Consider the following 55,626-nt stretch of genomic DNA (forward strand, 5'->3'; position numbering starts at 1 on the left):
CCTCATCAATGCCCTGACCGGCCAGCAGGGCCTCGCCCGTACCTCCAACACGCCGGGGCGCACGCAAGAGCTCAACCTGTTCAAGCCAGAGGTTGACGCCGGCCTGTTGCTCGTCGACATGCCTGGGTATGGTTACGCCGAGGCGCCGAAGGAGAAGGTTGATGTCTGGAACGCCTTGATCCGCGATTATCTGCGCGGCCGCCCCAACCTCCGTCGCGTCTACGTGCTGATCGACGCCCGCCACGGCCTCAAGAAGAACGACGAGGACGTGCTGACGCTGCTCGACAAGGCGGCCGTCTCCTACCAGATCGTGCTCACGAAGGCCGACAAGCTGAAGCCGGGCGGCATCGACAAGGTGCTTTCCGACACCGCCGAGCGGATCCGCAAACGTCCGGCGGCCTTCCCCGAGGTGTTGGCCACCTCCAGCGAGAGGGGCGCCGGCATCGACGATCTCAAGGCTGCGATTTCCAGGTTGCTGGCAGGCGCCTGAGCGTTAGCGGCAATGGCCATTGGGCATCGCGGCCTGCTGTTCGGCCGTTGAGCCTCGTCCCCCGATCGGCTATAGGCGTACCCGATCCAACCGACGCGAGGCCGTCATGACCCCATCCACGCCCGAGTCCACCGAAGAGATGCTGTCGCGCGCTCGCATCATCTCGGAAGCGCTGCCCTACATGCAGCGCTATGACGACAAGACCATCGTGGTCAAATACGGCGGTCATGCCATGGGCGACCCCGACTTGGCGCGCGCCTTCGCCCGCGACGTGGTGCTTCTGAAGCAGTCGGGCATGAAGCCTATCGTCGTCCATGGCGGTGGCCCGCAGATTGGTTCGATGCTCGACAAGCTCGGTATCAAGAGTGAGTTCAAGAACGGCCTTCGTGTCACCGATCGCGCCACGATGGAAATCGTCGAGATGGTGCTGGCCGGCTCCATCAACAAGCAGATCGTCTCGGCCCTCAATGCCGAGGGCGGCCGGGCCATCGGTCTTTGCGGCAAGGACGGCAATCTTCTGACGGTCGAGAAGGCGACGCGCACCATGCGCGATCCCGACAGCGAGATCGAAAAGGTGATCGATCTGGGCTTTGTGGGTGAGCCCAAGGTGGTCAACCCGGCCGTGCTCGATATGGTCGCCAAGGAAGACCTGATCCCCGTGGTGGCCCCTGTCGCCCCGGGTGTCGATGGCGAGACCTACAATGTCAACGCCGACACCTTCGCCGGCGCCATCGCCGGCGCGCTGCATGCCGCGCGCCTCCTGTTCCTCACCGACGTGCCGGGCGTACTCAACCGCGAGGGGCAGCTTCTCAAGCAGCTCACCCGCGCCGAGGCGCAGGCGCTGATCGCCGATGGCACCATTTCCGGCGGCATGATCCCCAAGGTAGAGACCTGTTTCGACGCGCTGAAGCGGGGTGTGGACGCAGCGGTGATCGTCAACGGCAAGACGGCACATGCCGTTCTTCTGGAGATCTTCACTGAGACCGGCGCCGGCACGATAATCCGCCGCTGATGCCCGCCGACAAACTGCCTGCCATCGAAGAGCTCTCGGTGTTTGCCGGCGTTCGGGACTGGATCTTCGATCTCGACGACACGCTTTATCCGCCGGAAAGCGGCGTGTTCAAAGCCGTGATGCACCGCATCCGCGCCTACACGGCGCGGGTGACAGGCGCTTCCGGAGAAGATGCAGCAGCTCTCCAGAGAAACTATGCGGCTCGCTACGGCACGACGCTGCGCGGACTGATGGAGGAACATGGCGTCGACCCCGTGGAGTTCCTCGCCGATGTTCATGCCGTCGACCGCTCGGCGCTCGCGCCGGATGCGGGGCTGGCCGAGGCCTTGTCCCGGCTGCCAGGGCGCAAGTTCATCCTGACGTCCGGCACCCATGCCCATGTCAGTGAAACGCTCGCCCGCCTCGCCATCGCCGACCGGTTCGATGGCGTGTTCGACATTGCCGATGCCGGCTATCTGCCAAAGCCGGCGGAAGCGACCTATGCCGCCTTTCTCGACCGTTTTGGCGTCGAACCGGCGGCTGCGGCCATGTTCGAGGATTCGCCGCGTAACCTCGCCGTGCCGCGAGCCCTCGGCATGCGTACGGTCCTCGTGGTTGGGCGTCAGGCACCGCAACCGATGCCACAGGTCTCCGACTTCGTTACGGCCAACTTACCCGCCTTCCTTGCCGGTGTCGCAGACGCGCTTTCCGGCTGATGAGCCATGCACCGCCGGGGGTGGCGGAAAGCGGCCATCGCCTGTATGAGAAGGCTTCGTTTTTCCGCGCTGTGCCGGCCTTCGCCGTTGCTCGCGCGCTCCTCCCAGGAAGCCTATGTCCTTTTCACAAGCTCATCCCGCGTTGGCGCGGGCACTCGCTGCCCGTGGTTATGCCGATCCCACCGCCGTCCAGTCGGCCGTCGCAGCGCCGGAACTCGCCGGCGCCGACATGCTGGTGTCTGCCCGCACAGGCTCCGGCAAGACTGTCGCCTTCGGCATGGCACTGGCTGAGCGTCTCCTCGGCCCGGCCGAGGTCTTCGCCCCAGCCGGAAAGCCGCTTGCGCTTGTCGTTGCCCCCACTCGCGAACTCGCGCTTCAGGTGGCGCGCGAACTCGCCTGGCTCTATGGCGAGACTGGAGCGCGCATCGTCTCCTGCGTCGGCGGCATGGACCCTCGTCGCGAACAGCGGCAGCTCGCCCAAGGCGCCCATATCGTCGTCGGTACGCCCGGCCGCCTTTGCGACCATCTCGACCGTCGCAATCTCGACCTGACCGATGTGGTGGCCGTCGTGCTCGACGAAGCCGACGAGATGCTCGATCTCGGTTTTCGCGAGGATCTGGAGAAACTTCTGGGCTCCGCGCCGGCCGACCGTCAGACGCTGTTGTTCTCTGCCACACTGCCGGCCGATATCGTCAGACTTGCTCGCGACTTCATGCGCAAGGACGCGACACGTGTCGATGTGGCCGAGGATGGCGAGGTTCACGCCGACATCGACTATCACGCCGTTCGCGTGTTTCCCCACGAGATCGAGAAGGCGGTGGTCAATCTCCTTCGCTTTCATGACGCGGCTACGTCCATCGTCTTCTGCGGGACGCGCGAAGGCGTGAAACGGCTCACCGGTGCGCTGCTCGAACGCGGCTTCTCGGTGGTGGCTCTCTCGGGTGAGATGGGGCAGGGCGAGCGCAACGAAGCGCTGTCGGCTTTGCGCGACGGACGCGCCCGTGTCTGCGTCGCCACCGATGTGGCGGCGCGCGGGCTCGACGTTCCCGATCTCGGCCTCGTCATCCATGCCGATCTGCCGCATGACAGCGAGGTGTTGCTGCATCGCTCCGGCCGCACCGGCCGTGCCGGTCGCAAGGGCGTTTCGGTGCTGCTCGTGCCGTCGAATCGTCGCCGCCGGGCCGAGAGCTTGCTCGCTGGAGCAGGAATCGAGCTGTTCTCGGAGGCGGCGCCGTCGGCTGACACCATTCACAAGCTCGACGAAGAGCGGTTGCTCGCCGATCCCGTTTTGACCGAGGAAATCAGTGAGGACGAGGTTGCCTTCGCAAGTCGGCTCGCCGAGGGGCGGACGGCCGAGGAACTGGCAGCCGCCTTCATCCGCCTCGCCCGTACGCGACTGCCGGCGCCAGAGGAGATCACCGATCCCGTCGACAGGAAGCCTCGCAGCGTCGGTACGCCGGAGCGCCCGATGGTGCGAGAAAAGGTGGATTTCTCTGGGTCTGCCTGGTTCCGCCTGTCGGTCGGTCGTCGCGATGGCGCCGAGGTCAAGCGCGTGCTGGCGTTCCTGTGTCGCCAGTCCGGTCTCAAGGGACGCGATTTCGGGGCGATCCGCCTCGCTGACGGCGAGACCTTCGCCGAGGTCGCGCCCGGCGGCGTCGCCGCCATGGAACGACTGGCAGCGGCCGGCAACGATGAGAACGTTCGCATCAGCCGCGCCGACGGCCCGCCGGCGGCATCGCCCGCCGGTCCCCGCAAGGACAAGCCACGGCGCGAGGACGATCGTCCCAAGGGAAAGGCGAAGCCGCCGCGTGACGGCAAGCCTTCCCACAGGGACGCGCCGCGCGATGCCAAGCCGCCGTACAAAGAGGTGCGTGACGGCAAGGCGCCCTTCAAGGGCAAGAAGAAAGTCCGAAAGGCCGGCTGACCTCGGGGTATCGCTGGGCACGGTATAATACTTATCTGCCCCCCCGGCATTTGGTTGGGGGATCGCCGCTTCGGAAGCCGACGCCATCGTCGGTTCTCTGGCGGTTCTCCGGTGGCATCAATAAGGCTTTGAAGTGGGGGAGATTTCCTTCACCTCAGCGAGCCGCCTGGGGGCCGTGTCATGTTTGTGCGGACTGGCGGCAGGTGTGAGAGGGCGCGTGTCGGCGCACGTCGCTTTTGTTGCGCGCGTCGGCCAAAACCCCTAAAGCACGAAGCCGATGCCAATCCCGCATGGCCCATTCGGAGATCACAATGACCGAGACTGCCGCCACGGCCGCCTATGCCGACCTCGTCGCTACCCTTGATGCCGCCTGGGAGGATCGCGCCTCCGTCACGCAGGAGACCAAAGGCAAGGTGCGTGACGCCGTCGAGGCGGCGCTGGACCTGCTTGATGGCGGCAAGGCGCGCGTCGCCGAGAAGATCGATGGCGAGTGGGTGGTCAACCAGTGGCTCAAGAAGGCGGTGCTGTTGTCGTTCCGCCTGACGCCGACGGCGCTGATCCCGGGCGCACCCGGCGGCGCTGCCTGGTGGGACAAGGTGCCCTCGAAGTTTGAAGGTATGGATGCCGCCGCCTACGAGGCCGCCGGCTTCCGCGCCGTGCCGGGCGCCATTGTCCGTCGCTCCGCTTACATCGCGCCGGGCGCCGTCCTGATGCCGTCCTTCGTCAACCTTGGTGCCTATGTCGATACGGCCACCATGGTCGATACCTGGGTTACCGTCGGTTCCTGCGCCCAGATCGGCAAGAACGTTCACCTGTCCGGCGGCGTCGGCATCGGCGGCGTGCTGGAGCCGATGCAGGCCGGCCCGACCATCATCGAGGACGACTGCTTCATCGGGGCCCGTTCCGAGGTGGTCGAAGGCGTCGTCGTCGGCGAGGGTTCGGTGATCTCCATGGGCGTGTTCATCGGCAAGTCGACCAAGATCATCGACCGCGCCACCGGCGAGGTCCACATGGGTAAGGTGCCGCCCTACTCAGTGGTGGTCTCCGGCTCGATCCCCGGCAAGCCGATGCCCGGCCAGAACTGGGGCCCGTCGACCTATTGCGCCGTCATCGTCAAGAAGGTCGACGCCAAGACCCGCTCCAAGACGTCGATCAACGAGCTTCTGCGCGACTGACCGCCAACAGGTTTCGTGCTATTCGGACGGCCGGCGGGAGACTGCCGGCCGTTTGCGTTTCGAGGAGAGGACATGCCCCACGATCCCGTTGCCATCGCTCGCGATCTCCTGATGTGCCCGTCGGTGACCCCTGCCGAGGGTGGGGCGCTCGCCTTCCTTGAGGGGCTGCTGGCGCCGGCTGGCTTCACGGTGGACCGTCCCGTCTTCACCGACGAGGGCACGCCGGATATCGAGAATCTGTTCGCCGGCATCGGCGCGGGCAATCGCCACCTGACCTTTGCCGGTCATACCGACGTCGTGCCGACCGGCAAGCTGGAGCTCTGGAGCCATGGCCCGTTTGCCGGCGACATTGACGGCGACAGGCTTTATGGCCGTGGCGCTGTGGACATGAAGGGCGGCATTGCCGCCTTCGCCGCCGCCGTTCTAGATTTCGTCGAGGAGAACGGTGGCGACTTCGGTGGCCGTATCTCCTTCCTGATCACCGGCGACGAGGAGGGACCGTCGATCAACGGCACCGTGAAGCTTCTCGACTGGGCATCAAGGCGCGGCGAGCGCTTCAGTCATGCCATCGTCGGCGAGCCGACCAATCCCGCCGCCCTTGGCGACATGGTGAAGGTCGGCCGTCGCGGTTCGCTGTCCGGTTTCGTCAAGCTCAGGGGCGTGCAGGGCCATGTCGCCTATCCGCACCTTGCCGACAATCCGCTCCGCGTCGCGCCGGCTGTCATCGCCGCGCTGATGGACCCACCATTCGACGCAGGCAACGAGCGCTTCCAGCCGTCCAACCTTGAGGTCACTTCGGTTGAGACCGGCAACCGCGCCACCAATGTCGTGCCGGCCGAGGTGGAGATCGCCTTCAACATCCGGTTCAACGACATCTGGACGGTGGAGGCGCTGCACGAGGAGATCGCAGCGCGGGTTCGGCGCGCCGTCGAGACGGCGCCTTTGCGGACGGGGCGGTCTACGCCGCTCGATTACGAACTGACGTTCGAGCCCACCAATGCCGTTTCCTTCCTGACCCACGACGCCACGTTGATCGGTGGCCTTTCTGACGCGGTCGAGGCAGTCACCGGCCGCCGACCGGAGCTTTCGACCACCGGCGGCACGTCGGATGCGCGCTTCATCAAGAATTATTGCCCGGTGGTCGAATTCGGCCTCGTCGGCCAGACCATGCACAAGATCGACGAGAACGTGGCCCTCGACGATCTTCATCGCCTGAAGGCGATCTACCGGACCTTCCTCGACCGGTACTTCGCGGCATAGGGAGGCCGTTCGGCCTCCCTTCGACGACAATTTCAGCTCTTCGCCTTGGCTTTCTTCGTCGGCTTTTCGTCGGCTACCGGCGCCTCGCCGTCCCAGCGCAGAATGACGACGGCCAGCGGCGGCAAGGTGAGGTCGAGGGAGTGGTCCATGCCATGGCTCGGGACCTCATTGGCCGTAAGCCGCCCCTTGTTGCCCATGTTGGAGCCGCCGTAGATCTCGGCATCGGAGTTGAACACCTCGCGCCAGAGGCCAGCGCGCGGCACTCCCAGCCGATAGCCCGATCGCGGCACCGGCGTGAAGTTGCCGACGATGAGGCAGGGGGCATCCTTCTCGAACCCCCAGCGCATGAAGGCCAGCGTCGACTGCTCGTTGTCGTCCACCACCACCCACTGGAAGCCTTCCGGATCGAAGTCGCGGGCATGCAGCGCCGGCTCGGCCCGATAGAGAGTGTTGAGGTCGCGCATCAGGCGCTGGACGCCGAGGTTGCTTGCCCGACTCTCCAGCCACAGGTCGATCGTGCCGTCGTGGTTCCACTCCCGCCCCTGGGCGATCTCGTTGCCCATGAAGGACAGCTTCTTGCCGGGGTGGGTCCACATGAAGGCGTAGTAGGAGCGTATGTTGGCGAAACGCTGCCATTCGTCGCCGGGCATGCGGCCGAAGATCGAGCGCTTGCCATGCACCACCTCGTCGTGGCTGAGCGGTAGAACGAAACGCTCCGAGTAGGCGTACATCAGCGCGAAGGTGAGCTGATTGTGGTGGTACTTGCGGTGAATGGGCTCGAGCGAGAAGTAGTCGAGCGAGTCATGCATCCAGCCCATGTTCCACTTGTAGGAAAAGCCAAGGCCGCCGTCGGCGAGCGCATTGGTAACGCCCGGCCAGGCGGTGGACTCTTCTGCGATCATCAACGCATCCGGCACTTCGTGGGCGATGACGCCATTAAGATGCTTGATGAAGGACACCGCTTCCAGGTTTTCCCGGCCGCCGTACTTGTTGGGGATCCACTCGCCCGGCTGGCGGGAGTAATCGCGGTAGAGCATGGACGCCACGGCGTCCACCCGGAGGCCGTCGATGTGGAAGCGCTTCAGCCATTCGAGCGCCGAAGCCACCAGAAAGCCGATCACTTCGGTACGGCCGAAGTTGTAGATCAGCGTGTTCCAGTCCTGATGGAAGCCTTCGCGCGGATCTTGATGTTCGTAGAGCGGCGTGCCGTCGAAGCGGGCGAGGCCGTGGGCGTCGGTCGGGAAATGCGCCGGCACCCAGTCGAGGATGACGCCGATGCCCGCCTCGTGGCAGGCGTCGACGAAGCGGGCGAAGTCGGCCGGGGACCCATAACGTGCGGTGGGCGCGAACAACCCCAGCGGCTGGTAGCCCCAGGAGCCGCCGAACGGGTGCTCCATGATCGGCAGCAGCTCGATATGGGTGAAGCCCATGTGCTTGACGTAGGCGACGAGATGCTCGGCGAGGAAGCGCCAGGTAACGGGCTTGCCGTCCGGTCGTTGCCAGGAGCCGGGATGCACCTCGTAGACCGAGAATGGCGCGGTCTTCGACTGGAAGGCCGCACGATTGCGCATGAAGGTGGCGTCGTGCCACTCGAACGGCTTGGGATCGGCGACGATGGATGCCGTGGCCGGCGCCAGCTCGTACTGGCGGGCGACGGGGTCGGCCTTGTCGGTCAGAAGCTCGCCATTGGCGCCGATGATTTCGTACTTGTAGGCCTCGCCGATCGGGAGACGCGGCAGGAACAGCTCCCAGACGCCGCATTCACGCCGAAGGCGCATCGGGTGACGCCGCCCGTCCCAGGAGTTGAAGTTGCCGACCACCGAAACACGCCGGGCATTGGGCGCCCAGACGGCGAAGCGCACGCCCGGTACGCCGCCCACCTCGGTCACAACGGCGCCAAGCGCATCGGTCAGTTGCCGGTGCTGGCCCTCGGCGAGCAGATAAACGTCCATCTCGCCGAGAAGCGGCCCGAAGGAATAGGGATCCTCCGCCTCGTGGCTGCCTTGCGGCCACTCGACCCGAAGGCGATAGAGGCCGGGATCGCCCTGTGCGAAGGCAACCCACAGGCCGCCCTCCACGTGCTGGAAGTCGGCAAGCTTGCGTCCGTCGGACGAGAACAGAGCGATGGCGCGAGCATTCGGCTTGAAGGTCCGGATGACGGTGCGCGCGCCGGATACCCGATGCGGCCCGAGAAGCGCAAAGGGGTCGCCATGGGTTCCCTCGGTGATCGCCCGGACCGCGCCGTCCGTCAGCCCCTCACGCAACCCGAGATCCACCATCGACCCACCTCCCGAATTCGATGCTATTTCTCGACGTTACGCGGAAGCCAGGGCGAGGGCAAATGGCTTTCCGACCAATCGAAGCAACTGTTTGAAATGGTCCGTGACCGTTCGCGACGTCCAACGATGCGGGGCGAAACGGACATTTCGAGGCAGGAATCTTGCGCCTGAAGGGGCGGATCAGCCCGTCAGCATGGACTTCAGACGGGTGAAGCGGCGGCGAATCCGATCGCCGGAGAGCGCCATCTCGAGCGCCCTTGGTTCAGCCACCAGCACGACCAGCTGCCGGCCGCGCGTCGCCGCCGTGTAGAGAAGGTTGCGCGCCAGCATGATGGCGTGATCGCGCAGCAGTGGAATGACCACCGCCGGATACTCCGACCCCTGGCTCTTGTGGATGGTTATCGCATAGGCCCGCGTCAACGCCTCGAGGTCTTCGGGGGCGTATTTCACTTCGCGACCATCGAAGGAAACGACGATCTCGTCTTCCTTTGGGCGGATGCGTTTGAGAATGCCGAGGTCGCCGTTGAACACGTCGCGATCGTAGTCATTCTCGATCTGCATCACCTTGTCGCCGGTGGCGTAGGTCTGGCCGAAGCGCTCGACGCGGTCGAGCGGGGCGCCGTTCAGGAGTTCGGCGAGGCGATCGTTGAGGTTGCGGGCGCCACAGATGCCCTTCTGCATCGGCGTGATCACCTGCACGTCGCGCATCGCATCGAGACCGAAGCGGCGCGGAATGCGGTTGCCCACCACCTCCAGGATCTTGGCGAGCGCATCGTCGGCCCCGCGCGCCTCGATGACGTAGAAGTCGGCAAGCTCGCCGGAGGGCGGCGGCTCGGGCCATTCGCCGCGGTTGATGCGGTGGGCGTTGACGATGATCCGGCTTTCCTCGGCCTGCCGGAAGATCTCCGTCAGACGGGCGACGGGCACCAGGCCGGAGGCGATGATGTCGGCGAGGACCTGGCCCGGCCCGACGGACGGCAGCTGGTCGACGTCTCCGATCAGGATCAACGCCGCGTTGAGCGGCACGGCCTCGACGAGCGCAGCCATCAGTGGCACATCGACCATCGACGTCTCGTCGATCACCACCACGTCGGCTTCCAGCGGTTCGGACGCCGAACGCTTGAAGCCGCCGGTCGTCGGATCGATTTCCAGGAGGCGATGGATCGTCTTGGCCTCGCGGCCGGCCTGTTCGGCCATGCGGCGAGCGGCGCGGCCGGTCGGAGCGGCGAGCGCCACCGTCAGCTTTGCGGTGGAAATGGTGGCGAGCAGGGCTTCGAGCAGTGTCGTCTTGCCGACGCCGGGGCCGCCGGTGATCACCGAAACCTTCGCGCCGGCAACCAGCGCCAGCGCGTCGCGCTGCGATGGGCTGAGCTTCATGCCCTTCCGCGTTTCGAACCGCTCGACGGCTGCGTCGACGTCGATCTTGCCCCAAGGCGGGCGCCCTTCGGACAGCGCCTTCAAGCGGCTGGCAACGGAGCGCTCGAAGCGGGCTAGGCGGCGAACGGCCAGAAACGCGGTCCCGTCGATGTCGAAGGTCTCGACATCGCCCTGGGCGATCGCCCCCTCCACTTCGGCCGATACGGCGTCGGCGTCGACGCCCAGCAACCGTTCGGCACGCTCCAGCACGTCGACGCGCGGTACGACCGTATGGCCGTCGTCCGCCGCGTCTTCGATGGCATGGGCGATGCCGGCCCTGATGCGCTCCGGCGCTGCGCGGTCGATGCCGAATTTCTCGGCGATCTCGTCGGCGCCGGCAAATCCGATGCCGCGCACCTCGCGGGCGAGCCGATAGGGATCCTCCTCGACCAGCTTCACCGCTTCCGGTCCCAGCACCTTCCAGATGGCCACGGCGCGCGCGGTGCCGATGCCCTTGTCCTGGAAGGCGATCATCACGTCCTTGACCGCCTTGCGCTCGCGATAGCTCTCGGCGATGCGGGCGGCTGTCTGCTTGCCGAGGCCGGGCACGGTGACGAGCCGCATCGGCTCGTTCTCGATGACATCGAGCGCCTTGGCTCCGAACACCTGCACGATACGTTCGGCCATCGCCGGTCCCACGCCGGAAATCAGGCCCGATCCAAGGAAGCGGATCACGGCGTCCTTGCCCGTCGGTTCGTTCGTCTCGATACGGTCGGCGCGGAACTGCAGGCCATGGACCTTGTCGGTCATCCACTGGCCCTCGGCATCGATCTTCTCGCCGGCCGCGACGGTCGGGACATGGCCGACGACCGCCACCGGATCCTTGCGACCGCGCACACGCACCCTCAACACCGAGAAGCCGTTTTCCTCGTTGTGGAAGGTCACACGCTCCACCGTGCCGGCGAGACGCTCGAACAGGCGGTCGGCCGGAGGCGGGGATGGTCGGGAATCATCAATCATCGCATCAGTTATGCAGTGTTCGCCTACTGTTCGTCGAGCCTTGATCGGTCTATGTATGCGCCCGTCGCGCCTTGTTCCGGCAGCAGCCGGCCAAAGCGCGGAACTTCGTCGGAGTGTATCCCTCTCATGTCGTCCGAGCTTACCCGCCGTGACCTCCTGGCCATGCTGGCCGCCCTCGGGCTCGTTCCGAGCCTATCCGCAACCGAGGCTCGCGCCGTCGAGGCGTCGACCAGGCTCGGCAAGCCGAGGCCCTTCTCCTTCAGCAAGCTGATGACGGCTGCCAAGGAACGGGCCGCCGCCGCGTACGTGCCGGAGGTGCCGCGCGCCTTCGAGGCGCTGGAGGCCATCGATTACGACAGGCACTGGCAGATCAAGTTCAAGGACGATCACACCGTTCAGGCGGCCGGCGGCAAGGCGCCGCTGCGCTTCTTCCACCTTGGCCGCTACTTCAAGCTGCCGGTCGGCATCTATCTCGTCGACGGCGACAAGGCGCAGGAAGTCCTCTATTCGCCTGATTACTTCGACATCCCCCAGGGCAATCCGGCGTCCAGCCTGCCCGGCGATATCGGGTTCGCCGGCTTCCGCGTCATGGACGAGACAGGTCAGCGCGATTGGCTGGCCTTCCTCGGCGCCGCCTATTTCCGCTCGTCCGGCGCGCTCGATCAATACGGGCTGTCCGCTCGTGCGTTGGCCATCGACGTGGCCATGCCCACGCCCGAGGAGTTCCCGCGCTTCACCAACTTCTATTTCGGCGCTTCCAAGGGCGGACAGTTCGCCATCTATGCGGACCTCGAGGGACCGCGCGTTTCCGGCGCCGTTCGCTGGGATGTCAGCCGCGCCGAGGACCGGACCGTCATCATGGACATGGCGGTGCGCTTCTATCCGCGCGAGGATATCGCCCGCTTCGGCGTGGCGGCGTTGACTTCCATGTTCTGGTACGACGAGACCAACCGTCAGCGGGCACCCGACTGGCGGCCGGAAATCCACGACTCCGACGGCTTGTCGATCTGGAACGGTGCCGGCGAACGCGTCTGGCGTCCGCTCAACAATCCGGTCAACGTCATGACCTCGACATTCGTCGACAAGAACGTCAAGGGCTTCGGCCTTTGCCAGCGCGACCGCTCTTTCGAGAACTATCAGGACGACGGCGTCTTCTACGAGAAGCGGTCGACGGTATGGGTCGAGCCGAAGGGCGAGTGGGGCGACGGCGCCGTGCAACTCGTCGAGATTGCCACCGACGACGAGATCCATGACAATATCGTCGCCTACTGGCTGCCAGCGGCCCCGGCCATAAAGGGCAGCGAGATCGCCTTCGACTATCGCCTGACTTGGGGCGTCGATGAGCCGAACCCGGCGCCGGTCGGCCGCGTCTACTCGACGCGCCTCGGCTTTGGCGGCGTTCCCGGCCAGACGCGTCCCGCCGGTGTCGTCAAATATGTGATCGATTTCGACGGTGGCGACCTCGGTACCTATGACCAGTCGTCGGGCGTCGAGGCGGTCGTGTCGGCGTCGTCCGGCTCCATTTCGGGCGTTTACACGCTGCCGGTGGTGGGCACCACGCGCTGGCGGGCCGTGTTCGATTTCAAGGGCGACGGCCCCAACCCGGTGGACATGCGTCTCTACCTTCGCGCCGGCGACAAGACGCTGACCGAAACCTGGCTCTACCAACATCTGCCGACCACCTTCGTCTGGCCGAAGTGATCCGGGCGAGCGGTTGATTTCGATGGGGCGGGGAGGAAACTTCCCGCCCTTTTCCTCAGTAGTCGACCCGCATCAGGCAGAGCCCCTCAGGCGGGGCCACGGGTGCGCAGGCGCGGCGATCGGCGGCATCCAGCGAGACCTTGAGGTCGGCCGTCGTCCAGCGGCCATCGCCGACTTTCCTGAGCCCCCCGACCATTGACCGCACCTGATTGTGCAGGAACGAGCGCGCCGAAACCAGGAAGTGAATCTCGCCATCCGCTTCGACGACATCGAGCTGGTCGAGCGTCTTGACCGGACTCTTCGACTGGCAGTCCGAAGAACGAAAGGTGGTGAAGTCGTGCCGACCGAGCAAGACCTTGGCGGCATCCGCCATGCGCTCGACGTCGAGCGGTACGTGGACGTGCCAGACGAGGTGGCGCTCCAGCGTCGGCGGTGCCCGTCGTGCGAAGACGCGATACCGATAGTGACGTTTCACCGCCGAAAAGCGAGCGTCGAAACTCTCCGGCACCTCTTCGGCGGACACGATGGTGATGGCGTGCGGCCTCAGGTGAACGTTGCCGGCATCGCGTATGGTATCGGTGCGCAGCGTCTTGCCGATGTCGAAATGACAGACCTGGCCGAGCGCGTGAACGCCGGCATCGGTACGGCCGGCACCCTTGAGAACAACCCTTTCGCCGGCGAACCCGAAGATCGCCCGCTGCAGGTAGTCCTGAACGCCGGTCCCTTCGGCCTGCGATTGCCAGCCGGAAAAGGCGGTGCCGTCATATTCGATGAGCATTCGGTAGCGCGGCATGGCGGTCAGCCGAACCTGAAACCGGGTGCAAGGCGCGCGCCGCGTGCGAAGTCGGCGAAGGACATCGCCTTGGAGCCGGCCCGCTGGACTTTAACGAGACGTACCGCGCCTTCGCCGCAGGCGATGACACCATCGGTGGACAGCAGCACTCCGGGCTGGCCCGTTCCCGCAGCCCTCTCGCTCCGGAGGAGTTTCACCCGCTCCTCGCCCTTGCCGAGATCGGCGGCGAACCAGGCGCCGGGGAAGGGCGAAAGACCGCGCACATGGTCGTGCACCGCCGCGGCTGTCAGCCGCCAGTCGACACGGGTCTCCTCGTTGGTGATCTTGGACGCGTAGGTGACGCCGTCGTCGCCCTGAGGGGTGAACGAGATCGAGCCATCCTCGATCTTAGCGAGGGCCTCGGCCATCAAGGCGGCGCCCGTCGGCGACAGGGCGTCATGCAGCTCGCCGGCAGTCATGTTCGGTCCGATGACGACACGAGCGGTCAGCGCCACCGGGCCCGTGTCGAGCCCCTCTTCCATCTTCATGACCATGACGCCGGACTCCGGATCACCGGCCATGACGGCACGGTTGATCGGAGCCGCGCCGCGCCAGCGCGGCAGCAGGGAGGCATGAAGGTTGAGGCAATGGAAGCGAGGCGCGTCGAGCACGGGCTTCGGCAGGATGAGGCCATAGGCGACGACCACCGCGACGTCGGCGCCGTGTGAGGCGAAGGTGGCCTGAGCCTCCTCGTTTCTCAGCGTCTTCGGTGTCAGCACCGGGATGCCCAGCGCGTCGGCGCGCGCATGCACCGGAGAGCGGCGCAGCTCCATGCCACGTCCGGCCGGCTTCGGAGCGCGCGTATAGGCAGCCACGACCTCGTGTCCCGCTCCGACGATGGCGTCGAGCACCGGCACCGAGAAGTCGGGCGTTCCCATGAAGACGACCTTGAGCGGCATGGCGATCCTGCGGCAGTTGTTCTGCCCGGCGTTTCATACCATGCGGATGGCGACGTCAAGCATTGGGGACCGCGTGAAGCCGCGAAAGCGGCTTCCGGCGCCAAGCGGCGCCCGCGCGGAGCGCGAAAGCCAAGGGGTGGAGCCCTGCCGGCGATTGAGGCTGGCTAGATTCTCGCCTTTTCCTTGGCCGCCTTGGCGAACTTCTTGGTGACGCGGTCGCGCTTCAGCTTGGAGATGTGGTCGATGAAGAGAACGCCGTCGAGATGGTCGATTTCGTGCTGCAGACAGGTGGCGAGCAGACCGTCGGCTTCCAGCTCCTCCGGCTCTCCGGCGAGGTTCGTGTAGCGGACACGGATCTTGGCCGGCCGTTCGACTTCCTCGTAATAATCGGGAATGGACAGGCAACCTTCTTCGTAGACCGACAGGTCCTCGGACTTCCAAAGAATTTCCGGATTGATGAAGACGCGCGGCTCCTTGGCGTTCTCATCGTGCGAGACGTCAATGGTGATGAGGCGGTTCATCTCGCCAACCTGCACGGCGGCGAGCCCGATGCCAGGCGCGGCGTACATGGTTTCGAGCATGTCTTCGGCGAGCTTGCGAACGCCATCGTCGACGCGGGCGATGGGCGCCGAAGTCAGGCGGAGCTGCGGGGCGGGAAGAATGACAAGGGGGCGTGTTGACATGAAAAGTCAGATACGCATGGCCGCTATTGCCGTCAATAGCGACTATCCGGGGATTCTCGGAACGTCCTGCAGCGTCTTCTGGTAAGCGCACGGCTCTTCGAGCGGGCTTGCGAACCGGACATGGCTTGTCTTCCTGCGTCCGGGCCGGGCAAGGTGATCTGCCCTTCTTCACCCGGGAATCATCATGACCATTCTTGTCGCCGTTCGAGGCTGGAAGCCCGATCACTGGATTCACGCCCTGCGGGAGGCTGCGCCTGATAGAGCGGTCGTGCTGCCCGGCGACGAGTTCGATCCGGACAGCGTCCGTTATGCCCTCGTCTGGAAGCCGGAACCCGGCTATCTCAAGACGCTTCCCAAGCTCGAGGCGATCTTCTCGCTGGGGGCCGGCGTCGATCACCTCACCACAGATCCCGACCTCCCGGATCTTCCGGTCGTCCGCATCGTCGATCCCGATCTCACCGGCAGAATGACCGAGTGGGTCGTGCTCAACGTCCTCCTGCATCACCGCCGCCATCTGCACTATGCGGCGGCGCAGGCAGCTGGCAGCTGGAAGCCGCTCCGTCAGTGGGCTGCCGGGGCCGTGCGTGTCGGTATCATGGGGCTGGGTGAGCTGGGGCGGGATGCCGCCCAGGCCCTGCTGGCACTTGGCTTTCAGGTTGCCGGTTGGAGTCGGACCGAAAAGCGGGTGGATGGCGTCGATTGCTTCCATGGCAAGGACGGGCTTGCGCCCTTCCTTGCTCGCACGGACATGCTCGTGTCGCTGCTGCCGCTGACGGCGGAGACGGAGAGCCTGATCGATCGCGCCGTCATCGACGCGCTGGCCAAGGATGGCCCACTTGGCGGCCCGGTCATTCTCAACGCCGGTCGCGGCCGGTCGCTGGTGGAAGCGGACCTCGTCGAAGCCCTGCGTGATGGTCGGGTGAAGGGCGCCAGCCTCGATGTCTTCGCCACCGAACCATTGCCGCCCGAAAGTCCGCTCTGGCAGACGCCCAATCTCTTCCTGACGCCTCATGTCGCGGCCGAAAGCGATCCGGTGGCGCTCAGCCGTTATGTGATAGGCGAGATCGCGGCCTACGAGGCCGGCCGGCCGCTCCGTCATCTCGTCGATCGTCACAAAGGCTACTGAACGGAAAGAAGAAAGCCTTTAGGCGGCGAAAAACGCAACGTCCCGAACGGACTGGGCGAATTGACGGCACGCACAACAAACTGTCATATAACTCAGGTAACGAAGAACGCGGAGACGGCGAACCTTTCTGAGACCGCTCGCGGCATCCCGGATCGGTGCGTCATCTAGAACGCGCAGACCTTGCCCGTTTCCCTGCTGGAGCGGACGCGAGGCGTTGCCGAAGAGTGGGAAATCCGGGTGCCGGGGCGCCCGGCAAACAGGGGAACCGTCATGTCTTTCAAGCTGTTTCTCGCGTCGACCATCGCCGCGCAGGCCGTTCTGTGCGCTTCCGCGCCGGCATTCGCCGCTTCGATGGAAGAGCTTGTCGCCGCTGCCAAGGCCGAAGGCAAGCTGACCACCATCGCCCTGCCGCATGATTGGTGCGGCTATGGCGCTGTCATCGAGGGCTTCAAGGCCAAGTACGGCCTCGAGGTCAACGAGCTCAATCCCGACGCCGGCTCCGGCGACGAGATCGAGGCGATCAAGGCCAACAAGGGCAACACCGGCGATCAGGCGCCCGACGTGATTGACGTCGGTCTCAGCTTCGGTCCGTCCGCCAAGGCCGAAGGCCTGCTGCAGCCCTACAAGGTCGCGACCTGGGATACCATTCCCGACAGCGCCAAGGACGCCGAGGGCTATTGGTATGGCGACTACTATGGCGTCATGTCCTTCGGCATCAACAAGGACCTCATCAAGGACAGCCCGGCCGATTGGGCCGACCTCCTGAAGCCGGAGCTTGCCAATGCCGTGGCGCTGGCCGGCGATCCGCGCGCCTCGTCGCAGGCCATTTCGGCCGTCTTCGCCTCGGGTCTGTCGACCTCCGGCGGTGACGTTGCCAAGGCGGGCGAGGCTGGTCTCGGCTTCTTCAAGGACGTCGTCGCCAAGGGCAACTTCGTGCCGGTGATCGGCAAGTCGGCTTCGCTTGCCCAGGGCACGACGCCGATCGTCGCCGCCTGGGACTACAATCTCCTCTCCTGGCGCGACACGCTGGCCGGCAACCCGCCGATCGACGTCGTGGTGCCGAAGACCGGCGTGCTCGCCGGTGTCTACGTCCAGGCGATCTCCGCCTACGCGCCGCATCCCAATGCCGCCAAGCTGTGGATGGAGTATCTTTATTCGGATGAAGGTCAGCTCGGCTGGCTGAAGGGCTACTGCCATCCGATCCGCTTCAACGACCTCGCCAAGAACGGCAAGGTTCCGCAAGAGCTGCTCGACAAGCTGCCGCCGGCCGAGGCCTACGCCAACGCCATCTTCCCGACGCTCGACGAGCAGGCGGCCTACAAGGAAACCATTACCAAGAACTGGGACAGCGTCGTCGGAGCCGACGTTCAGTAAGGCCCGGCGCGGCCCTCAAGGCCGTCTGCCCCTAATCCCGGTACCGCCCTCCGACACGCGTCGGAGGGCGGTTTTCCGCGATCGCCGATCCGGATAGCAAACAGCATGGCTTCCAACGCTTCGTCCGCCAGTCTTCCCCGCCCGCGCGTGCCCTGGGCCGTCGTCGGCGTCACACCCTTCATGGTCTTCGCCCTGCTGTTCCTGATCCTGCCGACCCTGTTTCTGGTGGTCGGCGCGTTTCAGGACAACGATGGCGGCTTCACGCTTGCCAACCTCGGCAAGCTCTGGACCCCGACCATCCTGGCTTCCTACTGGATCTCCATCAAGGTTTCGGTCGCCTCGGCGGTGATCGGCGCGGCGATCGGTGCCTTCATCGCCTACGCCGCGGTATCCGGCGGGCTGCCGCGCTGGATCCGGCCGACCATCATGACCTTTTCCGGCGTCGCCTCGCAGTTTGCCGGCGTACCCCTCGCCTTCGCCTTTCTGGCGACGCTCGGCCGGCAGGGGTTGGTCACGCTGTTCCTGTCGTCGGTGTTCGGTCTCAACATCTACGCCCAGGGCTTCAATCTTCTGTCCTTCTGGGGGCTGACGCTCACCTATCTCTATTTCCAGATCCCGCTCATGGTGCTGATCGTCACTCCGGCCATCGAGGGCCTTCGAAAAGAGTGGCGCGAGGCCGCCACCATTCTGGGCGCGTCCAACTGGCAATACTGGCGACACATTGCCGGCCCGGTGTTGCTGCCGAGTTTCCTGGGCGCGGCGCTGCTCCTCTTTGCCAATGCCTTCGGCGCCATCGCCACGGCCTATGCGCTGACCGGCTCGTCGCTCAACATCGTTACCATCCTGCTCTACGCGCAGATCCGCGGCGACGTGCTGCACGACCAGAACCTCGGCTACGCCATCGCCTTCGGCATGATCGTCATCACCGGTCTTTCCAACCTCTGCTACATCCTGCTCCGCGTGCGCAGTGAAAGGTGGCTCAAATGAAGACCAACCGCCTTGGTCACTGGATCGCCATCCTGATCGGGACGCTGTATTTCGTGGTGCCGCTCGCAGCCACCTTCGAGTTCTCGCTGAGAAAGCTTCGCGGCGTCTACAGCTTCGAAGCCTATCGCGTCGTGCTGGCCGATCCTCAGTTTCAGTCGTCTTTCACCTTCTCGGTCGGTCTCGCGGTGGTGACCATCGTCTTCGGCATGGCGATCATCGTACCCATGGCCTATTTCGTCGAGCTGCGACTGAGGAAGCTGCGGCCCTTCGTCGAATTCGTGACGCTGCTGCCGCTGGTGGTGCCTGCCATCGTCATCGTCTTCGGCTACCTCCGCCTCTACAACTCCTCGAGCATCCTGCCGCTCACCAACTCGACGCTCAGCACCAACTTCCTGCTGACCTGCGGCTATGTGACGCTGGCCTTGCCCTACATGTACCGCTCGATCGAAACGGGTCTTCGCGCCATCGACGTCAGGACGCTGACCGAGGCGGCGGAAAGCCTGGGCGCTTCGTCCGGCACCATCATCTGGCGGATCATCCTTCCCAATATTCGGTCGGCCATGCTGTCGGGCGCCTTCCTGACCTTTGCCATCGTCATCGGCGAGTTCACCTTCGCCAGCCTTCTCAATCGGCCGGCCTTCGGCCCCTACCTCCAGCTCATCGGCGCCAATCGCGCCTACGAGCCGGCGGCACTTGCCTGCATGGCCTTCATGATCACCTGGGCCTGCATGGGCATCATCCAGGTCATTTCCCGCAACGCGGTCGCGGCACACCCCTGACCGGCCAGCCGCTTCACGCACGGAACTCCCGATGTCGTTCATCGAAATCAGTCACCTCAGGAAGTCCTTCGGTCCGAACACCGTGGTCCATGACTTCAGTCTTTCCATCGAGAAGGGGGAGTTCATCTCCTTTCTCGGCCCGTCCGGGTGCGGCAAGACCACCATCCTCAGGATGATAGCCGGCTTCGAGACCGCGACCTCGGGCTCGTTGCATGTCGGCGGCGTCGAAATGACCAACCTCCCGCCGGCCAAACGCAACGTCGGCATGGTGTTCCAGGCCTACGCGCTGTTTCCCAACCTGACGGTTGCCGGCAACATCGGTTTCGGGCTGAAGATCGCCGGCAAAGAGCGGGGCGAGATCGACGCGCGTGTCGCCGAGTTGCTGGAACTGATCAAGTTGCCGGATCTTGGCGATCGCTACCCCTACCAGCTTTCCGGCGGCCAGCAGCAGCGCGTGGCGCTCGCCCGCGCCCTGGCGATCAAGCCGCAAGTTCTGCTGCTCGACGAGCCGCTGTCGGCGCTTGACGCCAAGATCCGCGTATCCCTGCGCGAGGAAATCCGCGCACTGCAGCGCGAACTGGGCATCACCACGGTTTTCGTCACGCATGATCAGGAGGAGGCGCTATCCATCTCCGATCGCATCGTGGTGATGAACCAGGGGCGCGCCGATCAGGTCGGTACGCCGTCCGAGATCTACAACAACCCGGCGACGCGTTTCGTGGCGAGCTTTGTTGGCACGCTGAACCTGTTCGAGGCACGCGTCGTCGATCCGGTGGCCGGTCGCGTATCGATCGATGGTCAGCCGGTGGTGACGGCGCGCGACATCTCCGCCTACGGCATCGCCGACGGAGCAACGGTCGCCTTGAGACCGGAAGCACTGTCGCTCGGCGGCGGCGATGGCGACCGCAACGTCCTGACCGGCACGGTCGAGGAGGTCTCCTTCCTTGGCGCGGTGATCCGCGTGCGGGTGAAGCTCCGGGAGGCGAGGGTATCGCTCGATATCTTCAACGATCCGGCGCTCGACTTGCCGAAGGTCGGCATGCCGGCCGCCGTTTCCTTCAAGAAGGATGATCTCCTGATCATCGACCGGGACTGAAGACGGAAAAGCCGCCCTCCGGAGAGGGCGGCCATCAAGATCGGTGCTTGGCCGTGTTGGGCTCAGTTGGCGTCGTCCGTCGGCGTCTCGTCGTCGGGCGCATCCTGGACCGGGCCGGGGCCCTGACCCATCCAGTTCCTCATCATGCCTTGCCCGTGGTGGCGGCCATGCTTGCCGTCGCGTCCCCAGCCGCCGCCGCGGTTCGGCCTGTCTTCAGCCGACAGGACACCGTCGTTGTTGCGGTCGAAGCGGTTCAGCATGTGGTCGCCGGCCGTGTCCACCTCGGCCTTGGTGATCTGGCCGTCGCCGTCGGCATCAAGGCGCTGGAAGGCGCGCACCATCATCTCGCGGTGCTGCTGCCAGAACCAGGGCTCGAACTCCTGGATGGTCACGCCATCCTTGCCGTCGCTGTTGGCATCGGCGAACATCTTGTCGCGGTAGGCGGTGAACTCCGCGGCGTCGACCTTGCCATCCTTGTTGGTGTCGGCCTCGGCGAAGAGTTTCATCGGTCCACCCGACGGGCCGAAGCCCATCGGACCCATGCCGGGGCCGGCGGCGAAGGCAGCGGTGCCGACGGTGATGACCGAGAGGGCGGAAATTGTGGCGAGTGTGAGCGCTTTCACGGGAGCTTCTCCTTATGTGTCCGTTCCGCCCACGGCATGAAGGGGGTTCCCGTCGGCGGCAGGTTCAACATAGGGAGCAATTGTCGCGCAAATTCGCCCGGAAAGGGCCCGGTTGTATTGAGGCGTAACCTCGCCGCCGAGTGATACATCTTGATACCATTTCCTTTGGTATCCTTTTCGCGGATCGCTATCCTTGGGAAATGGAACGTTCGAGTATCTGACATGACCGAGCCTCAGCCCCATATCCTTGTGGTCGACGACCATCGCGAGATCCGAGACCTCATCGGCCGCTATCTTCTGAAGAACGGCTTTCGCGTCACGACGTCGGAGAACGCCGCTGCGGCGCGCAAGGCGCTGAAGGCGGCCGCGGTCGACCTCGTGGTGCTCGACATCATGATGCCGGGCGAGGACGGCCTCAGCCTGTGTCGCTTCCTGCGCGAGAGCTCGGATACACCGGTGATCCTGCTCACCGCCATGGCCGAGGATACCGATCGGGTCGTCGGCCTGGAAATCGGCGCCGACGACTACGTCACCAAGCCGTTCAATCCGCGTGAGCTGTTGGCACGCATCCGCGCGGTCTTGCGACGGACGCAGGCCGTGCCCAAGCCTCGGGATCCCCTGGAGTCCCGACGACTGAAGTTCGACCGTTTCGTGCTCGATGCACGCCGCCGCGAACTGGTCGGCGGCGACGGCGTGGCGCTGCCGCTATCGACGGCCGAGTTCCAACTGCTCACGGCGTTCCTGAAGCGCCCCAACATGGTCCTCAACCGCGATCAGCTGATGGATCTCACCTCGGGGCGAACGCCGCAGATCTTCGATCGCTCGATCGACAACCAGGTGAGCCGGCTGCGCAAGAAGATCGAGATCGACCCGAAGAACCCGGAACTGATCAAGACCGTGTGGGGCGGCGGCTACATCTTCGCCGCCGATGTCGAGGAACTGTCAGAGTGACGTTGCGTCTGTTCCCGCGCAGCCTTGCCGGCCAGCTTTCGGTGTTGCTGATCGCCGCCGTGCTGATCGCTCAGGTGGTCACGCTGGCCTTTTTTGCCGAAAGCCGGCGGTCGGCGATCGACGCGGCGGCGCGCGAGCAGGTACTCGGCCGCATTGCCACGCTGGCCAACCTGATCGAAGAGACGCCCGCCGGTCAGCGCGACCGCATCCTTGGCGCACTCAGCACCAGCCGCCTCACCTACTCGATCACCCCCGAGCCGCTGGTCAGGAACGCTGTCACCGCGTGGCCGGATGACGAGACGCGGGCCAAGCTCGACGAAATCTTCGGTCCGGGGCGACAGGTCCGGGCGGAGTTCGCCGACGACGACAGGACCGGCATCGACGCTCACATGTCCATGCACGGCAACGGTCTCGGTCCGGGGGCGCGGCAGAAGGGCAAGCGCTGGCCGCCGACGCTGGCCTTGTCGGTTCTGCTGTCCGACGGCAAATGGCTCAACTCGGAGACGCTTCTGCCCCGGCCTCAGCTATGGGCCTGGCCGGTGGTGATGTCGACGTTTCTGACGGTGATCGCCATTTCGCTGGTCATGGCACTGTCGGTACGGCGCATCACCAAGCCGCTCCGGGAGATGGCGCAGGCCTCCGACCGGCTTGGTCGCGGCGAAAGCGTGCCCGATTTGCCCGAGAGAGGCCCCGAGGAGATCGCCCGAGCCAACAGGGCCTTCAATGCCATGCAGGCGCGTGTCAGCCGCTTCGTTGCCGATCGGACCCGCATGGTGGCAGCGATCAGCCACGACCTTCGGACGCCCCTGACCTCGCTGCGACTGAGGGCCGAGTTCATCGATGACGACGAAACGCGCGAGCGCATGGTCGCGACCATCGATGAAATGACGCGCATGGCCGAGGCGACGCTCGCCTTTGCCCGCGACGACGCGGCCGGCGAAGAGTCCCGCAACACCGACCTCGTTGCGCTGGTCGAAGCGGTGTCGGCCGATTTCTCCGATCTCGGCCATGATGTCGGTATGGAAGGACCGGAGCATCTCTATCTGTCGGTTCGTCCGGTTTCGCTTCGGCGTGCCTTGCGCAATCTTGTCGAAAATGCCGTCCGTTATGGACTCCGCGCCCGTGTTCGGCTCGAGCGCACGGCGACGGGGGTCGTCATCGCCGTCGACGACGATGGTCCCGGAATTCCCGAGAACAAGATGGAGGAGGTGTTCGCCCCCTTCACTCGGCTCGAAACGTCTCGCAATCTCGAAACCGGTGGCGTCGGCCTTGGTCTTGCCACGGCCCGCTCGATCGTCCGTGCACATGGCGGCGAATTGACGCTTGCCAATCGGCCCGGCGGCGGCTTGACTGCGGCGATTCATCTGCCGGTGGCTGCCGAAACCTGAGGGGCCGCCGGAGAGCGCACGCAGGAGCGTCATGTCCGGTACACCGACCTTTGCCGTTGCCGCCAGCTTCCTGGGGCTTTCCCGCTTCGATCGTAGCGCCGCTTATGTTCTGGCCGGCATTCCGCTCGACATTGGCGTCACCAACCGAACGGGCGCTCGATCCGGACCTGCCGCCGTGCGGGCGGCGAGCCGCATGCTGACCGATGGCGACCACCCGCATTTCTGGATCGATCCGACGCGGCTCGACATCGCCGACATCGGTGACTTCCCGATCGCCCTCGGCGACCTCGCCGAGAGCTATCGGCTGATCGAGGGACAAGCCGAAGGGCTCAATCATCTTCTCGCCATCGGTGGCGAACACGGCATCTCGCTGCCGCTCCTCAGGACGCTCCGGCGCAAGATTGGGGCGCCGCTCGGGCTCGTTCATTTCGATGCCCACGTCGATACATGGCCGGACAACTTCGGCCAGATCTACGGCCACGGCTCGCCCTTCTATCACGCCATCGAGGAGGGGCTCGTCGATCCCAGGCGGATGATCCAGATCGGCATTCGCTCGCCGGTGCAGCGCGAGGTGTGGGACTGGACGATCGGAAAGGGCGTTACCATCCTCTCGGCCCAGGATGTCCATGCGCTGGGGCCGGCCGCCGTCGCCGAACGGGTTCGGCAGGTGACGGGAGACGGACCGACCTATTTCAGCTACGACGTCGACTGCCTCGACCCGGCCTTCGCGCCCGGTACCGGCACGCCGGAGTTTGCCGGCATTCTTCCCTGGCAAAGCCAGGCCATTCTCCGTGCCCTCGCCGGTATCGACTTCGTCGGCATGGATGTCGTCGAAGTGGCGCCGGCTTATGACGTGTCGGAGATTACCGCGCTCGCCGCCGCCACGGTGATCTGGGACTATCTCGGTCTCGTCGGATCGACGAAGCCGACCTGACCGGCTACTTCCTGAGGATGGCCTTCAGGATCGCCTCCGAGCCAATGACGCCGACGATCTCGCCGGCGTCTTCCACCAGCACCGGCTTGCCGGTGGCGACGGAAGCGGCCATGACGTCGCGGATCGGCGTCGCGGGTGCGACCACCGCGCTTCCCTCTTCGCGAGGCACGTCGCCCATCGACGCCATGACGTCGGATGCCCGAAGCACGGTCAACGGGTTCATGTGGGCGACGAACTCGGCGACATAAGGCGTCGCCGGGGAAAGCATGATCTCCTGCGCCGTGCCCACCTGCACCACGCGCCCGCCGGCCATGATGGCAATGCGATCGCCAAGCTTCATGGCTTCGTCGAGATCGTGGCTGACGAACAGGATGGTGCGCTTCAGTTCGGCACGCAAGTCGATCAGCTCGTCCTGAAGCTTGTCGCGGATCAGCGGATCGAGGGCGGAGAAGGGCTCGTCCATCAGCAGGATTGGCGCCTCGGTCGCAAACGCACGGGCAAGGCCCACCCGCTGCTGCATGCCGCCGGACAGCTCCTGTACCCGGCGGTCGGCCCAGTCGGACAGGTGAACGCGCGCCAGTTCCGTCTCCACGCGTCGGGCGATGTCCGTTTTGGCAACACCGGAAAGCTCGAGCCCGAGTGCCACGTTGTCGGCCACGGTTCGCCAGGGCAGGAGGCCGAACTGCTGGAAGACCATGGCAACGCGCCGGCGACGGATGCGGCGCAGCGCCGCGGCGTCGCAGCGGGCGACGTCCACCTCTCCTTCGCCGTCACGGACGAAGAGGCAGCCCCGGCTCACCCGGTTGAGGCCATTGACGGCACGGATCAGCGTCGACTTGCCTGAACCGGAAAGTCCCATCAACACCAGGCATTCGCCTTCGCGCACCGAAAAGGACGCCTGCATGGCGCCCACCGTAAGGCCGGTTTCCGCGGTGATCTCGGCTGGACTCAGTCCGGAATCGATCAGGGGAAAGGCGGCCTCCGGCTTTTTGCCGAAGACGACGTCGACGCGCTCGAAGCGCAGCGCGTCGCGAACGCGGGAGGATGACACAAGAAACTCCTCAGCCGCGAATCCGGCACATGCGGTCCAGCATGATGGCGATCAGCACGATGGCAAGGCCGGCGGTGAAGCCCATGCCGATGTTGACGGTGTTGAGCGCCCTCACCACGGGGACCCCGAGACCGTTGGCGCCGACCATGGCGGAGATCACCACCATGGACAGCGACAACATGATGGTCTGGGTGAGACCGGCAAGAATTTGGGGCATCGCATAGGGCAACTCGACCTTGACGAGACGCTGCAAGGGCGTGGCGCCGAAGCTGTCGGCCGCCTCGACCAGCGGCTTCGGCGTGGATGAGATGCCGAGGGCCGTCAGGCGGATCGAAGCGGGCAGGGCGAAGATCACCGTGGCGATCAGCCCCGGGACCATGCCAAGGCCGAACAGCACCAGGGCGGGGATGAGGTAGACGAAGGTCGGGATGGTCTGCATCAGGTCCAGCACCGGACGCAATGCGGCCATGGCCCAGGCCCGGCGTGCCGCAAGGATGCCGATCGGCACGCCAAGTCCCATGCAGACCGCCGATGATGCCACGACGAGCGCCAGCGTCTGCGTCGTCTCCTTCCAAAATCCCTGATTGACGATGAAAAGGAGAGCCGCGGCGACGAACAGCGCAAGCGGGATCGAGCGCTTCAGCACAAAGGCAAGCGTGGCAATCAGCGCGACCGTGACCGGTGGCGGCGGCGCTTGCAGCGCGACAACGATCCACTCCACGGCGCCGCCCAACACGGTGGCTATGGCGTCGAAGACGCCGCTGCCATTGGCCGTCAGCCAGTCGACCAGTGCCTTGGCCCAGGGACCAACCGGGATCTTGTAGGCCGTGAGGAACTCCATGATCGCCTCAGTCTCCCTCTCGTTATCTCACCCTCAAAGCCCCAGCGCGGCCTTCACGGCCGGAAGTCCGTCCTTGCCGTCACGGGTCGTCACACCGTCGAGCCAGGGCGCGAGCACGTCTGGGTGCGCCGCCAGCCAGGACTTTGCCGCCTCTTTCGCCTCGGCGCCGTTCTCAAGGATGTCGCCCATGATCTCGTTCTCGAGAGCCAGCGAGAACTTCAGATTGCCGAGGAAACGGCCGAGGTTGGGGCAGTCGGCCGAGAAGTTCTTGCGCGTGTTGGTGTAGATCGTGGCCCCGCCGAGGTTCGGCCCGAAAACTTCGTCGCCACCTTCGAGATAGGCCATGTCGAAGCGGGCGTTCATCGGGTGCGGCTCCCAGCCCAGGAAGACGATCGGCTTGTTGTCCTTCACCGCCCGGCTCACTTCGGCCAGCATGCCCTGCTCGGAGCTCTCGACCAGCTCGAACCCGGAGAGGTCGAACTTGTTGTCGTCGATCATGCCGAGGATCAGGCGGTTGCCGTCGTTGCCCGGCTCGATGCCATAGATCTTGCCTTCGAGCTCGGTCTTGAACTTGGCGATGTCGCCGAAGGTCTTGAGGCCGGCGTCGAAGGCGTACTTCGGCACCGCCAGCGTGTACTTGGCCCCTTCGAGATTGACGCCCGTCACCTCGATGGTTCCCTTGTCGAGGTAGGGCTTGAGATCGGCCTCCATGGTCGGCATCCAGTCGCCGAGAAAAACGTCGATGTCGCCGTTGGCAAGCGAGGCAAATGTGACCGGCAAGGCCAGAAGCTGCACCTCCGGTTGGTAGCCGAGGCCCTCGAGCACCACGGACGCTACGCCCGTCGTCGCCGCGATGTCGGTCCAGCCGACATCGGCGAAGCGCACGGTCGTGCAGGCGTCGCCGTCGGCGGCGAACGCCGGACCGGCGAGGGCAAGAGCGATCGGCAGGGCGGCAAAGGCGGATTTCATCGGTTGTATCGCTCCTCCAGCCGTCCAAAGGCGTCGCCTCCTTCGGGCCATGAAAGTTTTATGACCATGTGGAGCGAAATGAATACGCATTTTCCAGTGAATGCCAATGACTTTTTGGCAGGACGCAGTGGATTACTTCCGCTGATGCGCCGGGATTGGCCCGTTTCAGCGTATTTATCGGGCATCACGATGCCCAGTCCGTTTCGAAATGGGTGGATTTACGCTCCCGGTTTTTTATTGATTGAGCAGTCAATTAAAAATATGCTGTAGGGAGAGCGAAGGAGAACGGGATGCCCAAACGCGGCATGCAGCCGATCCGCCGGCAGGAGCTGGTGATCGCAGCCGTCGAGGCCATTCACGAACGCGGATTGAATGGCGTGACCATGGGAGACATTGCCAAGAGGGCCGGCGTGTCGCCTGCGCTTGCGCACCACTATTTCGGCTCCAAGGACGAACTGCTGTCGGCCACCATGCGGCATCTGCTCGGCGAGTTCGCGTTCGCGGCTCGCCGTCGTCTTGTCGACGCGAAGGATCCGCGTGCGCGCGTCGACGCCATCCTTGAGGCGTGTTTTGCGCCCGAGCAGTTCTCGCCGGCTGTCACCTCAGCCTGGCTCGCCTTCTACATGCAGTCCATCCACGACAAGGCGGCCGCACGCCTGCTCGCCATCTACCTTAAGCGGCTCGAAGCCAATCTTCGGCACGATCTGCGACCGCTGGTGGGCGATGGCGCCTCAGCCCTTGCGCGCGGCATCGCGGCGATGATCGACGGCCTCTGGCTGCACGCCGCCTTGCCGACATTGCATCGCTCTCCCGGCGAGGCGCTCGGCATCCTTCGCGATTATGTCGACGGCCGTCTCGCCGTCGCGAGGACGTGAGATTTCCCCGTTTGCGTCCGGGGCGCTGCACCGCTAGGCTTTGCCTTCCTTCCGGAGCCGTTCGCCCATGCCCGTCCGCCACATTGCCCTCGCCGTCCTCGTCATGGCGATCTGGGGCTTCAACTTCGTCGTGATTCGCCTTGGGCTGGGCTCGGTGCCACCGCTCCTCCTAGCTGCGCTTCGCTTCGTCGTCGCCGCCCTGCCGGCGTTCTTTCTCGCGCGGCCGAACGTGCCGCCGGCACGGATGATCGCCGTTGGCATGACGCTGTTCGTCGGACAGTTCGCCTTCCTCTTTCCGGCAATGAAGCTCGGCATGCCTCCGGGGCTCGCCTCGGTGACGCTGCAAAGCCAGGCCTTCCTGACCATTCTGTTCGCGGCGCTGGCCCTGGGGGAGCGACCGCGGCCACGTCAGCTTGCCGGGGCGGGTGTCGCCGCGCTCGGGCTTCTGACCATTGCCACAACGGTGGGCGGCGACTTTACGGTGGTCGGTCTTGGCCTGACTCTCGCCTCGGCCGCGAGTTGGGCTCTCGGCAATATCCTGATGCGGGGCACCGGCAAGGTCGACATGCTTCCGATGATGGTCTGGCTGAGCCTTGTGCCGCCGATCCCGCTGTTCGCGCTATCGCTCGCCATTGAGGGCTGGCCGGCCATCGTCTCCGGCATTACCGGAATGGGCCTGTTGGGCGCCGGCTCGGTGCTCTATCTCGCCCTGCTTGCCACACTGGTCGGCTTCGGCCTCTGGGGTTTTCTTCTCAAGAACCACCCGGCCTCGACGGTGGCGCCCTTTTCGCTTCTGGTGCCGCTGTTTGGCACTCTGTCGTCCTGGCTGGTGCTGGGAGAAACTTTCTCGCCGTTGCGCGTTGCAGGCATGGGGCTGATCCTTCTCGGTCTCGCCACCATAGCCCTGCCGTTGCCGGCCTTCGCCAAAAGACGATGGGCGGCCTGAGGACCGCCCGCGCTTTTCGTTCCGTCTGTCCGAAGTGCCTTGCTTACGGCAGCGGCGCCGGATTGGCGGACAAGGACCTGAGATAGGCAATCAGATTGGCGCGATCTTCCGGCTTCTTGACGCCGGCGAAAGCCATCTTGTTTCCAGGCACTTCAGCCTTGGGATTGGTGAGGTAGACATCGAGCGTCGCGTAGTCCCAGGTGTGGGTCTCGCCGAAGGTCACCATGGCGGGCGAGTACTTGAAGCCTTCGTGGGAACCCGGCTTGCGGTTCACTACGTCCCAGAGACCGGGACCGACCTTGTTGGCGCCCGAATCAGCAAAGGAATGGCAGGCTGCGCAGACCTTGGATGTCTTTTCGCCGGCAGTGACGTCGGCGGTCTTGAGACGCTCTTCGATGGGGGGTACCCCGGAGGCGGCCGGTGCCACGGCGGCTTGCTGGGTCGCGGCGGCGGCCGGCGCATTGGGATCGGGCTCGACCGCAGCGGGTGCGGGAGCGTCTGTCGCGACAACAGCCGGAGCGGCATTCATGTCGATGACATAGCCGGGTGTCTTGAGGTCCTGCTTGGCGAAAATCTGGTCAGATACGAAATCGACGGCAAAAACGACGACGGCAACCGCCAGCACGGCGCCGAGAATCTTGTTGGGTTGCAGTGACATCGGGGACACCGGCTCCTTGGAGTCGCGCGGCGCCCGCCCTGGCGCGCGTGACATTTGTCGGTTTAGGAATGGACCTCGCCAGAGGCTTTCTGGCCACACTCGGCAGCATATACGGGATTTTGCTCCCTCCTGCAAACTATCCTCAGGTCGCGTCGCGCCGTATAAAGCGCCGCCCGAAAGTGCGTCGGCCGATGCCTTCTGTCGCCCTGCCGGAGGATTGCACGTGTCCGAAGTAAAGCCGAACACCCTGGTGATCATTCCCTCGCGCCTCGGATCGACGCGTCTGCCGGACAAGCCGCTGGCCGATATCCATGGCGAAGCGATGATCGTCCACGTCTGGCGCCGTGCCGTCGAAGCGGGTATCGGCGAGGTGGTCGTCGCCTGCGACCATTCCTCCATCAAGGCGGTCATCGAAGCGGCCGGCGGCCGCGCGGTACTGACGCGCCCCGACCATCCGAGTGGTTCGGACCGCATCTTCGAAGCGCTGTCCAAGGCCGATCCCGATGGGCGGGTCGAGGTGATCGTCAACGTGCAGGGCGACCTGCCGACGATCGCTCCCTCCGCCGTTCGCGCCTGTTTCGACCCCCTCCTCGACTCCGCCGTCGACGTTGCCACGCTGACGGCCGAGATCGTTCGCGACGAGGAGAAGAGCGACCCAAACGTGGTCAAGGTCATCGGCTCGCCCGTTGCCGAACGCCGGCTCCGGGCACTCTATTTCAGCCGTGCCACGGCACCCTACGGCGACGGGCCGCTTTATCACCACATCGGCCTCTACGCCTATCGCCGCTCGGCGCTTGCCCGCTTCGTGACGCTGCCGCCGTCGACGCTCGAGAAGCGGGAAAGACTGGAGCAGCTCCGCCTTCTCGAGGCGGGCATGCGCATCGACGCGGCCATCGTCGACGACGTACCGCTCGGAGTCGACACGCAGCACGATCTCGATCGAGCCAGGGCGATCATCGGCGCCTCGATCAAGGGGTAATGGTCGGCCCAAAGGCGCGTTCGTTCTCAAGACGCGGTTCCGAAGGCAAACCGATATCCGCTTTTGCTGGAATTGCTCCGGCGCGGCTGCTATGCCGCTTTCCGCCTTTTGAAAAAGCGGAAGAGAACGATGTCGGAGAAGCTTAAGGTCGTATTCCAGGGCGAGCCGGGCGCCAACTCCCACCTTGCCGCCCTAGAGGTCTATCCCGATTGCGAGGCCATCGCCTGCCCGACCTTCGAGGATTGCTTCGCGGCGCTCGCGTCCGGCGCCGGGCACCTCGGCATGATTCCGATCGAGAACTCGACCGCAGGTCGGGTCGCGGACATCCACCACATCCTGCCTCACGCCGACGTTCATATCGTCGGCGAGCATTTCCTGCCGGTTCACCACCAGATTCTCGGCGTCAAGGGCGCGCGTCTCGACAACATCAAGACGGCACAAAGCCATGTGCAGGCGCTCGGCCAGTGCCGGCAGACTCTGCGTTCGCTCGGCATCACGCCGATCGTCGGCGCCGACACCGCCGGCTCCGCCCGCGAGATCGCCGAGGCGGGCGACCCTGCGCGCGCCGCCATTGCCTCATCGCTCGCCGCCGAGATCTACGGTCTCGACGTGCTGAAAGCCGATTGCGAGGACACGCTTCACAACACGACGCGCTTCATCATTCTGTCGCCGCGTCCTCGCGCTGCCCCGCCTTACGGGACGCCGACGGTGACCACCTTCATCTTCCGGGTCCGCAACATTCCCGCCGCGCTCTACAAGGCCCTGGGCGGCTTTGCCACCAACGGCATCAACATGACGAAGCTGGAGAGCTACCAGCTCGAAGGCCAGTTCTTCGCGACGCAGTTCTATGCCGACGTCGAGGGGCATCCCGACGATCCCGCAGTGAAGTTCGCTCTGGAGGAACTCGAGTTCTTCAGTCGCGAGGTCAAGGTGTTCGGCAGCTATCCCGCCAGCCCCTTCCGTGACAAGATCCGCGAGCCGGCCGCCCATCTCGGCCTCCGGCCCGGAGAGTGATCCCTACTTGAGGTCGGCCCACACCTCGATGAGGTGGCGGGCCACCGCGAGCCTCGGCGGGCAATGCAGCTTGCCGACCTCGGTGGTCGCCAGCATCGCCTTGACCTCGTCGCGCGTGAACCAGCGGCAATCGTCCATTTCGGCCTTGTCCACCACGATGTCGGTAGAGATCGCCTCGCCATAGCAGCCCAGCATCAGGTTGGCCGGAAACGGCCACGGCTGGCTGGCGTGATAGCGGACGGCGCCGACGTCGATGCCGGATTCTTCCTTCGTCTCGCGGCGTACGGCGTCCTCGACCGTTTCGCCCGGCTCCATGAAGCCGGCGAGGCAGGTATACATGCCTTCCTCGAAGCGCGGCGTCCGGCCGAGCAGCACCCGATCCTCGCCGTTCTGGATCAGCATGATCACCACCGGGTCGGTGCGCGGGAAGTGCTGGGTGCCGCAGCCGGTGCAGGTGCGCTGGTAGCCGGCGGCGATGCTGACCGTAGGCGCGCCGCAGACGCCGCAGAAGCGATGGCGCTGGTGCCAGAACAGCGTTGCCCGCGCCTGCGCCACCGGGCCAAAGCCGTCCGCGCCGACCACGGCGTCACGGGCAAGGCTGCGAAGATCGACGAGACTCTCGCCGGGTTCAAGCTCAGGTTCGGTCTTGAACTCGCCGGCGAACCACGGCCGCTCCTCAAGGTCCAGACCGAGAAAGATCTGCGTCTCCGTCTCCTGGAACAGCGCGTTGGCCGCGTTTCCCTCGAAGTCGAGGCGGCCCGATCTTACCAGCACGCGATCGCCGAACAGCATCATCAACCGGCGACGCGGGTCGGCGAGATGGCGCTGCACGAGCGCTTCGTCGGTGCGCTGTTCGGAGTGCCGGTGAAGCAGGTTGTTCGAATAGGTGTTGTGGCTGGACCAGTCGAAGCCGGAGGGAGGGTCGGAAGGCAGGATCATCGTGTCATTCGCTTTCAGTGGACCGGCTTTCATCGCCGGCCGGGTACTTGCGGCCGTCCATCAGAAGCGATTGTTGCGGCCGATATTGAGAAGTCTCAGCACCAGCCAGACGGGTATGACGACCACGGCGCCGAGCAGGAAGTAGCGCCAGACGCGATCGACGGCGTCGAAGCCCATCGACCAGATGCGGTCGACGAAGCGCAGCGCGGACGTCACGATGTCGTAGGGTTCTATGCCGAGCGCGGCGAGCACGACGCCGACGACCAGGGAGAGAATGACGAGCCTGAGAAGGAGGCGCGCCGGGCTGTCGCCGAACAGGCGCACGAAACGATCGGACATGGAAACGCTCCGGCTTTCCGGTTGGGGAGGTTGCCGACAGATAGGCGCGGCAACCGACCTTGTCCAGCCTCAAGGCTTTCCGGTATCGACTAGTTCAAAGTGCGCTCCGCCACCGGGCTGTCCAGCGAGAAGGCCGGTATCGTGACGTCGAGCGTGGTGCCGCGATCGTCGACCATCCTGTAACTGCCGGACATGATGCCGCTCGGGGTCGAGAGCGGGCAGCCGCTGGTATATTCGAAGGCTTCGCCCGGTTCGATGATCGGCTGCTGCCCCACGACGCCCGGACCGGTCACCGTGCGGCGGAGACCGTTGGCGTCGGTAATCTCCCAGAAGCGGGTCATCAACTGCACGGCGCGCCGGCCATGGTTGGCGATGACCACCCGGTAGGACCAGACGTAGCGGTGCTCGTCGGGCTCGGACTCTCCGGGGAGGTAGCTCGGCTCCACCGTGACGACGATTTCATGGCTGACGGCTGTGAACATGGCGGGCGCATCCCGAGTTGCTGCTCGGCGTCAGTAAAGGCTTTCGGGGAAGAAGCGCAAGGCGAGATCGGCCAGCGTGCCGTCGGCGTCGAGCGCGCGCAATGCACTGTCGATGCTGGCCTTGAGCGCTGCATTGTCAGCCGCCACCGCGATCTTCATGCCGTCGCCGAAATAGGCCGGCTCGGTATAGGCGCCGCCGGAGAAGGCGCAACACCCCTTGGCAACCGGTCCGGCCAGCCAGAAGGAAGCGCCGACGGCGCCGGTAAAGACGGCGTCCACCTCGCCCTTCTTGAGAAGAGCGAACAGCTCCGCCTCGCTGGTTGAAGGGCGAAGCTTGGCGGCGGGAAAAAAGTCGCCGATGAAGTCGGCGTAACGGCTGCCGGCGATGACGCCCACCGATTTTCCCGAAAGCGAGCGCGGCGATGGCTCCACCAGAGCCGGCCATCGCCGGACGAAGCGTGCCGGTTCTCTGAAATAGGGAACGGAGTAGGCGAGGTACCGGCGCAGGACCGGCGTGTCGGCGATACCTGCGGCGATGGCGTCGGCCTTGTTCTCGCGCACCGCGTCGAGCAGAAGCGGAAATGGTCGGACCTGAACCGTACAGGGTATGGCGAGGCGGGTGCAGATCGCCCTGGCGACCTCGACGTTGAAGCCGGTGATCAGGCCCGAACCGTCGATGAAGTTGAAGGGCGGGAAATCGTCGGCTGTCACGAAGCGGATGGATGGCGGGCTCGCGCCGGCAGCGGTCCCGCTACCGGGAGGGACAAGTCGAGGATAGTCGGACTCGGCGGCGTGGACAGCTGAGACGAGCGGGCCGAGGAGACACAGGAGGAGCCCCAGACTTGCAGCAATCAAGCCTTTTGAGATGTGCATCTTCGGTTACCCGGCGACCGCGGAAATGAAACTCCCACGAGGCTAGCCGAACTTCGGCGCGGGCGGAAGTCTTGGTCTCTTGCGGCCCGCGTTCCGAACGGCCTTTGCCCGACGGTTCGATCATCCCTTGGCTGGATAGTCGGAAAGCCGGCGGACGCTCGTTACCGGCACGCCACCGGATGAGATGCGGGCAATTGCGCCGCCGAGCGGCTCGATGACTGTCGCCATGTGAAAGCCGTTGGCGTGCAGCAGTTGATCCGGCCCGGCGACGATGCCGACATGCCCCTTCCAGAACACGAAGTCGCCACGCTTGAGAGCGTCGGGGTCGCCGTTCCAGTCGACCGGCTCGCCAACCTCCGCCTCCTGCTGGTCGGTATCGCGCGGGGCGGCGACACCGATCTCGGCAAGCGCTCGCTGGACCAGCCCCGAACAGTCGATGCCAAGGCTCGACGACCCACCCCACAGATAGGGCGTGCCGACATAGGCGGCGGCGACAGCGACGAAATCGCCGGGCAGCGGCGCTCCGATCGGCCGAAGATGCTTCATCACCGTGGCCGTTCCGTCGGTGAGCAAGGCATAGGCGAGATTGCGTCGCTCCACTTCGCCTTTGACGGCAACGCGCGCGCCCTGAACCAGCGGGTAGGCGACGGGCAGCTTCAGATCGGACCCGGAAAAGGCGAAGGAGCGCAGTTGCGACACCACGTGCGTCGGCTCCGGCGCCGAAAAGGACAGAGCCTCGGCCGGCATGTAGCCGACATAGCCGTCGCGCTCCATCTGGACGAAGGCCCAGCCTTCGTCATCGGTATCGAGCACCCGGACGGTTTCGCCATGGAGCGCTTCGCTGTCGAGCGGGCAATCGAAACGCGGCTCGCGCCGAAGGCCTGCGAGAGGGGCGACGATCCTGGCCGATCGAGGTTCGATGTAGCGTTCGGCCGCCACGAGGCCGGCGAGTGCGCTATCGGCAAGGTCCGGGCGGGCAAAAGTGGTGCGGCGATCGGTCGTCAACGCGGCAGTTCCCTGGCTTTGTCCACGATGGTGTCGGCGAGGCGTTCGAGAAACAGCGCTCCTTCCACCGTGCGGTGAACGATGACGTTGCGGCGGTCGGCTTCGTCACGCTTGCGGCCCAATAGCTTCAACTCGCCCATGGTGTCGAGGGCCCGGGTGATGGCCGGCTTGGTGACGCCGAGCTTTTCGGCGAGACCGCGTACCGTATGCGGTGGCGGTTCAAGATAGACGGTGAGCAGCACGGTGATCTGGCGCGGCGACAGGTCGGCGCCGTTCTCCCGCACCGTGGCGAGCGAGACGTCGTGCCAAAGTCTGAGGGCCTGAGCGGGGCGCATGTCGATCGGCATGCGCCCCTTCTACACCGAATTCGTTTCGGAGGCGTTATTATCGGGCGATCAGCCGAGCGCCTGGTTGAGGTCGGCGATCAGGTCATCGGCGTGCTCTAGGCCGACCGAGAGGCGCAGGAGGCCCTGGCGAATGCCCAGTTCTTGCCGCACCTCCTCGGTGAAGCGCTGATGCGTCGTCGTCGAGGGATGGGTGACGAGGCTCTTGGCGTCGCCGAGGTTGTTGGAGATCTTGATGATGCCCAGCTTGTTCACGGCGGCGAATGCGCCTTCGCGGCCTCCCTTCACCTCGAGGGCGATCATGGTCGATCCGCCGGTCATCTGCTTGCGGCAGATGTCCGCCTGCGGATGACTGGCCGAGCCCGGATAGATCACCTGTTCGATCTTCGGGTGCCCTTCGAGGAAGGCTGCGATCTTCGCCGCGCTTTCCGCTTGGCGGTTGACGCGCAGCGAAAAGGTTTCGAGCGCCTTCAGCATCACCCACGCATTGAACGGGCTCATGGTCGGGCCGGTCTGGCGCAGGAACACCTGCAGATGCTTCTCCAGGAATTCCTCGTCGCAGAGCACGACGCCGCCAAGGCAGCGGCCCTGGCCGTCGATGTGCTTGGTCGCCGAATAGGCGACTACGTCGGCGCCGAGCTCCAGCGGTTTCTGGTAGAGCGCGGTGGCGAAGACGTTGTCGACCACGAGGCGCGCGCCCGTTGCGTGGGCGATCTCGGCGACGGCGGCGATGTCCACCACTTCCAGCGTCGGGTTGGTCGGGCTTTCGAAGAAGAACACGCGCGTGTTGGGCCGTACCGCCGCCCGCCACTGATCGAGGTCGCGTCCATCGACCAACGTGCAGGAAATGCCGAAGCGCGGCGCCAGGTCTTCGACGATGTAGCGACAGGAGCCGAACAGCGCCCGGGCCGCAACGATATGATCGCCGGCCGACACTTGCGACAGGATGGCCGCCGTGACCGCCGCCATGCCGGTTGCCGTCGCCCGCGCCACCGGGGCGCCTTCGAGAAGAGCCATGCGCTCCTCGAACATGGCCACGGTCGGATTGGAGAAGCGGCTATACTGAAATCCGGGATCGAGGTTGAGGAAGCGCGCTTCCGCCTGCTCGGCGCTGTCGTAGACGAAGCCCTGCGTCACGAACATCGACTCGGACGTTTCGCCCCACTGCGAACGCAGGCTGCCGCCATGCACGAGGGCGGTATCGGGATGCCAGTTGGCCTTGGTCATGTCTTCGTCCTTCATCGTCGACGTCCGAAAAAAGCGAACCCGGCTGCGCATGGGCGAGCCGGGTGTCAACGGTCGACATGTCCGTCCCGACCTTTTAGCAGCATTGTTTAGCGTGGCGGCAAGCCGGTCGGCTCAAAGAACCACGAGGATGTCAACGCTAGGGGAAGCGCTGACAAAGGTCAAGCGGCCAATCATTGCCGGTCGTTGCAGGGCGGAGAGGTTGCCGCCGGAGGCAGCAAACGACCACGGCGAAACTGCGCATCCGCATAAGGTGTCGTTCGCCATACCTAGATTAATTGGGAACCTCCACTGATTGTTGGTTGATGGCAGGCAAAATAACAGTCAATGCGCCCCCCTTTTGCGGAGCCCCGATGAACCCGACGGCCAGCGTTGATCGCCGATTTTTCTTGCGAGTGATCCTGCCGATGTTCGGCTTGATCGCCATTCTGCTCGCCGGCGCCATGGCCGGCGTGCTCATGCTGTCGTCCAAGCAGAACCACCTGTCGAACGAGTTCCAGCAACGCACGGCGAGACAGGCGCTGCGTCATTTCGCCGATGAGCTCTCCAGCTTGGCAGCCGGTATGGCCGGCCGCGACGAGACGGCTGCGCATGTTACCGATGCTTTCGACCTGGAATGGGTCGCCAGCCACCTGCTCCCGGTCGAGGCGGAGGCCTTCTTCTTTGTTCTCGGGCCGGATGACCGCACGCTGTTCTCTCGCGTGGGCGGTCAAGTCGTGTCGGTGGAGGCCCGCGGCGTTCTTCCGCCGGCCTTCGGTCAGTTGATCGCCCGCTGGCGCGCCGGTCGTCTCGCCGATGCGACGACCCAGCTCATCGCCGTCGACGGTACGCCCGTGTTGTTCGCGATCAGCGGCATTCATGCCGTCGCCGATGGAAAGGAGCCGGCCGACAACGGCCATGCTCTGGTCCTTGGTCGCCGGGTGGATCGCGCCAGTCTCAGGAAGATCGCCGAGACCTTCCTCTTGCCGAACCTCAGTTACGAGCCGGCCTTCGGTCAGACCACGACAGGTCCGGGCCGCCTGCGCCTGATGAGCCAGGACGGGACCATGGGCGACTCGCTGGTGTGGGATCCCATCCTGCCCGGCGATGAGATCATCAAGGCCATCGGGCCCGGGTTGGCCCTGGTCTTTGCCGCCTATCTGGTGCTGACGGCCGTGGTGCTGGTCTTCGCCCGTCGCGCCGTCCGGCTGATCAGCGTCAACGAGGAAAAGGCGCTGCACGATCCACTCACCGGCTTGCCGAATCGGCTGCTGCTGCTCGACCGCATGAAAAGACTGCTCGAGCCGAAGCGTGGCGAAGATGCTGCTGCGGCGGTCTTCTATCTCGATCTTGATGGCTTCAAGGATGTCAACGACAGTGCCGGCCACGCCGCGGGCGACGCCGTGCTGATCGGGGTGGCGCGCCGCCTGCGCGAGTTCTGCCGGACGGAAGACACGGTGGCTCGGCTCGGCGGCGACGAGTTCGTGATGGTCATTCCGACCGACGACCGGTTGTTGGCCGAGGCTCGGGCCGAGGCTGTGCTTGCCGCGCTGAGTAGCCCCTATCACTACAACGGCCGGCTGCTGGTCATCGGCGTCAGCATCGGCATCGCCCTGGCGCCCGAGCACGGCCTCGATGTCGCCGCCCTCTTGCACAAGGCCGATGCGGCGCTCTATGCCGCCAAGCAGGACGGCAAGGGGCGGGTTCGCTTCTATCGCAAGAGCATGCGTGAGGAGAGGGCGCCCGGCCGGCCGGTGTTGCTTTCCGCCGCTGGCATCTGAGTCCTCCATTCTTCGATTCCCGTGCCTCTTCGAGTTTCCATGGGCAACAAAACAGGCTAGAGCTTCGAACAGTCCGGCCGCGCCTTTCGGCATCGGCCTCGTATCTTGCTTTCCGGACGCTCTGCACGCTCATGACCGACACCGCCGGCATTCTTCCCGCTCATCGCATTCGCGAACTGTTCGATGCCGGCGCCATCGCGTCGACGCGACCGCTCGATGCCGACCAGATCCAGCCGGCCAGCCTCGACCTTCGCCTGGGGCCGATCGCCTACCGGCTTCGGGCGAGCTTCCTGCCGGGCGACGGCTCCACCGTCGAGGACAAGCTCGACTATCTCGCGTTGCACGAGCTCGATCTCAGCGGTGGTGCGGTTCTGGAGACGGGCGGCGTCTACCTTGTTCCGGTCCTCGAGTCTCTCGCACTGCCCGACGAGGTATCCGCCTCGGCCAACCCCAAGAGCTCGACCGGCCGGATCGACGTCTTCACCCGTCTCATCACCGACCAAGGCGTGGCGTTCGACCAGATCGCCGCCGGTTATCATGGTCAGCTATGGGTCGAAGTCTCGCCGCGCACCTTCCCGATCAAGGTCCGCGCCGGCTCGCGCCTCAGCCAGGTTCGCTTCCGCCGGGGCGACGCGCGTCTCGACGATGCGGCACTGGCCCAGCTTCATGCTCGGTATCCGCTGGTCGATCTGGAACCGCGCTTCGAACATGGTCTGACGCTGTCGATCGACCTGGCCGGCGCCGGGGAGGGCGCGCTGATCGGCTACCGGGCCCGGCGCCACACCAGCGTGCTCGATGTCGATGCCAAGACGGCGCAGGATGTCGACGATTTCTGGGAACCGATCAAGGCGCGCGGCCGGCCGTCACTGATTCTCGATCCGGACGAGTTCTACATTCTCGTGTCGCGCGAAGCGGTGCAGGTGCCGCCCGAGACGGCGGCGGAAATGGTTGCCATCGACCCTCTGGTCGGCGAGTTCCGCGTCCATTATGCGGGCTTCTTCGATCCCGGCTTCGGGCACGCCCCGGCTGGCGGCAAGGGAGCTCGCGCGGTGCTTGAGGTGCGGAGCCACGACGTACCTTTCATCCTCGATCATGGCCAGACCATCGGCCGCCTCGTCTACGAGCACATGGTGGAAGTGCCGACCACGCTCTACGGGCAGGGCATGGGTTCGAACTATCAGGCCCAGGGGTTGAAGCTCTCCAAGCATTTTCGCCCCAAAGCCACCTCTTGACAGCGCCGGGCGAGACTGCGATCTAGGGCGCGTCGCGGGTGTAGCTCAATGGTAGAGCAGCAGCTTCCCAAGCTGAATACGAGGGTTCGATTCCCTTCACCCGCTCCAGCTTCTCCTGTGCCCGTTCCCATCGCGCCGCCTCGGCATCAGGCGGCCTGCTCACGGTTGCGCTTGCGCGTCGCAGCGGCTTTCTTGGCGGAGGCAGACCGTTCTTCCTTCGACCGCGAGGCGGCCGCCTTCTTCGCCGAGGCCGAGCGATCTTCCTTCGACCGGGAAGCCGACGCCGCGCCGCCTTTCCTGCCACCTTTCTCGGAGGACTCGTGGGTATCGGGGTGGCCGCGTCCGGAACCGGACTTGTTGCCGCCGCCACTTTCCTTGTTGACGGTCGCCCAGGCGCGCCGTTCCGCTTCATCTTCGGAGACGCCACGCGACTCGTAGCTCTCCTCGATGTGTTCGGCCTTGCGCTTCTGCTTGTCGGTGTAGGCGGACTTGTCTCCACGAGGCATGGAACGTCTCCTTTTTTGGAGGTGAGTGCCGCCTAAACCGCTCGTCGACGGGAAAGTTCCGCGCCTCAATTGTATGATTGTCGCTTCGCTCCCGTCTCTTGCCGCAGATTGCCACCGCCACCCTGCCTAATCCTCGGGCGACCAGGCGATCGGTACGCTGTCCTTGGGGTCGTAAGGCGCTTTGACGAATACCGCTTTCCAGGGCGTGGCGCCGCGATTGACGACATGATGGCCCTCACCGGGCTCGCAGCGCAGGAAGTCGCCGACACCTAGCACGTGCAGCTCGCCGTCGACGTACATGTGGACCTCGCCGGCGATCGTCAGGAAGTTCTCCTCGATGTGCTGGTGCTTGTGCGTGTTGAAATGCTGCCCCGGAAGCAAGGTGACGACGCCGATATCGACGTTCGGACCGCGCAGCAGATACTTGGGGCCATGATCGCCGAAGCGATAGGCGTGCTCGTCTTCTTTGGTTTTGAACATTGTTCCTCCGCCGCCGTCCCCGTCCGGACGGTGGTCCTTGCTTGCCTTGGAAATGTTGGTGCTGCCGCTCTGCCTGAGCAGGGGTCAGAGACCGGGAGCCTTCCACATCGAGCGGGTGATGCCGGCATCGACGAGGCGGCGCTGGGCGGCGTAGGCCTCGCGCCAGCGTTCGGTAACCTCCCCATAGAGAGAATGGCGGCTGATGTTCGGCTCATAGCGTCGACGCCAGCGCACGACGGCGTCGGCCGCTTCCGGCAGCGATGCGTATTCGCCGATGCCGACCCACGCGGCGAGACCGGCGGCCAGTGCCGTCGCTTCGGTCACTTCCGGCACCTTCACCGGCAAACCGGTGACGTCGGAAAGGATCTGACCCCATAGGGCGCCCTTGGAGGCGCCGCCGGCGAAGACGAGATCGGTCAGCGTTACGCCGGCGAGATTGGCCGCCAGCTGGAGATTCTCCGACGCGACGATCGCGGCGTTCTCCTGAATGGCGCGGAAGATCTGGGGCTTGCCGCAGACGGTGGCATCGAGCGACAGGTTGAGGAGCGACGGTGCGGCATGATACCAGGCGCCGCAGTTCATCACGTCAGAGAAGATCGGAAGGATGCCATTGGCGCCGGGCGCCACGGTGGCAGATTTTTCCTCGAGGAGCGCGTAGACGTCGATGCCCCGCTCGGCGGCGATCCGCTTTTCCTCGTCACAGAAGGCGTCGCGGAACCAGCGGGTGGTCATGCCAACCATGAAGGCGATGCCTTCGGCCTGGCTGAGGCCCGGCACGACATGCGGATTGACGCGCACCCGCATGGCCGGATCGGCGATCGGGCGGGGCATGTTGACCACTTCCTGCCAGAAGGTGCCGCCGAGCACGGCCGCTTCGCCGGCACGACCGACGCCGAGGCCGAGTGCGCCGAATTGCACGTCGCCGCCGCCGACCACAACCGGCGTTCCCACGGCGAGCCCCGTGTCGGCCGCGGCGGCAGCCGTCACGCGGCCGATGGCGGTGCCCGTCTCGTGAACGGGCGGCAGAATGGCGGGATCGATGCCGGCGCGGCGGGCGATGTCGGCGTCCCAGGTGCGGGTATCGAGCGCAAGGAGTCCGCTGGTCCCGCCATTCGACGGGTCGCAGGCGATCTCGCCGCTGAGGCGGGCGACGATCCAGTCGGACAACATGCACATGCGCGCCGTGCGGGCATGGACGTCCGGCAGGTGCCGCTCGATCCACTTGAGGCGCGGAATGGCGCCCAGCGCGAAGGTCTGGCCAGTCACGGCATAGGCGTCGCGCTCGAAGTCCGGCATGGCGGCCTTGAGGGCCTTGGTCTCGTCGGATGCGCGCGAGTCGACGTTGGCACAGGCCCAGAGCTCGCGCCCATCCTTGTCCCACAGGACGATGCCTTCGCGCATGGAGGTGGCGCTGACGGCGCGGATGGACGATGCCGACAGGCCGGCGGAGGCCAGTGCGCGGCGTACGCAGCTCGCGAGCAAAGCCCAGTTGGCGGCGCAATCGAACTCCATCGAGCCGGGGTAACGCGGGTCGCTGAGGTGCGTCCACTCTTCCTGCGCGACGGTGACTTGGCGGCCGGCCTTGTCGAAAATCACCGCGCGGCCGCTGCCCGTGCCGGCATCGATGGCGAGAACGTGGGAGGTGGTCATGCTTGGTCTTTCTCGATAATGGCTTGGGCCGTCGGCTCGTCGGTGATCAGCACGTCGATGCGGCCACCGCGGGCGGCGGCCCGGATGGCATCGACTTTCCTGGGGCCGCCGGCGGCGGCGATGACCTGCGGGATGGCCGACAGGGCCTCGAAATCCAGGCCGACCAGCATCTTGTGGAACGGCAGGTCGAGCGGCTCGCCGGCTTGGTCGTAGAAGATGCCGATGATGTCGCCGACGGCGCCCTGGCGGCGGAAGATCTCGAATTGCGAACGGCTGGCGTAGCCGGAAGCGATCAGCGTCGCCTCGTCGGCTACGGCGCCGATGCCGACCAGCGCGTAGTTGGCGGTGCGCGCCATGCTCATCACCTCGACGACGTGCCGCTCGGCCCGGATCGCCTCGGCGATGCTCTCCTGCGACACGACGAGCGGAGCGGGAATGAGGTGGACGTTCTGCGAGGAGCGACCCGAGGCGACGCCTTCGATGTAGGCGGATACGCCGCCGGTGAGGCTGACCAGGGAGATGTCCTTGTAAGAGAGTGTGCGGGAAAGCCGCTGCAGCGTACCCATCACCGTGGCGCCCCAGCCCACGGCCAGCATTTCCTGGTCCCTGAGGCGACCCATCAGATACTGGCTGGCAGCTTCGGCCAGCCGATCGTTGACGTTGCCTGTCTCCTGCGCGGGGATGACGCGCGCTTCGTCGAGGCCATAGAGCTCCTGCAGGCGGGCTTCCAGGGCGAAGCAACCGCCATAGCTCGAGTTGATGTGGACGTGAATGAGCCCCATCTTTCGGCCTCGGTCGAGCATGCGCGATACCTTGATACGCGACAGGTTGAGTCGCTCGCCGATTTCGCTCTGCGTAAGGCCGTCGTGGTAATAGTGCCAGGCAACGCGGCTCAGCAGCTCTTCCTCGTGCGGCTCGAATGCCAGCTCGTCATAGGCTTCGTTCACGTCACTCACCTTCATGACAATTGCACGGGTGCTCCCTCCGGAGATCCCGAACGTCGTTGTTGTCGATCATATGATCACGATGTGCACATAAGCGCAAGATGTGATGTTCCTGATCATCATTAAGTCGTATGGCGGGAAATGTCGATTTCAGAAAAATGACCATAAATCAATGCATTACAGGATTTCGACCATATTGCTTCGGATTTGCAGTTCGGCTCGTTTGGCTGTCACTATCACTTATGTGCAGAATCTGGGTTGACGATATGGACTGCTCGGCAAATAATCCGGTGTGCAATTGATAAGGCGGCGTTCATTTGAACGACTGGTACTGCTGATTGCAGACCCCGCCGCCCCATTGGAGGACCCCATGGCCGATTTGGACGACGTGAGAGAAGGCAAGGATTTCGGATTGGATCAGCCGGTGGAGGTCAAGGCGTTCCCTGTGCGTGGTTCCGTATCGCTCGACTGGGGTATGCAGGATCGCCTGGCGCGCATCTTCCAGCCCAAGAGCGGCCGTACCGTCATGCTGGCTTTCGACCACGGCTACTTCCAGGGGCCGGCCACCGGCCTGGAGCGGCTGGATCTCACCATCCGCCCGCTCGTTCCCTACACCGATGTGCTGATGTGCACGCGCGGCGGTCTGCGACAGACCATGCCGGCCGATAGCCGCAAGCCCGTCGTGTTGCGCTGCTCGGGTGGCATGAGCGTTCTGACCGAACTGTCACGCGAACTGGTGGCGGTTGACATCGAGGACGCCATCCGCCTCAACGCATCGGCGATCACCACCAATGTCTACGTTGGCGCCGAGTACGAGCATCAGTCGCTCGCCAACCTCGTCAAGCTGATCGACACGGGCAACCGCTACGGCATCCCGACCATGGCGGTCACCGGCGTCGGCAAGGATATGGTGCGCGACGCGCGCTACTTCGGTCTTGCTACGCGCATCTGCGCCGAACTCGGCGCTCACATCGTCAAGTCCTACTATATCGACACCGGCTTCGAGAAGGTCGTGGCCGGCTGCCCGGTTCCGATCGTCATTGCCGGCGGCAAGAAGCTGCCCGAGCGTGATGCGCTTGAAATGGCCTGGCGTGCCATCGACCAGGGCGCGGCCGGCGTCGACATGGGTCGCAACATCTTCCAGTCCGATTGTCCGGTGGCGATGATCGCTGCCGTGCGGGCGGTGGTGCACGACGGCGAGAGCGTCGACAAGGCCTACGACATCTACAAGGCCGGCAAGGCCAAGGCGGCCTGAGCCGCCAATAACGGACCGCGAACCGCTCCGTCGGGCTTCTCTGGAAGTCCGGCGGACCGCCCTGAGGAGAGGGCGTATCGAAACGCTGGTAGCCCCGCGTTTCCAAAAATAGAAAGTTGGGAGACTGTCGACATGGCGGGAACCTCGCCGACCGACCAGCGGACGCCGCTGGTCGAAGCCAGGCAAGTCTGGAAATTCTTCGGCTCCATCGCCGTGTTGCGCGGCGTCGATCTGACGCTGAGGCCGGGTGAGGTGCACGCACTGCTCGGCGGCAACGGCGCCGGCAAGTCCACCTTGATGAAGATGATCGCCGGTCTGCATCGCCTCGATCGAGGCGAGCTTCTGGTGTGCGGCGAAGACGCTTCGGCCATGACGCCGGTCACCGCCCGTCAGGCCGGCATCCATCTGGTCCCGCAGGAGCCGATGCTCTTCCCGAGTCTTTCGGTGGAAGAGAACGTTCTGATGCACGTTCCCGGCAACCGCAAGGAGCTGCGCGCCCGCCTCGAAACGATGATCGCCGAGATCGGCGCCGGCATGACGCTGTCCACCCAGGCCGGTCAGCTCGAGGTCGCCGACCAGCAGATGGTCGAAATCCTGCGCGGCCTCATCCGCGACGCCCGCATTCTCATTCTCGACGAGCCGACCTCGGCATTGACGCCGCGCGAGGTAGGCAAGCTGTTCGAGCGCATCCGCGCGCTCACCGCTCAGGGCGTTGGCATCTTCTTCATTTCCCATAAGCTCGGCGAGATCCGCGAGATCGCCGACATCGTCTCCATCCTGCGCGACGGTCAGGTTGTGCTGGCCGGCCCGCCGAAGTCCTTCACCGACGCCGAGATCGTCGCCGCCATGACCCATGTCGAGGGCAAGGAAGGCTTTACGCTTGGCCGCGTCGGCGCCCCGGTTGAACGGGGTGACGAACGGTTGTGTGTCGAAGGGCTCGCCGGCGAGGGCTTCGCCGATGTGACCTTCTCGCTGCATGCCGGCGAGATTTTCGGTCTTGCCGGTGTGGTCGGCTCCGGCCGCACCGAGCTTGCCGAAACCATCTACGGCATTCGCCCCGCCGCCCGTGGCCGCATCTTCGTCGACGGCAAGCCGCTGGCGGGGCATGGTCCGCGCCAGAGTCTTGACGCCGGTGTCGTCTATCTGCCGGAAGATCGGCAGGTGTCGGGTCTCTTCGTCAACGCACCGCTCGTGTGGAATGCCTCTGCCCTGGTGCTGCATCGCGGCCAGGAGTGGCTGCCGCTTGCCAGGGAACGAGCCGACTTCGCCGAGCAGGTCAAACTCCTGGGCATCGTCTGTGCCAACGCCGACCAGCCGGTCCGCACACTGTCGGGCGGAAACCAGCAAAAGGTGCTGCTCGCCAAGTGTCTCGCCGCCGGACCGCGCGTCCTGATCCTCGACGAGCCGACACGCGGCGTCGATGTTGCCGTGCGCGCCGACATCTACAGGCTGATCGATCGGCTGGCCGGCGAAGGGCTCGCCATCCTCCTGATTTCCTCCGACCACGAGGAAGTCGAACGCCTCAGTCACCGCGTGCTGGTGATGAACCACGGTTATCCGGGCGGCCTGCTCGAAGGCTCCGACATCACCATCAATGCCATTGCCCGCCTCTCCTTCGGGGTCGGCGCTAAAATGGACGCTGCGCAATGATCATCCGCTTTCTGCAGCGCCACCGCGAAGCTTCGGTCGCGCTGATCATCGTCTTCCTGTTCGCGGTCCTCGGCCTCGTCGATCACAGCTACCTGTCCCTGGACACGGTGCTTCTCGTTTACGGCAACAGCCTCATCCTGTTCGTCCTGGCGATCGGCGCCACCATGGTGATGGCGACGCACGGCCTCGACGTTTCCGTCGGCTCCATCATGGGGCTCGCGGCGGTGGTCGCCGGCCTCCTGATGAACGCGGGCTGGGGTATCCCCGCCTCCGTGGGCGTCGCGCTCCTGGTCGGTCTTCTCTGCGGCCTGTTCAACGGCGCGCTGGTGTCCTTGCTGAAAGTGTCGGCCATCGTCGCCACGCTCGGCACTCTGGGTCTCTACCGCGGTTTCGTGCACCTCCTGTCCGGCGGCAGCTGGATCGAAGGCTTGCCGGAGAACTTCAAGGCGCTGACCAAGGCCGGTTCGGCCGGCTTGTCGCCGGTCGCCTGGCTGGTGCTGGTCCTGTTGATCGTCGCCCATCTCGGTCTGCGCTACACCGCCTTCGGCCGCTCCATGTTCGCCGTCGGCGACAACCGCGAGGGCGCTCGCCTCATCGGCATCCGCGTCAACGAGGTGCAGATCGTCGCCTACGGTCTCAACGGGCTGCTGGCCGCGCTGGCCGGCGTCATCTTCGCCTCGCAGATCGGCTTCATTCCCAACACCGCCGGTACCGGCATGGAGATGCGGGCCATCGCCTCCAGCGTTCTCGGCGGCGTCAGCCTGTTGGGCGGAACCGGAACCGTGCTCGGCGCGGCGCTCGGCGCCTACTTCATGACCTCGATCGACAGCATTCTCGTGCTGCTGCGCCTTGAGGCCTACTGGAACGACATCATCGCCGGCGCCATCCTGCTGGTGGTGCTGATCACCGACGGCAAGATCCGCGAGGCCGTCGATCGTCTCCTCCGCTACCAGAAATACCGCAAGTTCATCGATCCGCAGGCGGCTGCCCAGCACGGCGACGCTGCCAAGGCCGCGACGCGGCCGCTCAAGACGGCGCTTGAGACCTCGGAGGCGCGCAAATGAAGCTTCATCCTGCCCTCAAGCGCTGGGAGAGCGTGCTTGCGCTGCTCCTGATCGCCGAGATCCTGCTCTTCGGCGCCATCAACCCGGTATTCCTGCAGCCGTCCATGCTGCTCTACGCCACCTCCGATTTCATTCACGTCGGCATCACCGCGCTGGCCCTGACGCTGGTCATCATCACCGGCGGCATCGATCTGTCGCTCGGATCGGTAATGGGGCTCTCTGCCATCACCCTCGGCATCCTCTGGGTCGGTGGCGTCGACATCTGGGTGGCGGCCGTGGCGGCGCTTGCCGTCGGCACGCTGGGTGGCGTCTTCAATGCCGTCGCCATTCACCTGTCCAAGGTCAACCCGCTGGTCATCACGCTCGGCACCGGCTTTCTGTTTGGCGGAGCGGCGCTGGTGCTGTCCGGCCTTGCCGGTGCGACGGGGTACGAAGGCATCAGCAACTTCGATCCGGCCTTCGTCAACCTTGCCAACCTTGAGGTCCTTGGTCTGCCGCTGCCCTTTGCCCTGTTCCTGGCGCTGACCGTCGGCTTCATGGCGCTGCTGCATCGCACCCGCTTCGGCCGCTATGTCTACCTGATCGGCCAGAACCCGCGCGCCGCCGCCTATGCCGGCACGCCGGTGTTCCGCACGCTGGTGGTCGCCTATGCCTTGACCAGCCTCATGGCGGCGCTGTCCGGCCTGATCCTCGCCTCCTACTTCGGCTCCGCCCGTTCGGACTTCGGCACCACGGCCCTGATGCCGGCGATCACCGCCGTGGTGCTCGGTGGCACGTCGATCTACGGCGGCTCGGGCACCATCCTGGGTACGGCGTTGGCGGCGCTCCTGGTCGGCTATCTGCAAACCGGTCTCCAACTCGTCGGCGTGTCGAGCCACGTCTCGAGCGCCCTGTCGGGTGGCCTGTTGGTCATCGTGGTTGCCTTGCGCAGCCTCTCGGAAATGGGACGCGTCTGGTTCCAGCACCGGCGCGTCTTGAGAAACGTTGCGGCCGAATGACGGTCTGACGTTTGAGGAGGAAGGCCCGGAAAAGCGGGGTGTTCAGCCTCGGGGGCCATGTCTTGGAAGGAGAGCAACAATGAAGTTTGGTTCCGTTTCCCTCGCGCTTGCCGTGGCTGCCGCCGCGACCTTCGCCGGTCCGTCGGTCGCCGCCGACAGCACCCGCATCGCCTTCATTCCGAAGCTGGTGGGCGTCGGCTTCTTCACCTCCGGCGGCAAGGGCGCTGTCGAAGCCGGCAAGAAGCTCGGCGTCGAGGTGACCTATGACGGCCCGACCGAGCCGTCGGTGTCCGGTCAGGTGCAGTACATCAACACCTTCGCCAACCAGGGCTTCAATGCCATCGTCGTCTCGGCCGTGTCGCCCGACGGCCTCTGCCCGGCCCTGAAGCGCGCCATGCAGCGTGGCATCAAGGTTCTGACCTGGGACAGCGACGTCAACCCCGAGTGCCGCAGCTACTACATCAACCAGGGCACGCCGGCCCAGCTAGGCAAGCTTCTGGTGGACATGGCCGCCGAGCAGCATCCGGCCGACAAGGCCAAGGTCGCCTTCTTCTATTCGAGCCCGACGGTCACCGACCAGAACCAGTGGGTCGAGCAGGCCAAGGCGCTCATCGCCAAGGACAAGCCGGGCTGGGAAGTCGTCACCACCCAGTATGGCTACAACGATGCCCAGAAGTCGCTGCAGACCGGCGAAAGCATCCTGAAGGCCTACAAGGACGTCGACATCATCATCGCCCCCGACGCCAACGCGCTTCCGGCCGCCGCCCAGGCCGCCGAGAACGTCGGCCGCGCCGGTCAGGTGACCATCGTCGGCTTCTCGACGCCGAACGTGATGCGCCCCTACGTCAAGCGTGACACCGTCAAGGCCTTCGGCCTCTGGGATGTCACCAAGCAGGGCGCCATCTCCATCTACGTCGCCGATCACCTCATCAAGAACGGCGCCATGAAGGTTGGCGACAAGCTCGACATTCCCGAGATCGGCACCGTCGAAGTCAGCCCGAACAGCGTCCAGGGCTACAGCTACGAAGCCGACGACAACGGCATCATCCTGCTGCCCGAGCGTCAGGTGTTCACCAAGGACAACATCGACAACTTCGACTTCTGATCGATCGGATCCCGCGCTTCGCGAGACGGCGGTCCCTCCCGTCTGCCGTCCGCTCCTCCCCCGTCGGCCATCCCCCCATGAGGCCTTCGGGAATCCGGAGAGCCGGCCGCCATCCACCGGCGGCCGGCCGTCCTTTTCTTGCAGTCAATATGGAGGCCACGCCATGCACGTCACGCTCGTCGAGATCAACGTCAAGCCCGACCGCATCGACGATTTCCTGCGCGTCTTCGGCGCCAACCGTGAGGGCACCATTGCCGAGCCCGGCTGCCGTCGCTTCGACGTGCTGCAGGATCCGGCGGAGCCGACCCGCTTCACCATCTACGAGGCCTTCGTCGACGAGGCGGCGGTGAAGTTCCACAAGACGACGCCGCATTATCTCAAGGTCAAGGCCGAGCTCGAGGACATCATGACCGGCCCTCGCAGCCACAAGGTGTTCGTCGGCGTCATGCCGCGCGACTGACGAGGCCTCGATGTTTCCCACTTCGGACGATCTCGCGACGCGCGACACGCTGAAGGCCTTCCTTCGGCGCGTTGCGCCTTCCCTCAGTGTCGGACTCCTCGCCGCCGACGCCATGGCCTATGGCGCGGCCATTGCCGAACTGGAGGCGGCAGACAACGCCCTCCTGCATTTCGACGTCATGGATGGCGTCTTCTGCCCGGGCTTCACCGCCGGTCCGCCGCTCGTCGCGGCCTCGCGCACGAAGATGCTGAAGGATGTCCATCTCATGGTGGCCGATCCGATCGCAATCATTCCGGCGGTGCTGAAGGCCGGCGCCGATATCATCCATGTCCACCCCGAGGGGCTCGCGCACCTGCACCGGGCGCTCGCCATGCTGGATGTCGACGTGGCGGGATGGCCGGGGCGGCGCGTGTTGCGCGCGGTGGCGCTCAATCCGGCAACGCCCGTCGACCTCATTGCGCCCGTTCTTCACGAGATCGACATGGTGACGGTGCTCGCCGTCGATCCTGGCTGGAGCGGCGGCGCGCCCGATGCGGCCCTCGGCCGCAGGGTCGAACGGCTGAGGCGGCTTGCCGCCGAGACCGGCGTTGACCCGCTCATCGCCATCGACGGCGGCATCACCGAGGCGACCATCGGCATTGCTGCCAGCTTCCGGCCCGACGTGATCGTCTCCGGCAGCGCTGTCTTCAAGGCCGGTGCCAGCATTGCCGGCAATCTCGACAGGCTGCGCGCCGCCGCCAGCCGGTAGGCACGCCTATACGGCGCGGGCATACCTCGGGATATGTCCGCGTCGGCTTGCCTGGGCTCCAGCAAACGAAACGGACTTGCGCCGACCGCGCGTTCAACTCGGTCGGCGATACTTCAGATCGGGATGGGACGGCTGGCCCAGGCCCGGGTGTCCGAGCCGGCGAGCGCGCGCGCCGAGCCGATGCCGCTTCGTTCGATGCGGTTGAGCAGGTCCGTGGTGATGGCGTTGATGGCATTGCCGCCGCCATAGATGAACGCGGTGTAGACCTGAACCAGATTGGCGCCGGCGGCGATCTTCAGATAGGCGTCCTCGCCGGTCATCACGCCGCCCACGCCGATGATCGGCAGGGTGCGGCCGACCCGCTCGCGCATCTTGGCCAGCACGATCGTCGAACGCTCGAACAGCGGCTTGCCGGACAGGCCGCCCGGCTCCGTCGCCGTTGGGCCGAACACACCGCTTCGCGACAGCGTGGTGTTCGATATGACGAGACCGTCGGCGCCGCGTGCTGCAACGACGGCGGCGATATCGTCGAGTGCCGCCTCGTCGAGATCGGGCGCGATCTTGACCAGCACGGGCGTTTGCCGTCCGACGGCCGCGGTTGTTTCGTCGCGCGCCTCGATGATCCGAGCGACGAGATCCGACAGGGCGGCGCTCGCCTGCAGATCGCGGAGGCCGGGCGTGTTGGGCGAGGAAATGTTGACGGTGAAATAGGAAGCCAGGCCCGCGAAGGCCTTGATGCCCGTCACGTAGTCGGCGGCGCGATCGGAACTGTCCTTGTTGGCGCCGACGTTGATGCCGACAACACCGGGCCGTCCGCCCCGCCGCACAAGCTGTTTCAGGGCATGCGCATGCCCCTTGCCGTTGAAGCCGCAGCGATTGATCACCGCGTTCGCTTCGGGCAGGCGGAAGATACGCGGCTTCGGATTGCCGGGCTGCGGCCGTGGCGTCAGCGTGCCGACCTCGACGTGAGAAAAGCCCTGCTTCAACAGCACGTCGGCGATTTCGGCATCCTTGTCGAAGCCGGCGGCCAGCCCGATCGGATGGTCGAGGCGCATGTCGAAGAAGCTGACCGCCAGACGTTCGTCCACCACCTTCGGCAGGCCTGGCGCAAGGTTGAAGCGCATGGCGGTGACCGCCAGCGTGTGCGCCATCTCCGGATCGAAGCGCCGAAGCGCGGCGGCGCTGAACGAGCCGATCAGTTCGGAAAGGTTCATCGGCCGGTCTCCAGGTCGGGGAACTGGTGGGCACCGTCGGGCCCGAGCGGCAGCGGGACCACGAAGTCCACGGCTGAGAACTCAAGGGGTGCGTAGAGGTGCGGGAAGAGATCACCGCCACGCGAGACTTCCCACTTCAGTGCCTCGCCGAGGGCCGTCGTCTCGACACCGATCAGCAGTAGGTCGCTCTGGCCGGCGAAGTAGAGCCTTGCCGTTTCCTTCACCTGCGCGGCCGAGGAGAGGTGGATGAAGCCGTCCTCGAAGTCTACGGAGGCTCCGGCGAACACGCCGGTCGCTTCGGCCGCTTCCCAAAGTGCACGCGGGGCGATCTTGTAGACGAGACGATCCATGGGCGGGACTCCGTGAGATTGCGGCCCTGCTCTAGAACATCCGGCAGCGCGACACCACCCCGATAGGATCAATTCACCACTCGGTGCGGTACCGTCGCGGATCGGCTTGCCCCCATAACGAGAATCCAGCATTTTCCGCGGCACGCGCTCCGGCAAAGGAAACGTCTCAGACGATGGCTCGACAGAAACGGCACGGCTTTCTCATGGGGTGCATGGCGCCGCTTGTCGCCGGTTCGGCGCTGACCGCTGCGGCGCTGCTCTGGCTGTCAGGAGACGCCGAGCGGGAGGATTTGGCGAAAGCTCGACCGACCATACTCGATTTCGGCCGCCTGCCATCGCCTCCCGTCCTGAGACAGCCGCTTGCCGACAAGGCGCCACCTCCGGTCGAGGTTGTGCTCGGACGCTTTGGTGGTGAAACGCCGAGCCCGCCGGACCTGCCTCCGCCCCCGCCGGCGCCCGCCAGCTTCGAGGGCCTGTTTCCCCGTGTCACCGTGCTTGATGCCGTTCGGTTTCGGGCCATCCGAGACCGTGAAACGCTGGTCATTCACCTTGCCGGCGTCGCCGGGATTGCCTTCTCGGATACCTGCGAGGGAACGGCCGGTCGCTGGAACTGCGGCGCGCGGGCGCGTGCCGATCTTGCCAGGCTGATCGGGCCGCGATCCGTCGGCTGTGTCGGTATCGGAGCGGCTGGAGAAGACGGTGAAAGCGCCGCCGATTGTTGGGTTGGGGGGCGCAATCTCTCCCTGTTCATGGTCAGCAGGGGGTGGGCGGAGCCGATTGATCCCGCCGATCCGCTACTGGCGCCCTACGCCGCCAAGGCAAAGGAGGAGAAGCTCGGTCGTTTTGGCGACGGTGGCGTTGAAACGCTGGGCGAATAAAAAGGGCCGGCGCGACGCCGGCCCGTGATCCTGTGTTGCCGCCGCTCGTCAGTTGCGGCCGAGCGTACCGGCGAGCGCCGCGTCGATCATCGCAACGGTTTCCTTCAGGCCATAGAGTTCGACGAAGGAGCCGAAGCGCGGTCCCTTTTCCTGGCCGAGCAGCACCTGATAGAGCGTCGCGAACCATTCGAGGCTGACGCCCGGTCCGCCGTCCGGGCTCTTCTTGGCCGGGTCCTGGAAGCGCGGGAACGACCGCCCGACCGACAGCACCGTGTCCTGAATGTCCGAGCCCGGCGTGGTGACCGGCAGGGCGTCGAGCGCCTCGCGCAGCTTGGCGAGCGCCTGCCGCTCCTCGTCGTCCGGCGCGCGGAAGGTGACGAAGGGCTTCACCCGATCCTGATAATAGGCCAGCGCATAACCGCAGAGCTCGTCGAGCTTGGGATGCGTTGCCGGCGTCACGCCCGGCGAATGCCGGCCGATGTAGGCCCAGAGGGCGCCCTTGTCGTGCGCATGGCTGGCCGACACGAGGTTGAGCAGCATCGAGAAGCTGACCGGCACCGGGGTCACCGGCACGTTCCCCGAGTGGATGTGCCACACGGGGTTGGTCAGTTGCTGGTCGATGTCCATCGTCGGGTATTTCTCGAGGAAGGCGAAATACTCGTCGACGGCGCGCGGGATCACGTCGAAGAACAGCCGCTTGGCCGTCTTCGGCTTCTGGAACATGTAGAGCGCCAGACTATCCGGCGAGGCGTAGGTCAGCCACTCGTCGATGGTGAGGCCGTTACCCTTCGACTTGGAGATCTTCTCGCCGTTCTCGTCGAGGAACAGCTCGAAGTTGAAGCCGTCCGGCGGCGTGCCGCCCAGCACCTTGCAGATCCGCGACGACGTCTTGACGTTGTCGATGTGATCCTTGCCGCTCATCTCGTAGTCGACGCCGAGCGCCGCCCAGCGGAGCGCCCAGTCGGGCTTCCACTGGCACTTGGCGTGGCCGCCGGTCACCGGGGTTTCGAAGCGCTCGCCCGTCGCCGGGTCGGTCCAGACGATGGCGCCCTTCTCGACATTGCGCTCCTCGACCGGCACCTGCATGACGACTTCCGTCTTCGGATGCACAGGCAGGAACGGCGAATAGGTCTTGCGCCGTTCTTCGCGGAGAACAGGCAGCATGATCTCCATCACCGCGTCGTACTTCGCCAGCATGCGCAGCAGCATGTCGTCGAAGGTGCCCTTCTTGTACTCCTCGGTGGCCGACATGAACTCGTAGTCGAAGCCGAACGCGTCGAGGAACTGCCTGAGCTTGGCGTTGTTGTTGTGGCCGAAGCTCGGATGGCCGTTGTCGAACGGGTTCGGCACGTTGGTCAGCGCCTTGCCGAGATTGGCCCTGAGCAGCTCCGGGTTCGGCACGTTGTCCGGCACCTTGCGCATGCCGTCCATGTCGTCCGAGAAGCAGAGCAGGCGTGTCGGCACGCTGTCGCCGGTCAGCACGCGGAAGGCGTGACGGACCATGGTGGTGCGCGCCACTTCGCCGAAGGTGCCGATGTGCGGCAGGCCGGACGGACCATAGCCGGTCTCGAAGATCACCGGCTTCGAGGCGTCTTTCCGTTTCTCGATCCGCGCCACGATCTTCTTGGCTTCCTCGAAGGGCCAGGCCTTGGAGCGGCCGGCCGCGGCGATAAGCGCGGGATCGGAGAGCAGGGTGGAAGAAACGGTTGCCATCGTTTGCCTCTATTCGAGAAAACCCGGAGTTTCCGGGCGCGCGGGACAGTAGGGAGGAGGCCTTGAAAGGTCAAGGACGAGGGTATGTTTTAGGTCGATTCCGCCGAGAGGATGCTTGCGCTTTTTCAGGTGGCGTCCCAAATAGGGGCTCGTTTGACTCTTGGTCGAGGAATCCATGCACAAGCCGTTGTCCGCCCAGGAGGCGCTGATCTGGGTGATGGTCACCACCGCCATTGCCGACCGCAACATGACCGAACGCGAACTCAATCAGTTCGAGCGGCTGATCGGCTTCCTGCCGGTGTTCCAGGGTTTCGATGGTTCGGTCGGCGAAATCGCCGATGCCTGCTCGGAAAACCTGAAGTCGGTGAACGGCATCGACCACATTCTCGACCGGGTCGCCATGTCGCTGCCCGAGCGGCTCTACGAGACGGCCTATGCGCTCGCCATCGAGGTTGCCGCGTCCGACGTCGACGTC

General features: G+C 65.1%; 53 protein-coding genes, 1 tRNA gene, 1 pseudogene and 1 riboswitch (2 of these 56 cut by a window edge). Of the genes and pseudogenes, 31 read left to right on the plus strand and 24 right to left on the minus strand.

From position 1 onward, the window contains the following. The 6 genes from yihA to dapE form a co-directional block, all read left to right on the plus strand. On the plus strand, positions 1-490 hold the 3' portion of the coding sequence (gene yihA, locus M4J39_RS10950; protein WP_251727874.1) for a ribosome biogenesis GTP-binding protein YihA/YsxC. Its footprint begins 161 nt before the window's first position; 490 of the gene's 651 nt are visible here — the last part of the coding sequence; its start codon lies off the left edge, out of view; its stop codon occupies positions 488-490. A gap of 106 nt (positions 491-596) precedes the next feature. Then, entirely contained in the window at positions 597-1,502 is a 906-nt protein-coding gene (gene argB / locus M4J39_RS10955) for an acetylglutamate kinase (RefSeq protein ID WP_251727875.1), read from the plus strand. Then, positions 1,502-2,197, plus strand: coding sequence for a pyrimidine 5'-nucleotidase (locus M4J39_RS10960; RefSeq protein ID WP_251727876.1), 696 nt, complete (start codon positions 1,502-1,504; stop codon positions 2,195-2,197). The genes argB and M4J39_RS10960 overlap by 1 nt, the downstream gene beginning before the upstream one ends. Positions 2,198-2,312: 115 nt before the next feature. Next, positions 2,313-4,121 (plus strand): DEAD/DEAH box helicase, encoded by a 1,809-nt coding sequence (locus tag M4J39_RS10965; RefSeq protein WP_251727877.1) that lies wholly within the window; start codon positions 2,313-2,315, stop codon positions 4,119-4,121. Positions 4,122-4,432: 311 nt separating this feature from the next. Then, entirely contained in the window at positions 4,433-5,296 is an 864-nt protein-coding gene (dapD, locus tag M4J39_RS10970) for a 2,3,4,5-tetrahydropyridine-2,6-dicarboxylate N-succinyltransferase (RefSeq protein WP_251727878.1), read from the plus strand. A gap of 72 nt (positions 5,297-5,368) precedes the next feature. Continuing rightward, on the plus strand, positions 5,369-6,556 hold the full coding sequence (dapE, locus tag M4J39_RS10975) for a succinyl-diaminopimelate desuccinylase (protein WP_251727879.1): 1,188 nt from the start codon (positions 5,369-5,371) through the stop codon (positions 6,554-6,556). Positions 6,557-6,588: 32 nt separating this feature from the next. Here dapE and glgB read toward each other — a convergent pair whose 3' ends face one another. Together glgB and M4J39_RS10985 are read right to left on the minus strand one after the other, a co-directional pair. Then, positions 6,589-8,835: a 1,4-alpha-glucan branching protein GlgB gene (glgB, locus tag M4J39_RS10980; protein ID WP_251727880.1), complete on the minus strand. Its 2,247-nt coding sequence runs from the start codon at positions 8,833-8,835 to the stop codon at positions 6,589-6,591. Between the two features lie 180 nt (positions 8,836-9,015). Further along, positions 9,016-11,211 (minus strand): ATP-dependent RecD-like DNA helicase, encoded by a 2,196-nt coding sequence (locus tag M4J39_RS10985; protein ID WP_251727881.1) that lies wholly within the window; start codon positions 11,209-11,211, stop codon positions 9,016-9,018. 126 nt (positions 11,212-11,337) lie between these two features. On the opposite strand from M4J39_RS10985, the gene M4J39_RS10990 reads away from it, so the two are divergent. Next, complete coding sequence (locus M4J39_RS10990) at positions 11,338-12,912, plus strand: glucan biosynthesis protein (RefSeq protein ID WP_251727882.1); 1,575 nt, start codon at positions 11,338-11,340, stop codon at positions 12,910-12,912. Positions 12,913-12,967: 55 nt separating this feature from the next. Here M4J39_RS10990 and truA read toward each other — a convergent pair whose 3' ends face one another. From truA to def, 3 genes are all read right to left on the minus strand, one after another. Continuing rightward, entirely contained in the window at positions 12,968-13,705 is a 738-nt protein-coding gene (truA, locus tag M4J39_RS10995; protein WP_251727883.1) for a tRNA pseudouridine(38-40) synthase TruA, read from the minus strand. Positions 13,706-13,710: 5 nt separating this feature from the next. Beyond that, entirely contained in the window at positions 13,711-14,643 is a 933-nt protein-coding gene (gene fmt / locus M4J39_RS11000) for a methionyl-tRNA formyltransferase (RefSeq protein WP_251727884.1), read from the minus strand. A gap of 164 nt (positions 14,644-14,807) precedes the next feature. Beyond that, a complete protein-coding gene (gene def, locus M4J39_RS11005; RefSeq protein WP_251727885.1) occupies positions 14,808-15,326 on the minus strand; it encodes a peptide deformylase in 519 nt (172 codons plus the stop codon). A gap of 184 nt (positions 15,327-15,510) precedes the next feature. On the opposite strand from def, the gene M4J39_RS11010 reads away from it, so the two are divergent. From M4J39_RS11010 to M4J39_RS11030, 5 genes and pseudogenes are all read left to right on the plus strand, one after another. Then, positions 15,511-16,452, plus strand: a complete 942-nt coding sequence (locus tag M4J39_RS11010) for a glyoxylate/hydroxypyruvate reductase A (protein ID WP_251727886.1) — start codon at positions 15,511-15,513, stop codon at positions 16,450-16,452. Between the two features lie 351 nt (positions 16,453-16,803). After that, entirely contained in the window at positions 16,804-17,826 is a 1,023-nt protein-coding gene (locus M4J39_RS11015) for an ABC transporter substrate-binding protein (protein WP_251727988.1), read from the plus strand. A 165-nt stretch (positions 17,827-17,991) separates the two neighbouring features. Then, a pseudogene (locus M4J39_RS11020) lies at positions 17,992-18,813 on the plus strand (ABC transporter permease); the annotation flags it as partial. Next, entirely contained in the window at positions 18,810-19,592 is a 783-nt protein-coding gene (locus tag M4J39_RS11025; protein ID WP_251727887.1) for an ABC transporter permease, read from the plus strand. The pseudogene M4J39_RS11020 and the gene M4J39_RS11025, both read left to right, overlap by 4 nt. Positions 19,593-19,623: 31 nt before the next feature. After that, on the plus strand, positions 19,624-20,688 hold the full coding sequence (locus M4J39_RS11030) for an ABC transporter ATP-binding protein (protein ID WP_251727888.1): 1,065 nt from the start codon (positions 19,624-19,626) through the stop codon (positions 20,686-20,688). Positions 20,689-20,750: 62 nt separating this feature from the next. On the opposite strand, the gene M4J39_RS23065 is transcribed toward M4J39_RS11030, so the two are convergent. Then, positions 20,751-21,311 carry a hypothetical protein gene (locus M4J39_RS23065; protein WP_251727889.1) on the minus strand — a complete coding sequence of 187 codons (561 nt, stop codon included), beginning with the start codon at positions 21,309-21,311 and terminating at the stop codon, positions 20,751-20,753. A gap of 222 nt (positions 21,312-21,533) precedes the next feature. On the opposite strand from M4J39_RS23065, the gene M4J39_RS11040 reads away from it, so the two are divergent. The 3 genes from M4J39_RS11040 to speB are packed head-to-tail and all read left to right on the plus strand — an operon-like array spanning position 21,534 to position 24,584. Continuing rightward, positions 21,534-22,262 (plus strand): response regulator, encoded by a 729-nt coding sequence (locus tag M4J39_RS11040; RefSeq protein ID WP_251727890.1) that lies wholly within the window; start codon positions 21,534-21,536, stop codon positions 22,260-22,262. Further along, positions 22,259-23,650, plus strand: coding sequence for an ATP-binding protein (locus M4J39_RS11045; RefSeq protein ID WP_251727891.1), 1,392 nt, complete (start codon positions 22,259-22,261; stop codon positions 23,648-23,650). Before M4J39_RS11040 ends, M4J39_RS11045 begins: the two co-directional genes overlap by 4 nt. 31 nt (positions 23,651-23,681) lie before the next feature. After that, entirely contained in the window at positions 23,682-24,584 is a 903-nt protein-coding gene (speB, locus tag M4J39_RS11050; protein WP_251727892.1) for an agmatinase, read from the plus strand. Positions 24,585-24,588: 4 nt separating this feature from the next. Here speB and M4J39_RS11055 read toward each other — a convergent pair whose 3' ends face one another. From M4J39_RS11055 to M4J39_RS11065, 3 genes are read right to left on the minus strand one after another with little or no spacing between them, the layout of a single operon-like run. Next, positions 24,589-25,635 carry an ATP-binding cassette domain-containing protein gene (locus M4J39_RS11055; protein ID WP_251727893.1) on the minus strand — a complete coding sequence of 349 codons (1,047 nt, stop codon included), beginning with the start codon at positions 25,633-25,635 and terminating at the stop codon, positions 24,589-24,591. A gap of 10 nt (positions 25,636-25,645) precedes the next feature. Next, the gene (gene choW, locus M4J39_RS11060; RefSeq protein ID WP_251727894.1) at positions 25,646-26,476 is read right to left on the minus strand and encodes a choline ABC transporter permease subunit; all 831 of its coding nucleotides are present in this window, start codon (positions 26,474-26,476) and stop codon (positions 25,646-25,648) included. 33 nt (positions 26,477-26,509) lie between these two features. Further along, positions 26,510-27,445: a choline ABC transporter substrate-binding protein gene (locus tag M4J39_RS11065; RefSeq protein WP_251727895.1), complete on the minus strand. Its 936-nt coding sequence runs from the start codon at positions 27,443-27,445 to the stop codon at positions 26,510-26,512. 290 nt (positions 27,446-27,735) lie between these two features. On the opposite strand from M4J39_RS11065, the gene betI reads away from it, so the two are divergent. Then, positions 27,736-28,320: a transcriptional regulator BetI gene (betI, locus tag M4J39_RS11070; protein WP_251727896.1), complete on the plus strand. Its 585-nt coding sequence runs from the start codon at positions 27,736-27,738 to the stop codon at positions 28,318-28,320. Between the two features lie 67 nt (positions 28,321-28,387). Then, positions 28,388-29,266 carry an EamA family transporter gene (locus tag M4J39_RS11075; protein ID WP_251727897.1) on the plus strand — a complete coding sequence of 293 codons (879 nt, stop codon included), beginning with the start codon at positions 28,388-28,390 and terminating at the stop codon, positions 29,264-29,266. A gap of 43 nt (positions 29,267-29,309) precedes the next feature. Here the strand turns inward: M4J39_RS11075 and M4J39_RS11080 are convergent, their stop codons facing one another. Then, positions 29,310-29,924, minus strand: a complete 615-nt coding sequence (locus M4J39_RS11080) for a cytochrome c family protein (RefSeq protein WP_251727898.1) — start codon at positions 29,922-29,924, stop codon at positions 29,310-29,312. A gap of 217 nt (positions 29,925-30,141) precedes the next feature. Between M4J39_RS11080 and M4J39_RS11085 the strand changes: the two genes are divergently transcribed. Both M4J39_RS11085 and M4J39_RS11090 read left to right on the plus strand, forming a co-directional pair. After that, positions 30,142-30,903, plus strand: coding sequence for a 3-deoxy-manno-octulosonate cytidylyltransferase (locus M4J39_RS11085; RefSeq protein ID WP_371875441.1), 762 nt, complete (start codon positions 30,142-30,144; stop codon positions 30,901-30,903). A 129-nt stretch (positions 30,904-31,032) separates the two neighbouring features. Further along, the gene (locus M4J39_RS11090; protein WP_251727900.1) at positions 31,033-31,917 is read left to right on the plus strand and encodes a prephenate dehydratase; all 885 of its coding nucleotides are present in this window, start codon (positions 31,033-31,035) and stop codon (positions 31,915-31,917) included. A 3-nt stretch (positions 31,918-31,920) separates the two neighbouring features. On the opposite strand, the gene nudC is transcribed toward M4J39_RS11090, so the two are convergent. From nudC to M4J39_RS11125, 7 genes are all read right to left on the minus strand, one after another. Continuing rightward, positions 31,921-32,856 carry an NAD(+) diphosphatase gene (gene nudC, locus M4J39_RS11095; protein WP_251727901.1) on the minus strand — a complete coding sequence of 312 codons (936 nt, stop codon included), beginning with the start codon at positions 32,854-32,856 and terminating at the stop codon, positions 31,921-31,923. A gap of 60 nt (positions 32,857-32,916) precedes the next feature. Beyond that, complete coding sequence (locus M4J39_RS11100) at positions 32,917-33,195, minus strand: DUF6460 domain-containing protein (protein WP_251727902.1); 279 nt, start codon at positions 33,193-33,195, stop codon at positions 32,917-32,919. Positions 33,196-33,284: 89 nt separating this feature from the next. Next, complete coding sequence (apaG, locus tag M4J39_RS11105; protein WP_251727903.1) at positions 33,285-33,677, minus strand: Co2+/Mg2+ efflux protein ApaG; 393 nt, start codon at positions 33,675-33,677, stop codon at positions 33,285-33,287. A gap of 30 nt (positions 33,678-33,707) precedes the next feature. Beyond that, entirely contained in the window at positions 33,708-34,550 is an 843-nt protein-coding gene (locus tag M4J39_RS11110) for a transporter substrate-binding domain-containing protein (RefSeq protein ID WP_251727904.1), read from the minus strand. A gap of 120 nt (positions 34,551-34,670) precedes the next feature. Beyond that, on the minus strand, positions 34,671-35,555 hold the full coding sequence (locus M4J39_RS11115; RefSeq protein WP_251727905.1) for a C40 family peptidase: 885 nt from the start codon (positions 35,553-35,555) through the stop codon (positions 34,671-34,673). Next, positions 35,552-35,902 carry a MarR family transcriptional regulator gene (locus M4J39_RS11120; RefSeq protein ID WP_100079893.1) on the minus strand — a complete coding sequence of 117 codons (351 nt, stop codon included), beginning with the start codon at positions 35,900-35,902 and terminating at the stop codon, positions 35,552-35,554. The genes M4J39_RS11115 and M4J39_RS11120 overlap by 4 nt, the downstream gene beginning before the upstream one ends. Before the next feature lie 48 nt (positions 35,903-35,950). Further along, positions 35,951-37,141, minus strand: coding sequence for an O-succinylhomoserine sulfhydrylase (locus M4J39_RS11125; RefSeq protein WP_251727906.1), 1,191 nt, complete (start codon positions 37,139-37,141; stop codon positions 35,951-35,953). Between the two features lie 59 nt (positions 37,142-37,200). Beyond that, a riboswitch (SAM riboswitch) is annotated at positions 37,201-37,280 on the minus strand. Between the two features lie 271 nt (positions 37,281-37,551). Between M4J39_RS11125 and M4J39_RS11130 the strand changes: the two genes are divergently transcribed. The 3 genes from M4J39_RS11130 (at position 37,552) to M4J39_RS11140 (ending at position 40,244) form a co-directional block, all read left to right on the plus strand. Then, the gene (locus M4J39_RS11130) at positions 37,552-38,904 is read left to right on the plus strand and encodes a GGDEF domain-containing protein (RefSeq protein ID WP_251727907.1); all 1,353 of its coding nucleotides are present in this window, start codon (positions 37,552-37,554) and stop codon (positions 38,902-38,904) included. A 131-nt stretch (positions 38,905-39,035) separates the two neighbouring features. Further along, complete coding sequence (locus M4J39_RS11135; protein WP_251727908.1) at positions 39,036-40,136, plus strand: 2'-deoxycytidine 5'-triphosphate deaminase; 1,101 nt, start codon at positions 39,036-39,038, stop codon at positions 40,134-40,136. Between the two features lie 34 nt (positions 40,137-40,170). Further along, positions 40,171-40,244 (plus strand) — tRNA-Gly (locus M4J39_RS11140). 38 nt (positions 40,245-40,282) lie between these two features. Here M4J39_RS11140 and M4J39_RS11145 read toward each other — a convergent pair. The 4 genes from M4J39_RS11145 to M4J39_RS11160 form a co-directional block, all read right to left on the minus strand. Continuing rightward, entirely contained in the window at positions 40,283-40,642 is a 360-nt protein-coding gene (locus tag M4J39_RS11145) for a plasmid stabilization protein (protein WP_251727909.1), read from the minus strand. 126 nt (positions 40,643-40,768) lie between these two features. Then, the gene (locus M4J39_RS11150; protein WP_251727910.1) at positions 40,769-41,122 is read right to left on the minus strand and encodes a cupin domain-containing protein; all 354 of its coding nucleotides are present in this window, start codon (positions 41,120-41,122) and stop codon (positions 40,769-40,771) included. A gap of 84 nt (positions 41,123-41,206) precedes the next feature. Then, positions 41,207-42,772, minus strand: a complete 1,566-nt coding sequence (gene lsrK / locus M4J39_RS11155; RefSeq protein ID WP_251727911.1) for an autoinducer-2 kinase — start codon at positions 42,770-42,772, stop codon at positions 41,207-41,209. Next, the gene (locus tag M4J39_RS11160; protein WP_251727912.1) at positions 42,769-43,719 is read right to left on the minus strand and encodes a sugar-binding domain-containing protein; all 951 of its coding nucleotides are present in this window, start codon (positions 43,717-43,719) and stop codon (positions 42,769-42,771) included. The genes lsrK and M4J39_RS11160 overlap by 4 nt, the downstream gene beginning before the upstream one ends. Positions 43,720-44,086: 367 nt before the next feature. Here M4J39_RS11160 and lsrF point away from each other — a divergent pair, with 367 nt between their 5' ends. From lsrF to M4J39_RS11195, 7 genes are all read left to right on the plus strand, one after another. Next, complete coding sequence (gene lsrF, locus M4J39_RS11165) at positions 44,087-44,971, plus strand: 3-hydroxy-5-phosphonooxypentane-2,4-dione thiolase (RefSeq protein WP_251727913.1); 885 nt, start codon at positions 44,087-44,089, stop codon at positions 44,969-44,971. Positions 44,972-45,103: 132 nt separating this feature from the next. Then, positions 45,104-46,621 carry an autoinducer 2 ABC transporter ATP-binding protein LsrA gene (gene lsrA / locus M4J39_RS11170; RefSeq protein WP_251727914.1) on the plus strand — a complete coding sequence of 506 codons (1,518 nt, stop codon included), beginning with the start codon at positions 45,104-45,106 and terminating at the stop codon, positions 46,619-46,621. Then, entirely contained in the window at positions 46,618-47,685 is a 1,068-nt protein-coding gene (lsrC, locus tag M4J39_RS11175) for an autoinducer 2 ABC transporter permease LsrC (RefSeq protein WP_251727915.1), read from the plus strand. The genes lsrA and lsrC overlap by 4 nt, the downstream gene beginning before the upstream one ends. Next, a complete protein-coding gene (locus M4J39_RS11180; protein ID WP_251727916.1) occupies positions 47,682-48,683 on the plus strand; it encodes an autoinducer 2 import system permease LsrD in 1,002 nt (333 codons plus the stop codon). The genes lsrC and M4J39_RS11180 overlap by 4 nt, the downstream gene beginning before the upstream one ends. Before the next feature lie 79 nt (positions 48,684-48,762). Next, on the plus strand, positions 48,763-49,788 hold the full coding sequence (lsrB, locus tag M4J39_RS11185) for an autoinducer 2 ABC transporter substrate-binding protein LsrB (RefSeq protein ID WP_251727917.1): 1,026 nt from the start codon (positions 48,763-48,765) through the stop codon (positions 49,786-49,788). 163 nt (positions 49,789-49,951) lie between these two features. Continuing rightward, the gene (lsrG, locus tag M4J39_RS11190) at positions 49,952-50,248 is read left to right on the plus strand and encodes a (4S)-4-hydroxy-5-phosphonooxypentane-2,3-dione isomerase (protein WP_251727918.1); all 297 of its coding nucleotides are present in this window, start codon (positions 49,952-49,954) and stop codon (positions 50,246-50,248) included. A gap of 10 nt (positions 50,249-50,258) precedes the next feature. After that, on the plus strand, positions 50,259-50,996 hold the full coding sequence (locus M4J39_RS11195; protein WP_251727919.1) for a ribulose-phosphate 3-epimerase: 738 nt from the start codon (positions 50,259-50,261) through the stop codon (positions 50,994-50,996). A gap of 113 nt (positions 50,997-51,109) precedes the next feature. Here M4J39_RS11195 and M4J39_RS11200 read toward each other — a convergent pair whose 3' ends face one another. Together M4J39_RS11200 and M4J39_RS11205 are read right to left on the minus strand one after the other, a co-directional pair. After that, the gene (locus M4J39_RS11200) at positions 51,110-52,210 is read right to left on the minus strand and encodes a quinone-dependent dihydroorotate dehydrogenase (protein WP_251727920.1); all 1,101 of its coding nucleotides are present in this window, start codon (positions 52,208-52,210) and stop codon (positions 51,110-51,112) included. After that, the gene (locus tag M4J39_RS11205; RefSeq protein ID WP_251727921.1) at positions 52,207-52,560 is read right to left on the minus strand and encodes a DUF952 domain-containing protein; all 354 of its coding nucleotides are present in this window, start codon (positions 52,558-52,560) and stop codon (positions 52,207-52,209) included. The genes M4J39_RS11200 and M4J39_RS11205 overlap by 4 nt, the downstream gene beginning before the upstream one ends. A 173-nt stretch (positions 52,561-52,733) precedes the next feature. Between M4J39_RS11205 and M4J39_RS11210 the strand changes: the two genes are divergently transcribed. Beyond that, positions 52,734-53,438 (plus strand): thermonuclease family protein, encoded by a 705-nt coding sequence (locus M4J39_RS11210; protein ID WP_251727922.1) that lies wholly within the window; start codon positions 52,734-52,736, stop codon positions 53,436-53,438. A 48-nt stretch (positions 53,439-53,486) separates the two neighbouring features. Here M4J39_RS11210 and M4J39_RS11215 read toward each other — a convergent pair whose 3' ends face one another. Then, entirely contained in the window at positions 53,487-55,151 is a 1,665-nt protein-coding gene (locus M4J39_RS11215) for a lysine--tRNA ligase (protein ID WP_251727923.1), read from the minus strand. 175 nt (positions 55,152-55,326) lie between these two features. Between M4J39_RS11215 and M4J39_RS11220 the strand changes: the two genes are divergently transcribed. Further along, a protein-coding gene (locus tag M4J39_RS11220) for a tellurite resistance TerB family protein (protein WP_251727924.1) crosses the window boundary here: on the plus strand, positions 55,327-55,626 show its 5' portion. Its footprint extends 114 nt past the window's final position; 300 of the gene's 414 nt are visible here — the first part of the coding sequence; the start codon lies at positions 55,327-55,329; its stop codon lies beyond the right edge, outside the window.

It is taken from the genome of Pleomorphomonas sp. NRK KF1 (assembly GCF_023721755.1).
Lineage (GTDB): Bacteria > Pseudomonadota > Alphaproteobacteria > Rhizobiales > Pleomorphomonadaceae > Pleomorphomonas.

Excerpts from the sequence above, each read along its gene's own strand:
- argB (WP_251727875.1), top strand. The coding sequence starts at position 597 with ATGACCCCATCCACGCCCGAGTCCACCGAAGAGATGCTGTCGCGCGCT.
- M4J39_RS10960 (WP_251727876.1), top strand. The coding sequence starts at position 1,502 with ATGCCCGCCGACAAACTGCCTGCCATCGAAGAGCTCTCGGTGTTTGCC.
- M4J39_RS10965 (WP_251727877.1), top strand. The coding sequence starts at position 2,313 with ATGTCCTTTTCACAAGCTCATCCCGCGTTGGCGCGGGCACTCGCTGCC.
- dapD (WP_251727878.1), top strand. The coding sequence starts at position 4,433 with ATGACCGAGACTGCCGCCACGGCCGCCTATGCCGACCTCGTCGCTACC.
- dapE (WP_251727879.1), top strand. The coding sequence starts at position 5,369 with ATGCCCCACGATCCCGTTGCCATCGCTCGCGATCTCCTGATGTGCCCG.
- glgB (WP_251727880.1), bottom strand. The coding sequence starts at position 8,835 with ATGGTGGATCTCGGGTTGCGTGAGGGGCTGACGGACGGCGCGGTCCGG.
- M4J39_RS10985 (WP_251727881.1), bottom strand. The coding sequence starts at position 11,211 with ATGATTGATGATTCCCGACCATCCCCGCCTCCGGCCGACCGCCTGTTC.
- M4J39_RS10990 (WP_251727882.1), top strand. The coding sequence starts at position 11,338 with ATGTCGTCCGAGCTTACCCGCCGTGACCTCCTGGCCATGCTGGCCGCC.
- truA (WP_251727883.1), bottom strand. The coding sequence starts at position 13,705 with ATGCCGCGCTACCGAATGCTCATCGAATATGACGGCACCGCCTTTTCC.
- fmt (WP_251727884.1), bottom strand. The coding sequence starts at position 14,643 with ATGCCGCTCAAGGTCGTCTTCATGGGAACGCCCGACTTCTCGGTGCCG.
- def (WP_251727885.1), bottom strand. The coding sequence starts at position 15,326 with ATGTCAACACGCCCCCTTGTCATTCTTCCCGCCCCGCAGCTCCGCCTG.
- M4J39_RS11010 (WP_251727886.1), top strand. The coding sequence starts at position 15,511 with ATGACCATTCTTGTCGCCGTTCGAGGCTGGAAGCCCGATCACTGGATT.
- M4J39_RS11015 (WP_251727988.1), top strand. The coding sequence starts at position 16,804 with ATGGAAGAGCTTGTCGCCGCTGCCAAGGCCGAAGGCAAGCTGACCACC.
- M4J39_RS11025 (WP_251727887.1), top strand. The coding sequence starts at position 18,810 with ATGAAGACCAACCGCCTTGGTCACTGGATCGCCATCCTGATCGGGACG.
- M4J39_RS11030 (WP_251727888.1), top strand. The coding sequence starts at position 19,624 with ATGTCGTTCATCGAAATCAGTCACCTCAGGAAGTCCTTCGGTCCGAAC.
- M4J39_RS11040 (WP_251727890.1), top strand. The coding sequence starts at position 21,534 with ATGACCGAGCCTCAGCCCCATATCCTTGTGGTCGACGACCATCGCGAG.
- speB (WP_251727892.1), top strand. The coding sequence starts at position 23,682 with ATGTCCGGTACACCGACCTTTGCCGTTGCCGCCAGCTTCCTGGGGCTT.
- choW (WP_251727894.1), bottom strand. The coding sequence starts at position 26,476 with ATGGAGTTCCTCACGGCCTACAAGATCCCGGTTGGTCCCTGGGCCAAG.
- M4J39_RS11065 (WP_251727895.1), bottom strand. The coding sequence starts at position 27,445 with ATGAAATCCGCCTTTGCCGCCCTGCCGATCGCTCTTGCCCTCGCCGGT.
- betI (WP_251727896.1), top strand. The coding sequence starts at position 27,736 with ATGCCCAAACGCGGCATGCAGCCGATCCGCCGGCAGGAGCTGGTGATC.
- M4J39_RS11075 (WP_251727897.1), top strand. The coding sequence starts at position 28,388 with ATGCCCGTCCGCCACATTGCCCTCGCCGTCCTCGTCATGGCGATCTGG.
- M4J39_RS11080 (WP_251727898.1), bottom strand. The coding sequence starts at position 29,924 with ATGTCACTGCAACCCAACAAGATTCTCGGCGCCGTGCTGGCGGTTGCC.
- M4J39_RS11090 (WP_251727900.1), top strand. The coding sequence starts at position 31,033 with ATGTCGGAGAAGCTTAAGGTCGTATTCCAGGGCGAGCCGGGCGCCAAC.
- nudC (WP_251727901.1), bottom strand. The coding sequence starts at position 32,856 with ATGATCCTGCCTTCCGACCCTCCCTCCGGCTTCGACTGGTCCAGCCAC.
- M4J39_RS11100 (WP_251727902.1), bottom strand. The coding sequence starts at position 33,195 with ATGTCCGATCGTTTCGTGCGCCTGTTCGGCGACAGCCCGGCGCGCCTC.
- apaG (WP_251727903.1), bottom strand. The coding sequence starts at position 33,677 with ATGTTCACAGCCGTCAGCCATGAAATCGTCGTCACGGTGGAGCCGAGC.
- M4J39_RS11110 (WP_251727904.1), bottom strand. The coding sequence starts at position 34,550 with ATGCACATCTCAAAAGGCTTGATTGCTGCAAGTCTGGGGCTCCTCCTG.
- M4J39_RS11120 (WP_100079893.1), bottom strand. The coding sequence starts at position 35,902 with ATGCCGATCGACATGCGCCCCGCTCAGGCCCTCAGACTTTGGCACGAC.
- M4J39_RS11125 (WP_251727906.1), bottom strand. The coding sequence starts at position 37,141 with ATGAAGGACGAAGACATGACCAAGGCCAACTGGCATCCCGATACCGCC.
- M4J39_RS11130 (WP_251727907.1), top strand. The coding sequence starts at position 37,552 with ATGTTCGGCTTGATCGCCATTCTGCTCGCCGGCGCCATGGCCGGCGTG.
- M4J39_RS11135 (WP_251727908.1), top strand. The coding sequence starts at position 39,036 with ATGACCGACACCGCCGGCATTCTTCCCGCTCATCGCATTCGCGAACTG.
- M4J39_RS11145 (WP_251727909.1), bottom strand. The coding sequence starts at position 40,642 with ATGCCTCGTGGAGACAAGTCCGCCTACACCGACAAGCAGAAGCGCAAG.
- M4J39_RS11150 (WP_251727910.1), bottom strand. The coding sequence starts at position 41,122 with ATGTTCAAAACCAAAGAAGACGAGCACGCCTATCGCTTCGGCGATCAT.
- lsrK (WP_251727911.1), bottom strand. The coding sequence starts at position 42,772 with ATGACCACCTCCCACGTTCTCGCCATCGATGCCGGCACGGGCAGCGGC.
- lsrF (WP_251727913.1), top strand. The coding sequence starts at position 44,087 with ATGGCCGATTTGGACGACGTGAGAGAAGGCAAGGATTTCGGATTGGAT.
- lsrA (WP_251727914.1), top strand. The coding sequence starts at position 45,104 with ATGGCGGGAACCTCGCCGACCGACCAGCGGACGCCGCTGGTCGAAGCC.
- lsrC (WP_251727915.1), top strand. The coding sequence starts at position 46,618 with ATGATCATCCGCTTTCTGCAGCGCCACCGCGAAGCTTCGGTCGCGCTG.
- M4J39_RS11180 (WP_251727916.1), top strand. The coding sequence starts at position 47,682 with ATGAAGCTTCATCCTGCCCTCAAGCGCTGGGAGAGCGTGCTTGCGCTG.
- lsrB (WP_251727917.1), top strand. The coding sequence starts at position 48,763 with ATGAAGTTTGGTTCCGTTTCCCTCGCGCTTGCCGTGGCTGCCGCCGCG.
- lsrG (WP_251727918.1), top strand. The coding sequence starts at position 49,952 with ATGCACGTCACGCTCGTCGAGATCAACGTCAAGCCCGACCGCATCGAC.
- M4J39_RS11195 (WP_251727919.1), top strand. The coding sequence starts at position 50,259 with ATGTTTCCCACTTCGGACGATCTCGCGACGCGCGACACGCTGAAGGCC.
- M4J39_RS11200 (WP_251727920.1), bottom strand. The coding sequence starts at position 52,210 with ATGAACCTTTCCGAACTGATCGGCTCGTTCAGCGCCGCCGCGCTTCGG.
- M4J39_RS11205 (WP_251727921.1), bottom strand. The coding sequence starts at position 52,560 with ATGGATCGTCTCGTCTACAAGATCGCCCCGCGTGCACTTTGGGAAGCG.
- M4J39_RS11210 (WP_251727922.1), top strand. The coding sequence starts at position 52,734 with ATGGCTCGACAGAAACGGCACGGCTTTCTCATGGGGTGCATGGCGCCG.
- M4J39_RS11215 (WP_251727923.1), bottom strand. The coding sequence starts at position 55,151 with ATGGCAACCGTTTCTTCCACCCTGCTCTCCGATCCCGCGCTTATCGCC.